Annotated in this window: 47 protein-coding genes and 2 pseudogenes; 23 read left to right on the forward strand and 26 right to left on the reverse strand. The window is 48.4% G+C overall.

Annotated features, from left to right (window positions below):
- Positions 1 to 244 precede the first annotated feature (244 nt).
- The 4 genes from ST42_RS11570 to ST42_RS11585 all read left to right on the forward strand — a co-directional run bounded on the left by ST42_RS11570 (position 245) and on the right by ST42_RS11585 (position 5087).
- The gene (locus ST42_RS11570) at positions 245 to 2497 is read left to right on the forward strand and encodes a S8 family serine peptidase (protein ID WP_044073612.1); all 2253 of its coding nucleotides are present in this window, start codon (positions 245 to 247) and stop codon (positions 2495 to 2497) included.
- A gap of 240 nt (positions 2498 to 2737) precedes the next feature.
- Positions 2738 to 3232 carry a flavodoxin FldA gene (gene fldA / locus ST42_RS11575; protein ID WP_022316063.1) on the forward strand — a complete coding sequence of 165 codons (495 nt, stop codon included), beginning with the start codon at positions 2738 to 2740 and terminating at the stop codon, positions 3230 to 3232.
- A gap of 204 nt (positions 3233 to 3436) precedes the next feature.
- Positions 3437 to 3814: a DUF2023 family protein gene (locus ST42_RS11580; RefSeq protein WP_374119380.1), complete on the forward strand. Its 378-nt coding sequence runs from the start codon at positions 3437 to 3439 to the stop codon at positions 3812 to 3814.
- A gap of 370 nt (positions 3815 to 4184) precedes the next feature.
- A complete protein-coding gene (locus tag ST42_RS11585) occupies positions 4185 to 5087 on the forward strand; it encodes a M48 family metallopeptidase (protein WP_042519551.1) in 903 nt (300 codons plus the stop codon).
- Positions 5088 to 5221: 134 nt separating this feature from the next.
- Here the strand turns inward: ST42_RS11585 and ST42_RS11590 are convergent, their stop codons facing one another.
- Positions 5222 to 6541 (reverse strand): uracil-xanthine permease family protein, encoded by a 1320-nt coding sequence (locus ST42_RS11590; protein WP_042519552.1) that lies wholly within the window; start codon positions 6539 to 6541, stop codon positions 5222 to 5224.
- Positions 6542 to 7305: 764 nt separating this feature from the next.
- On the opposite strand from ST42_RS11590, the gene ST42_RS11600 reads away from it, so the two are divergent.
- The 3 genes from ST42_RS11600 to ST42_RS11610 all read left to right on the forward strand — a co-directional run bounded on the left by ST42_RS11600 (position 7306) and on the right by ST42_RS11610 (position 12999).
- A complete protein-coding gene (locus ST42_RS11600) occupies positions 7306 to 7497 on the forward strand; it encodes a hypothetical protein (protein WP_044073614.1) in 192 nt (63 codons plus the stop codon).
- A gap of 92 nt (positions 7498 to 7589) precedes the next feature.
- Entirely contained in the window at positions 7590 to 8639 is a 1050-nt protein-coding gene (locus ST42_RS11605) for a hypothetical protein (RefSeq protein WP_044073615.1), read from the forward strand.
- A gap of 13 nt (positions 8640 to 8652) precedes the next feature.
- Complete coding sequence (locus ST42_RS11610) at positions 8653 to 12999, forward strand: glycoside hydrolase family 2 TIM barrel-domain containing protein (protein ID WP_052488340.1); 4347 nt, start codon at positions 8653 to 8655, stop codon at positions 12997 to 12999.
- Positions 13000 to 13163: 164 nt separating this feature from the next.
- On the opposite strand, the gene ilvC is transcribed toward ST42_RS11610, so the two are convergent.
- The 7 genes from ilvC to recJ form a co-directional block, all read right to left on the reverse strand.
- Positions 13164 to 14207 carry a ketol-acid reductoisomerase gene (gene ilvC / locus ST42_RS11615; RefSeq protein WP_022316384.1) on the reverse strand — a complete coding sequence of 348 codons (1044 nt, stop codon included), beginning with the start codon at positions 14205 to 14207 and terminating at the stop codon, positions 13164 to 13166.
- A 115-nt stretch (positions 14208 to 14322) separates the two neighbouring features.
- The gene (locus ST42_RS11620) at positions 14323 to 15093 is read right to left on the reverse strand and encodes an acyl-[acyl-carrier-protein] thioesterase (protein ID WP_044073616.1); all 771 of its coding nucleotides are present in this window, start codon (positions 15091 to 15093) and stop codon (positions 14323 to 14325) included.
- 12 nt (positions 15094 to 15105) lie between these two features.
- Complete coding sequence (gene ilvN, locus ST42_RS11625) at positions 15106 to 15657, reverse strand: acetolactate synthase small subunit (RefSeq protein ID WP_044073617.1); 552 nt, start codon at positions 15655 to 15657, stop codon at positions 15106 to 15108.
- A 12-nt stretch (positions 15658 to 15669) separates the two neighbouring features.
- On the reverse strand, positions 15670 to 17394 hold the full coding sequence (ilvB, locus tag ST42_RS11630; RefSeq protein WP_022316387.1) for a biosynthetic-type acetolactate synthase large subunit: 1725 nt from the start codon (positions 17392 to 17394) through the stop codon (positions 15670 to 15672).
- A gap of 81 nt (positions 17395 to 17475) precedes the next feature.
- Positions 17476 to 19278 carry a dihydroxy-acid dehydratase gene (gene ilvD / locus ST42_RS11635; protein ID WP_044073618.1) on the reverse strand — a complete coding sequence of 601 codons (1803 nt, stop codon included), beginning with the start codon at positions 19276 to 19278 and terminating at the stop codon, positions 17476 to 17478.
- Positions 19279 to 19544: 266 nt separating this feature from the next.
- Complete coding sequence (locus ST42_RS11640; RefSeq protein WP_022316389.1) at positions 19545 to 21449, reverse strand: RecQ family ATP-dependent DNA helicase; 1905 nt, start codon at positions 21447 to 21449, stop codon at positions 19545 to 19547.
- 18 nt (positions 21450 to 21467) lie between these two features.
- Positions 21468 to 23192, reverse strand: a complete 1725-nt coding sequence (gene recJ / locus ST42_RS11645) for a single-stranded-DNA-specific exonuclease RecJ (RefSeq protein WP_022316390.1) — start codon at positions 23190 to 23192, stop codon at positions 21468 to 21470.
- A 703-nt stretch (positions 23193 to 23895) separates the two neighbouring features.
- Between recJ and ST42_RS11650 the strand changes: the two genes are divergently transcribed.
- Together ST42_RS11650 and ST42_RS14650 are read left to right on the forward strand one after the other, a co-directional pair.
- Positions 23896 to 24789 carry a hypothetical protein gene (locus ST42_RS11650; RefSeq protein WP_044073619.1) on the forward strand — a complete coding sequence of 298 codons (894 nt, stop codon included), beginning with the start codon at positions 23896 to 23898 and terminating at the stop codon, positions 24787 to 24789.
- A 280-nt stretch (positions 24790 to 25069) separates the two neighbouring features.
- Positions 25070 to 25171, forward strand: a pseudogene (locus ST42_RS14650) (IS982 family transposase); the annotation flags it as partial.
- Between the two features lie 660 nt (positions 25172 to 25831).
- On the opposite strand, the gene ST42_RS11655 reads toward ST42_RS14650, so the two are convergent.
- From ST42_RS11655 to ST42_RS11665, 3 genes are all read right to left on the reverse strand, one after another.
- Entirely contained in the window at positions 25832 to 26080 is a 249-nt protein-coding gene (locus ST42_RS11655) for a hypothetical protein (RefSeq protein WP_022315858.1), read from the reverse strand.
- A gap of 3 nt (positions 26081 to 26083) precedes the next feature.
- Positions 26084 to 26434, reverse strand: coding sequence for a hypothetical protein (locus ST42_RS11660; protein WP_022315859.1), 351 nt, complete (start codon positions 26432 to 26434; stop codon positions 26084 to 26086).
- An 82-nt stretch (positions 26435 to 26516) separates the two neighbouring features.
- Positions 26517 to 26738: a YtxH domain-containing protein gene (locus ST42_RS11665; protein ID WP_022315860.1), complete on the reverse strand. Its 222-nt coding sequence runs from the start codon at positions 26736 to 26738 to the stop codon at positions 26517 to 26519.
- A gap of 223 nt (positions 26739 to 26961) precedes the next feature.
- Here ST42_RS11665 and ST42_RS11670 point away from each other — a divergent pair, with 223 nt between their 5' ends.
- The 7 genes from ST42_RS11670 to ST42_RS11700 all read left to right on the forward strand — a co-directional run bounded on the left by ST42_RS11670 (position 26962) and on the right by ST42_RS11700 (position 35102).
- Positions 26962 to 27453, forward strand: a complete 492-nt coding sequence (locus ST42_RS11670; RefSeq protein ID WP_022315861.1) for an SPOR domain-containing protein — start codon at positions 26962 to 26964, stop codon at positions 27451 to 27453.
- A gap of 8 nt (positions 27454 to 27461) precedes the next feature.
- Positions 27462 to 27872: a Holliday junction resolvase RuvX gene (gene ruvX / locus ST42_RS11675; RefSeq protein WP_022315862.1), complete on the forward strand. Its 411-nt coding sequence runs from the start codon at positions 27462 to 27464 to the stop codon at positions 27870 to 27872.
- The gene (gene def / locus ST42_RS11680; protein WP_022315863.1) at positions 27869 to 28429 is read left to right on the forward strand and encodes a peptide deformylase; all 561 of its coding nucleotides are present in this window, start codon (positions 27869 to 27871) and stop codon (positions 28427 to 28429) included. Before ruvX ends, def begins: the two co-directional genes overlap by 4 nt.
- 74 nt (positions 28430 to 28503) lie before the next feature.
- Positions 28504 to 30507 carry a tetratricopeptide repeat protein gene (locus ST42_RS11685; RefSeq protein ID WP_044065333.1) on the forward strand — a complete coding sequence of 668 codons (2004 nt, stop codon included), beginning with the start codon at positions 28504 to 28506 and terminating at the stop codon, positions 30505 to 30507.
- A 119-nt stretch (positions 30508 to 30626) separates the two neighbouring features.
- Positions 30627 to 32579 (forward strand): threonine--tRNA ligase, encoded by a 1953-nt coding sequence (gene thrS / locus ST42_RS11690; RefSeq protein WP_042519562.1) that lies wholly within the window; start codon positions 30627 to 30629, stop codon positions 32577 to 32579.
- A 391-nt stretch (positions 32580 to 32970) separates the two neighbouring features.
- A complete protein-coding gene (locus ST42_RS11695) occupies positions 32971 to 33255 on the forward strand; it encodes an HU family DNA-binding protein (protein WP_022315866.1) in 285 nt (94 codons plus the stop codon).
- A 272-nt stretch (positions 33256 to 33527) separates the two neighbouring features.
- Entirely contained in the window at positions 33528 to 35102 is a 1575-nt protein-coding gene (locus ST42_RS11700; protein ID WP_022315867.1) for an Rne/Rng family ribonuclease, read from the forward strand.
- 144 nt (positions 35103 to 35246) lie between these two features.
- Here ST42_RS11700 and ST42_RS11705 read toward each other — a convergent pair whose 3' ends face one another.
- Together ST42_RS11705 and ST42_RS11710 are read right to left on the reverse strand one after the other, a co-directional pair.
- A complete protein-coding gene (locus ST42_RS11705; RefSeq protein WP_044073620.1) occupies positions 35247 to 36449 on the reverse strand; it encodes a C1 family peptidase in 1203 nt (400 codons plus the stop codon).
- 67 nt (positions 36450 to 36516) lie between these two features.
- Positions 36517 to 37917 carry an aminopeptidase P family protein gene (locus tag ST42_RS11710; RefSeq protein WP_022315870.1) on the reverse strand — a complete coding sequence of 467 codons (1401 nt, stop codon included), beginning with the start codon at positions 37915 to 37917 and terminating at the stop codon, positions 36517 to 36519.
- 408 nt (positions 37918 to 38325) lie between these two features.
- Here ST42_RS11710 and ST42_RS11715 point away from each other — a divergent pair, with 408 nt between their 5' ends.
- The 3 genes from ST42_RS11715 (at position 38326) to ST42_RS11725 (ending at position 42194) form a co-directional block, all read left to right on the forward strand.
- Positions 38326 to 39171: a patatin-like phospholipase family protein gene (locus ST42_RS11715; RefSeq protein WP_044073621.1), complete on the forward strand. Its 846-nt coding sequence runs from the start codon at positions 38326 to 38328 to the stop codon at positions 39169 to 39171.
- Between the two features lie 177 nt (positions 39172 to 39348).
- Complete coding sequence (gene ligA / locus ST42_RS11720) at positions 39349 to 41349, forward strand: NAD-dependent DNA ligase LigA (protein ID WP_042519564.1); 2001 nt, start codon at positions 39349 to 39351, stop codon at positions 41347 to 41349.
- A gap of 44 nt (positions 41350 to 41393) precedes the next feature.
- A complete protein-coding gene (locus ST42_RS11725) occupies positions 41394 to 42194 on the forward strand; it encodes a TrmH family RNA methyltransferase (protein WP_022315873.1) in 801 nt (266 codons plus the stop codon).
- A 285-nt stretch (positions 42195 to 42479) separates the two neighbouring features.
- Here the strand turns inward: ST42_RS11725 and ST42_RS11730 are convergent, their stop codons facing one another.
- The 3 genes from ST42_RS11730 to ST42_RS11740 form a co-directional block, all read right to left on the reverse strand.
- Positions 42480 to 43241: an MBL fold metallo-hydrolase gene (locus ST42_RS11730; protein WP_044073623.1), complete on the reverse strand. Its 762-nt coding sequence runs from the start codon at positions 43239 to 43241 to the stop codon at positions 42480 to 42482.
- A 5-nt stretch (positions 43242 to 43246) separates the two neighbouring features.
- Positions 43247 to 44260, reverse strand: a complete 1014-nt coding sequence (gene murB / locus ST42_RS11735; protein WP_022315875.1) for a UDP-N-acetylmuramate dehydrogenase — start codon at positions 44258 to 44260, stop codon at positions 43247 to 43249.
- A 232-nt stretch (positions 44261 to 44492) separates the two neighbouring features.
- Positions 44493 to 45332 carry a DUF4348 domain-containing protein gene (locus ST42_RS11740; protein ID WP_022315877.1) on the reverse strand — a complete coding sequence of 280 codons (840 nt, stop codon included), beginning with the start codon at positions 45330 to 45332 and terminating at the stop codon, positions 44493 to 44495.
- Between the two features lie 394 nt (positions 45333 to 45726).
- Between ST42_RS11740 and pheS the strand changes: the two genes are divergently transcribed.
- The 3 genes from pheS (at position 45727) to ST42_RS11755 (ending at position 48336) form a co-directional block, all read left to right on the forward strand.
- The gene (pheS, locus tag ST42_RS11745; RefSeq protein ID WP_022315878.1) at positions 45727 to 46764 is read left to right on the forward strand and encodes a phenylalanine--tRNA ligase subunit alpha; all 1038 of its coding nucleotides are present in this window, start codon (positions 45727 to 45729) and stop codon (positions 46762 to 46764) included.
- A gap of 185 nt (positions 46765 to 46949) precedes the next feature.
- Positions 46950 to 47681, forward strand: a complete 732-nt coding sequence (locus tag ST42_RS11750) for an SDR family NAD(P)-dependent oxidoreductase (RefSeq protein WP_022315879.1) — start codon at positions 46950 to 46952, stop codon at positions 47679 to 47681.
- 16 nt (positions 47682 to 47697) lie between these two features.
- On the forward strand, positions 47698 to 48336 hold the full coding sequence (locus ST42_RS11755) for an HAD family hydrolase (protein ID WP_044073628.1): 639 nt from the start codon (positions 47698 to 47700) through the stop codon (positions 48334 to 48336).
- A gap of 143 nt (positions 48337 to 48479) precedes the next feature.
- Here the strand turns inward: ST42_RS11755 and ST42_RS13660 are convergent.
- Positions 48480 to 48641: pseudogene (locus tag ST42_RS13660) on the reverse strand (IS982 family transposase); the annotation flags it as partial.
- A 223-nt stretch (positions 48642 to 48864) separates the two neighbouring features.
- Between ST42_RS13660 and ST42_RS13320 the strand changes: the two are divergent.
- Positions 48865 to 49707, forward strand: a complete 843-nt coding sequence (locus tag ST42_RS13320) for an HNH endonuclease signature motif containing protein (RefSeq protein ID WP_052488341.1) — start codon at positions 48865 to 48867, stop codon at positions 49705 to 49707.
- Between the two features lie 246 nt (positions 49708 to 49953).
- Here ST42_RS13320 and trmD read toward each other — a convergent pair whose 3' ends face one another.
- The 9 genes from trmD to cobU form a co-directional block, all read right to left on the reverse strand.
- A complete protein-coding gene (gene trmD, locus ST42_RS11765; RefSeq protein WP_022315883.1) occupies positions 49954 to 50628 on the reverse strand; it encodes a tRNA (guanosine(37)-N1)-methyltransferase TrmD in 675 nt (224 codons plus the stop codon).
- 8 nt (positions 50629 to 50636) lie between these two features.
- Positions 50637 to 51095: an HIT family protein gene (locus ST42_RS11770; RefSeq protein ID WP_330072000.1), complete on the reverse strand. Its 459-nt coding sequence runs from the start codon at positions 51093 to 51095 to the stop codon at positions 50637 to 50639.
- A gap of 152 nt (positions 51096 to 51247) precedes the next feature.
- Positions 51248 to 52156, reverse strand: a complete 909-nt coding sequence (locus ST42_RS11775) for an AEC family transporter (RefSeq protein ID WP_042519567.1) — start codon at positions 52154 to 52156, stop codon at positions 51248 to 51250.
- A gap of 26 nt (positions 52157 to 52182) precedes the next feature.
- Positions 52183 to 52887, reverse strand: a complete 705-nt coding sequence (locus ST42_RS11780; protein ID WP_022315886.1) for an LrgB family protein — start codon at positions 52885 to 52887, stop codon at positions 52183 to 52185.
- 4 nt (positions 52888 to 52891) lie between these two features.
- Positions 52892 to 53254 carry a CidA/LrgA family protein gene (locus tag ST42_RS11785; protein WP_044073624.1) on the reverse strand — a complete coding sequence of 121 codons (363 nt, stop codon included), beginning with the start codon at positions 53252 to 53254 and terminating at the stop codon, positions 52892 to 52894.
- 82 nt (positions 53255 to 53336) lie between these two features.
- Positions 53337 to 53864 (reverse strand): alpha-ribazole phosphatase, encoded by a 528-nt coding sequence (cobC, locus tag ST42_RS11790; RefSeq protein ID WP_022315888.1) that lies wholly within the window; start codon positions 53862 to 53864, stop codon positions 53337 to 53339.
- A gap of 105 nt (positions 53865 to 53969) precedes the next feature.
- Positions 53970 to 54815, reverse strand: a complete 846-nt coding sequence (locus ST42_RS11795; protein ID WP_022315889.1) for an adenosylcobinamide-GDP ribazoletransferase — start codon at positions 54813 to 54815, stop codon at positions 53970 to 53972.
- Positions 54790 to 55836, reverse strand: coding sequence for a nicotinate-nucleotide--dimethylbenzimidazole phosphoribosyltransferase (gene cobT / locus ST42_RS11800; RefSeq protein ID WP_022315890.1), 1047 nt, complete (start codon positions 55834 to 55836; stop codon positions 54790 to 54792). Before cobT ends, ST42_RS11795 begins: the two co-directional genes overlap by 26 nt.
- An 18-nt stretch (positions 55837 to 55854) precedes the next feature.
- Positions 55855 to 56382: a bifunctional adenosylcobinamide kinase/adenosylcobinamide-phosphate guanylyltransferase gene (gene cobU, locus ST42_RS11805; protein WP_022315891.1), complete on the reverse strand. Its 528-nt coding sequence runs from the start codon at positions 56380 to 56382 to the stop codon at positions 55855 to 55857.
- Between the last annotated feature and the right edge of the window lie 227 nt (positions 56383 to 56609).

The following is a 56609-nucleotide window of genomic DNA, read 5'->3' on the forward strand; positions in this document are numbered from 1 at the left end:
GCATCGTGGGGTAAGGGGATGGTGGCTACATATTGATGTTGTGCTGTTGCTTTTTACTGAAAGCTGCTACTAACGACTCATAAATCTACCCTTAATCGTGTATTGGATGATAGTTGCGGATTTTAGGCTTATTTTGCAAAGATACGTAATTTTCTATATGGATGCAAGTCAAAGATATACTTTGTTTGCCATATATTGAAGTAGATTGTTGGTGGTGATGATTTTTTTTCTTTAATTTGCATCCATGAAAAAGACATTATTATATATATTGCTGCTCTTGTCGGTGGCAACCAGGGTCAGTGCGCAACATACGGGAGCGAGCCTTTACAAAATGTCGAGGCTTGTCAGACTTGCATCCATCGAGGCAAAGAAGGGACAAGGACAATATGCCAAGACATTGACCGGAGGAAGAGAGAGAGGCGACAGCCGTGCATTTGATGTTCCCCGTCAGCGCAGCCTATGTGCATTTGTTCAGATGAAGGGAGATGGCAGGCGTGTGTTGGAAGAAAACCATTGTACGCCTCTTGCTCAGTTCGGGGATATATATATCGCCGATATTCCGTTGCGGCATCTCGACGGCTTGTCGTTGTCAGAGAGTGTGCTGAGGATTGAAGCCGGCAGGAGTCACACGCTGACGATGGACACCACGGCAGTGATAGTGGATGCTCCCGCGGTGTGGAACGGCAGCTCTTTGCCTCAGGCTTATACCGGACAGGGAGTGGTGGTCGGCGTCATGGACGTAGGCTTTGATGTGACGAATCCCAATTTCTATGACACCACACTCACTGCCACACGCATACGGCGCTTCTGGGACCAGCTTTCGCCAGACAGTATCGGCAGCGGAATGTATGTCGGCGCTGACTATCGCACGCCGGAGGAGATTCTTGCCTATGCCCACTCCCACGACGGGCTGATAGAGACCCACGGCACCCACACCTTGGGAATAGCTGCGGGTACGGGTTTCGACACACCTTATCGCGGTATGGCATACGATGCCGATATCTGCATCGTGAGCAATGCCGTGAATACAGACCTGCCGCTGATTCCCGAAGAACTGTTATACAAATACACATCAGCAACCGACGTCCTCGGATTCAAATACATCTTCGACTATGCCCAGGAGGTGGGCAAACCTTGTGTAATATCATTCAGTGAGGGCAGTTCGCAGTCGTTCGACGATGATGAACGGCTTTTCGAGGAAGTGCTCGGACAGATACAGGGACCGGGCCGCATCCTTGTGGCGAGTGCCGGAAACGACGGGTCGCGCAGGACATATCAGCATAAGCCACGTGGGGTGGAACGCGACGGAGTGTTCTTCCTTTCGCAGTCAGACCGTACTTATTTCTGCATGGCTTCAGAAAACCAGTTTCAGATATGCCTCTCTGCATACACCTCAGCCACGGACAGAGAACAACTATATATTCCTACCGCCGATATCCTTAATGCCGAAGACTCCACGGTGGTAGACTCCGTAGACTTTTTCGGTCACCGGTTGAAATACACCATACAGGCATGCCGCGCATATTTCAATCCAGACCTCATAGCCTACTACCTGTTGGCAGAGATGCAAGGCGGGGTGGGGTGGTCGCTGTTCCTCTCAGCCGAGGCCGTTGGCGAGGCCGCCGAAGTGGATTTCTACAGTAGTGCCACACAGTTTTATCCCAGTGAGATAAACCCTTCGATAAGTGGCGGCGAACCGGCATACAGTGTCGGCAGTCCGGGCTGTGCCCCATCGGTGATATGCGTGGGAGCCACGGCATACCGCGACCATATCGTCAATGCCGACGGTGTGGCTCAGACCTATGATTGCGGTCACGACGGCGAAGTGGCAGACTATTCCTCTGTCGGTCCGACCCGCGACGGGCGCATCAAGCCCGATGTCGTTGCCAACGGCACTCATGTGGTGTCATCGGCAAGCAGTTATTTCATAGAGGCGAATCCGGAGGGCAGCGTGAAAGATTATACCGTAGCCACTTCCCGATTCCATGACCGCACCTACCCGTGGGCGGCATTCCTCGGCACCTCGATGTCAACACCCGTCGTTGCCGGTACGATAGCCTTGTGGCTGCAAGCCAATCCTGATCTCACCACCCGGCAGGTGATGGATGTGCTGGCGGCAACGAGCCATCGTAGGGACGGCGCCCGGCAGGGAGAAAAGGATAACCGTTGGGGGTATGGAGAGATAGATGCCTATGCCGGTCTGCTCCGTGTGCTTGGTCTCGATGGCATAAGCGAGATTTCCAATCACCATCCTTCCCGTCTCGATATCAAATATGCTGACGACACGGTGTGGCTCTCTGCCGAGGGTGAAGTTCCGGCAGAGAGGGTAAGCGTGGCGATATATTCTGTGGTGGGAAAGAGGATGCTCCAGAAGGCAGTACGCCTGTCATCCGATTCTTCCGGCATCAGTCTGTCGTCACTTCCATCAGGTGTGTATGTCGTGCAGACCACGTCGGTAACGCCCGGTTTCACAGGGTCTTGCGTATTCAGGAAATAGCGCAAAAGGTATTCTGTTCCTCCTTTCGTTCCCGTATAATCACTTTTAGGTATTTTGCACAAAACCCTAATTTTAGGTATTGCAGCATTGTGGCGGATGCCGTACCTTTGCAACCGTGAAAAGGATAATTCTTACGTCTTACGAGTTGACGAGTTGACAAGGAGACGAGTTGACAAGGAGTTTTCTTTTTTCATATAGATTCTTTGGATTTTTAAACTTAGTAATATAGAGAGATAGAATATGAAAAAGACATTGGTTGTTTATGGTTCCTCAACAGGAACTTGCCAGAGCATCGCTGAGACAATAGCGGAAAAGCTCGGAGCAGAAGTGGTAGACGTGGCAAACCTCGATGACGCCCAGGTGAACGAGGCGGAGAATCTCATTCTCGGCACTTCAACATGGGGCGCCGGAGAAGTTCAGGACGATTGGTATGACGGACTGAACAAACTGAAGAAACTCGACCTCAATGGAAAAACCGTGGCGCTCTTCGGTTGTGGCGACTGCGAGTCGTATGGCGACACCTTCTGCGGTGGCATGGACGAGATTTATTCTGCCCTTCAGGACAAGGGCGTGAAATTCGTTGGTCAGGTATCAACCGATGATTATACATTCGACGATTCTGCAGCTGTGGTTGATGGCAAGTTCGTGGGTCTCGCTCTTGATGATATAAACGAAGACGACAAGACCCCAGGCCGCATTGATGCATGGCTGGATGACATCAAGGGTGAGCTGTAAGTCACGATGTCTAAGCCATAGACTTTACATAAAATTGACGGTCCGCAACGCATTGGTTGCGGAACACCGTTGACAGGACAGTACACCTGCGGGCTGACGTTTCCCGTGGTGACTCCCGAACCGGATAGAGTGTAGGGGAGTGTTTCCCGTGGGTGACTGACTTGTTGACATATAAAAATATACGATACTAACAATTAAAGCAAAATGATGATGCAAGACACTGCGAGCGTAATGCCGATAGACATGAAGGTCCTGATGAATCATATCTATGAGTTCAAGAAGGGCGTCAGACAAATGGTACTGTTCACTTTCAACAAGAAATATGAGTGTTACGCTCTGGATCGTCTCAAGCGTCAGAACATAGACTATATCATACAGCCCGTTGGCAACGACCGCATGAACCTCTTCTTCGGCAAGAAGGAGTGTATGGATGCCATACGGCTGATGGTTACGCGTCCCCTCAGCAAGCTCACTCCAGAGGAGGACTTCATGCTCGGAGCACTGCTCGGGTATGACATCTGCGCTCAGTGCGAGCGCTATTGTGAGCGCAAGTGCCGTAAATGTAATGCGGCGCTACAGTAGCAAGGATTTTCTTTTTAGTCAAGTAATTTACATATTATCATCTTGATGATTGCCCATTAAGATAAAATTCATAATGTTTTTGTATTATATACCCATGTCGGACTGGCTGTGAAGCTGGTCCGACATGCTGTTGGTATGTAAAGTGTTTCTCATTCAATATTTTCTTCCATAAAATTATCATCGTAAGCTAGATTTTTCTAACTTTGCATAAGATAAGCTTCACCTCAGCATAGCTTTCAAGCAAGCTTGGCGCTCTGCCTTCGGTTTGCATTATCTTTGCATAAGATAAGCTTCACCTCAGCATAGCTTTCAAGCAAGCTTGGCGCTCTGCCTTTGAAGTGATAAATCAAAAAAACAACATCAGACGAATATGAAAAAAATCAGCAAATTACTGTTGGCGGTCATGACGCTGACAGTAGTGTCTTGTGGAACCACAAGCACGGTGCCTGTTACAGGCAGAAAGCAGCATATCCTCGTTTCCGACGAAGAGGTGCTCGGTCTCAGCAACAAGGAGTATACCAACTACATGAAGACTGCTAAGGTGTCTACCAACGCCACAAACACGGCGATGGTGAAACGTGTGGGCCAGCGCCTTGCCACAGCCGTGGAACAATATCTAAAAGCCAACAACCAGTCGGCAGAACTGAAAAACTACAATTGGGAGTTCAATCTCGTGCAGGACAATTCAGCAAATGCCTTCTGTATGCCTGGCGGCAAAATTGTGGTATACGAAGGACTGCTCCCCATTACACAGAACGAGAGTGCTCTTGCTATTGTTCTCGGTCATGAGATTGCCCATGCCGTGGCAAAGCATTCGGCAGAGCAGATAAGCAAGCAGATGAAGCAGCAGTATGGTTCGCAGATTCTGGGAGCCGTGCTCAGCGGTGCCGGAGTCAGCTCAAATACCACCAGCATAGCACAGGGTGTGTTCGGACTCGGAAGCAAATTCAGCAATCTCCACTATTCTCGTCAGAATGAGAGCGAGGCCGACTATATGGGACTCGTTTTTGCCGCGATGGCGGGCTACGACCCTAACGTGGCAGTAAGCTTCTGGCAGCGCATGGCGGCAAGTTCCACCAGTACCACACCGGCTTTCCTCAGCGATCACCCTTCCGACGCCAAGCGTATCGCCGACATACAGAAATGGTTGCCAGAGGCTCTGAAATACTATAAGCCAGTGGCTACCACCACTACCAAGACAACAACGACCACTAAGACCACTTCTAAAAAGAAGACTACAAAAAAGAAGTCTACAACAAAGAGAAGAAAGTGATTCTGTATACGAGTAAACAAGCAGATGGGTAGATAAGCAGACGAGTAGACAAGGAAGTTGCCATTTGTTACAAAATGGAGAACAGATATCCTTGTCTACTCGTCTGCTTGTTTACTTGTCAACTCGTCAGCATCTCATTCCTTTATCCTTATCAGCAGGTTTGAGAATATGGCGAGCAGTCCGCCGGTAGTTATTCCCGATGAGAAAATGCTGCGCAGCGTCTCGGGGAAGCCCGACAGAATCTCAGGCATGAACTCCACACTCAGTCCGCCGGCAAGACTTATCGCCAGCACCAGAATCTCCTTTCGACCCAGTTTCTGCGAGGCGATGACCTTTATTCCCGATGCCGCCACCGTGCCGAACATCAGCAGTGTGGCACCTCCCAACACAGGTTCCGGCATCAGCGAGAATACCAGACTCACGGCAGGAAACACGCTAAGGATGATGAGAAAGGCAGAGATGAAATATCCCACGTAGCGCGATGCCACTCCCGTGAGCTGTATCATACCGTTGTTCTGAGCGAAAATGGAGTTGGGGAAGGAGTTCAGGGCTGCAGAGATAAACGATGAAACGCCGTTTGCCACCACACCTCCCGATGCACGCTTCATGAAGAGGTCACCCTCCACAGGTTCGCCGGAAATCATTGAATTCGCCGTGATGTCGCCATAAGCTTCTATCGCCGTTATTATGAAGATTATGCTCAGCGAGATGAAGGCAGAGAGGTCGAAGTCAAGTCCATATTTGAACGGCACCGGCACATATACGCCGCCGAAACTCTTCACCGAGTCAAAGTCGATATATCCCAGCGCCCACGACAATACATACCCAACGGCAAGTCCGATTACGATGGAACTCATCCTGAGGTAGCGGTTCTTGCAACTGTTGAAAAACACTATTGTGGCAAGTACCAGAGCCGCGAGTCCGAGATTGTGCAGAGCGCCGAACGTACCGTTTGCCATCGCCGCATTACCGCCGCCACACGACGATATCCCCACCTTTATAAGACAGAGACCAATCAGCGTGACCACAATTCCAGACACCAATGGGGTGATGATCTTGCGTGCATATCTCAGTATGCTGCCCACGAACACCTCCACTACCGATGCCGCCATACACGAACCGAACACCACAGCCAGTCCGCCGCCCATTCCAGCCGCTATTATCGGTCCTATGAACGAATAGCTCGTTCCCTGTATGCAGAGCAGTCCGGTGCCCACAGCCCCGAATTTCCTGCATTGGATGAATGTGGATACACCCGATGCGAAGAGCGCCATCGATACGAGGAAGCTCGTCGTCTCTATGTCGAGCTGCATCTGCGATGCTATTATCAAAGGTGGTGTCATTATCGCCACGAAGATTGCAAACAAATGCTGCAATGCCGCAAACACCGATTCCACGAATGGCGGACGGTCGTTGAGTCCATAGATTATTCCATTTTTCTGTTCTGTTGCCATATCTGATATCCGATTTTGTATTATTCTGCAAAGATAGTGCAAACCGAGAGAAGAATGAAATGAATTCATTCATTTCTTCTTCCGAGGTGCCGCCTATCTTATTCAAAGATAGTGCAAACCGAGAGAAGAACGAAATGAATTCATTCATTTCTTCTTCCGAGGTGCCGCCTATCTTATTCAAAGATAGTGCAAACCGAGAGAAGAACGAAATGAATTTATTCATTTCTTCTTCCGAGGTGCCGCCTATCTTATTCAAAGATAGTGCAAACCGAGAGAAGAACGAAATGAATTCATTCATTTCTTCTTCCGAGGTGTAGCCTATCTTATATATATCCAAAAAACACGTATTCGTAGAATAGCATAGGTGCGAAATAGCTAAAAATGGTTAATATATTTCGTAAATGTAAAAATTAATGCGGATAATTGATTAGATTTGCAAATTGAAATTAAAAGTGTAAGAGATAGTATAACAAATATTAAACCTGTGAAGATGTTTCCATGGCGGGAAAGTCAAACTCTCGCTGTGGAAAAGATCATTAATTGACAACAGATTATCAACACGTATAGTGTGTCTGTATTAAACCGACGGGTGGGGAGTGTTCTCACCTTATGGTTATGATGCAATAGTCAGCCATTAATATAGCTGAAACTTATTTACCTCTGTTGCATTAGATTAAATCTGAAGCTGCAGAACTTATGCTCCTATGGAGTTTATCTTAATTCAATAAATTGATATTCAAAACTTATAAGCTATTTTTATATTTATGAAGAAGAAGTACTTAAAACCGGATCTCGAGGTCATTGCGCTTGAAACATGCGTAACTCTGGGGGGATTCAGTACATTTGAAGGCAATCCTCCTGAGATAGATGCCAAAGAACATAATGCTGTTAGCGGTTTCCTCTGGGATGACATCCAGGAGGACGATGATACGGATGAGGATTTGCACATGTTCTGACAAAACAACATAAGCCATATTCCCACTTTTCTTATTGGTGAACAGACATTGGCGTTCGCCAAAAACAGATTTTACGAATTAAACATTTTATCATGAATACATTTTATACATTGGCACTGACTTCTGTGTATATATTCAATTCGCAGGGGCAGTATCTCACCGTAGGTGACGATGGCAAGCCGGCAATATCAAACCGGCCGGTGAAGCTGAAAGTCTCCATGGTGGATGAGAAAGCTGATGCCGGGCGTATGAATTTCAACGGCAAAGACGTAAAGTGGATATTGAAGTCGTCTGCCGGCCAGTCATACACCTTGGGCTATCAGGACAGTGATGCCTACTCCACGGCATTTGTCTACGCACAGTCTGGAGCTATAGCAACCTCGTATGAGGAACCAGACCCCACATTCGCTGCCGGACAATGGACGGTAGCTGCCGAAGTTCCGTATCAGGAAGTGATTCTCGATGAGGCTCAGAATTATGTGCGCCCCACATTTTCAGAAAAGTATGTGGACGTGACGCTGAAGCGTAAATTCAAGACAGGACAGTGGAACTCCCTGTGTCTGCCTTTCCCTTTGTCGGCTGCACAGATAGCTGAGACTTGGGGTGTAGGAACCAAGGTGGCGTATCTTACCAGTGATAGCGATACCAAACTGTTTTTCACCTATCGCACAGACATTGAGGCAGGACAGCCTTGCCTGCTACAGCCTGAGAGAGTGAACGAAGACCAAACATATAAGTTTGCTGACATTACCGCATCCTCTTGGTATAAGGGCGAAGGAAATCCGGAGTATACTGTAGGACAGACAAGGGTGACAGGCTTCTTCTCTCCGACCACCGTCAAGTCGAGGTCTTACGTTTTCAGTGATGACAAAATTTATCATCTCACGTCAGATATGAATGCCAAAGGATTCCGTATCTATTTCGAAGATGTGGCTGGTCGGCAGTCAACTCGCGAACTGACATGGGGCGTTGATGAGAATCCATCAGAGACCAACGACATATCTTCCGTTCCCAATTCCTCAAGCGCCACCATCGGCGATGTGTATAGCATCAATGGTCAGCGTGTGCGCCATCGTTGCAGTTCAACGAAACTGACACCGGGAGTATATATAGTGAACGGCATAAAACTCATCGTGAAATAAAAACCAAGACCTTATGAAAACATACATAAAGCAACATCTCGTCGCAGTAGCGGCACTGCTCGTTCTCATGGTGACGCAGGCGTTCGCAGCGGAGACAAACCTTCTGAGCAATTACACGCCTAACGGCTCGTCGTTCTCGGAGCAAACAACAATTGACTTCCAGAAACAGACATTCAAGGCTGTGCTCGACCTCAGCACTTGCCAGAGCACCACAACTTACGAGAATGTGCTCTCTATCGGCGACGACTTGCAGGGTACAACTGGCTGGGGATACGCTAATGTCATCCACCTCTTCTATACAAAGAGCAGCAATACCTTGCAGGTGAACTGCTTCAATGGTGGAGCAAATTACACATATCGTGAAGACCACACCAACATCTCCGGCGAAACTACTATAGAGTTGAACTCGAACGGTCTGTATCTTAACGATACGAAGATTTGCGATGCATCAAATATCAGCAATATCCTAAGCCTTACGTCTATTCTCTACGGCAGCACTCAGGGCAGTACACGCTCATGGGCTACATACAAGTCTGTAAGCCTTGTGACAGAAGAAACCACTGGTGGCGGCACCGTAACAGAAACAAAGTTTGTTACTCCTACCATTGGCAGCAACTACTACATTTGCCTTGGCAGTGATGCTACAAAGTGTCTGAGCGTTGAAAGCCAAACACAAAACGCAAGCATAAATGTTAGTACACTTGTCAAAGGAACCACTACTCAGACATGGAATGTATTAAACAGCAAGAGCTCTGACTATCCATACCACTTCAAGAGCCTCGGATCTATCTTTGCTATAGACATGGCAGGATATAATAATAAGGCTCCACTTATCTGGGATAGTGAATACGATTACAAAAATGGTAGTGAATCAAACGTAAACCAGGAATGGAACTTGGAAAGCGCTGGCAACGACACATATTATCTGGCTTGCTACATAAAATCAGGTGACTATTTGTGGTCTAAATACCAAGTTTATTACTTGGCAGTAAACAGCGCTGGCACAGGTCTTACTAAGACAACATCTAAAACATCAGCTACAGCCTTCGGCTTCATCAAAGCAGATGCCTCTGGCGGTAGCACTGGAGGCGGCACTGGAGGTGGCACTGGAGGTAGCACTGGAGGCAGCTCAACCTCTCCTGACCATGGTTCGTTCGATGTTAGCTGGATTAAGAATCAGAGCAAGGTGAGCGACTATAAGGAGGACGCTCACGCTACATTCATCCCTTACGTTTCTGTAGAGCAGATGAAGGCAGACGCTAAGCACTACGCAGAGCCTTGGCAGCAGCCCGACGAGACCAAGGCTGAATATATCAACCTCAACGGAACATGGAAGTTCAAGTATGTTGCAGGAACATCATCAGGTCCTGGCTCAAGTGAGTTCCAGGCAAAGGACTATAACGACAGCGGTTGGGACAACATCCGTGTGCCGCTCTCTTGGGAAATGGCCAACTATGGCAAACCAGTATACACCAACGTTGGTTATCCGTTCAGCAACAACCCACCTAATGCGAACTCTGGAATGTCACAGTATGGCGTAACAGACCACAACGCAACGGGCTTCTATCGCCGTACCATCAACATTCCTGCGACATGGAAGGACAAACGTGTGTTTGTACACTTCGACGGCGTATACAGCGCTGCTGTAGTATGGGTGAACGGCAAGTACGTAGGCTACTCGCAGAGTTCTAACACCGACGCTGAGTTCGACATCACCGGCTTCGTAACTACCGGCGACAACCAACTCTCGGTACGTGTATATCGTTGGTGCGACGGTTCGTATCTCGAAGGTCAGGATATGTGGCACCTCTCTGGTATTCACCGCGACGTATATCTCGTGGCTACTCCGAAGGTGTTCGTGTCGGACCACTATATAACATCTTCGCTCAACAACGAGGCTACAAGCGGCAGTATGTCGGTGAAGCTGACTGTAGACAACCGCAACACCGTCTCTACAACCAAGACTCTGCAGGTGTCGTTGCTCGATGCTGACGACAATCAGATTGCTACCGGCACACAGACATACAGCGGAACAGCAAAAGCTGAAAAGACTGTTACACTCAGCGGTCTCAGCAACCTGCGTCCATGGAGCGCAGAAGATCCGTATCTCTACACCGTCGTTGTAAGTCAGAAGGACGAGAACGGAGCTGAGGAGATGGCGTTCTCTACAAAGTACGGCTTCCGCAATATCACAAAGAGTGGCAACCTCATCTACATCAACAACAAGCGTGTCTACTTCAAGGGCGTGAACACTCAGGACACTCACCCTGAGTATGGTCGTGCCATCGACATGGAGACCATGATGAAGGACCTCACAATGATGAAGAAGGCTAACGTGAACACCGTGCGCACCTCGCACTATCCGCGCCAGCCGAAGATGTACGCCATGATGGACGCTCTCGGCTTCTACGTGATGGACGAGGCTGACGTGGAGTGCCACTACAACCAGAACTTGTCAAGCAACAGCAGTTGGATAACAGCTATGGACGACCGCACAAAGCGCATGGTGCTGCGCGACCGCAACCACCCGAGTGTAATCTTCTGGTCGTTGGGCAACGAGTGCGGCGGCGGTAGCAACTTCTCTACTACATACAATACGTGTAAGAACCTCGACTCACGCTTCGTTCACTATGAGGGAGCAGGAAGCGGAACAAATTACTCCGACCTCGGTTCTAACATGTATCCAACCGTTTCGTCAGTACAAGGAAACAGAAGCGGACTGAACGGCAAGCCTTACTTCATCTGCGAGTATGCTCACGCTATGGGTCAGGCTGTCGGTAACTTGAAGGAATACTGGGATTTGATTGAGGGTAGTAACGGTATCGTCGGTGCTTGTATATGGGACTGGGTAGACCAGTCGGTTTACGACCCTGCAAGGCTTGTTAGCGGTCAGAAGAAGAGCGAAAACGGCTTCAACTACTGGGTGTCTGGCTACGACTACAACTCAACAAGCGGTATAAACTATGGCTTCCAAGGCAACTTCCTCAACAACGGTATCATCACACCAGACCGTACATGGACTGGCAAGCTCTCTGAGGTGAAGAAGGTGTACCAGAATGTGAAGTTCAGCGACTTCAGCGCTTCTGCTAAGTCTGTAAACATCGCGAACAAGTATGCGTTTATGTCTATCTCGTCTGACAACTTCGAAATCGGCTATCGCGTGATGAAGGATGGATACTTGGTGGAGAACGGCAAGCTCGAAAGCTTCAACTCTATCGCTGCAGGTTCTTCTGCTACCGTAACTCTGCCTATCCAGACATCTGTTGAGGGCAGTGCAGAGTATCTCGTAAACGTAGAGTTGCGCGTAAAGAAGCCTACTAAGGCGAACGTTGCCGATTGGACATCATGGGCTGAGGAGGGCTACAGCATCGCTGACGCTCAGTTCTCGCTCTCTGAGCAAAACATCTCTAACGGCACTGCTATGGGCACTGACGGCACAATGGGATTCCCAGTGCTACCAAGCTACACTTCTGCAGGTGGCTCGTTGAGCGTAAGCGGCAATACCGTAACAGGTACAGACAACAACGGCAAGGCATATTCTATTGTGTTCAATTCATCAGGCAAGATGACCTCATGGACATACGATGGCAAGAGCCTTATCGCTGAAGGTCCTGACTTCAACAGCTACCGTAAGGTGGACAATGACCGTAACTTCGAACCTTCGTTCAGCAATTCATCAAGCCTCAGCATCACAAGAGCACTCGCTAAGAGCGGTAACAACGCTACGATGTCAGTCGAGGGTTCGGCAACGGGCTGCAGCTACACCATCAATTATACATTCTATCCTGATGGCACTGTAGACATGAACGTGAAGTTCTCGCCAAGCGGAACACTCGCTCGCATCGGCTTGGGCATGCAGTTTGCTTCCGGCTTCGAGAACGTGGAGTTCTATGCCCGCGGTCCTCGTTCCAACTACAGCGACCGCAAGACAGGTTCTTATCTCGGCCGCTTCACCACTACGGTAGACGACATGGTGGACGAGATGATACACCCCCAGACATTCGGCGACCATGAGGATATGCGTGAGCTGATTCTCACCAATAGGGCTTCTAACGTGCAGATCGGAATCAAGGCAGGCGGAAGAGCATCATTCTCTCTTTCACACTACGACGAGACAAAGTGGTGCAAATCAGGCGACTCGATGTGGAACACTAATCTCCACTGGTACGACCTGACACGCTATCAGCAGGTTTATGCCCACTTCGACTATATGCAGCGCGGCCTCGGCAACAACTCATGTGGTGGCGACAGTTGTCTGTCTGATTATGTGTGTCCATCTTATTCTTCGTGGAATAGCAGCTATGGTTACACATTGCGATTCACACCACAGGCAGGTGAAAATGTGCGGATAACAGAATAATATTTGCAGAAATATTCTCTGATTTGAGAATAAACGTCAATCCCAATCGGTCTTTATATTCAGACCGGTTGGGGCTAAAATAAAGAAACTCTCCCGATAGGCTACAGGCAAAGACTTGATGCTTATCGGGAGAGTTCTTTTTTTTGTGGATTAATCCAAGCTTATCAGTTGTTTTCAGGACGGAGCTGACGCACTGTCACTCCGGTGCGCCACATTTCGCTTTCACGCATAGCCTTCAGTTCGGCGTTAAGCTTCTCGCGGTAGTCAGGCTTTGAGTTGCTGTCGATAGAAATCTGAGCCTCCTTTCCGGTCTTTACAGAGAGGTAGAGCCACTCCATGACAGGCTTGATGGCCTCGCGGAAACGCGGAGCCCAGTCGAGAGCGCCACGCTGGGCTGTAGTAGAACAGTTGGCATACATCCAGTCCATTCCCTTCTCGCCGAAGAGAGGCATGAGGCTCTGTGTAAGTTCCTCTATGGTCTCGTTGAAAGCCTCTGATGGAGAGTGTCCATGCTCACGGAGCACCTCATACTGAGCCTCGAACAATCCCTCGATGGCACCCATCAGCGAACCGCGCTCACCGGTGAGGTCGCTTGTAGCCTCACGCTGGAAAGTGGTCTTGAAGAGATAGCCCGAACCGATGCCGATGCCCAATGCCAAAGTCTTCTCCTCAGCCTTGCCCGATGCATCCTGATATACGGCATAAGAGCAGTTCACGCCACGTCCCTCGCGGAACATGGTGCGCAGAGAGGTGCCCGATCCCTTTGGTGCCACCATGATGACATCCACATCCTCTGGAGGCACCACACCGGTGCGGTCGTTCCAGTTGATGGCAAAGCCGTGAGAATAATACAGAGTCTTGCCCTTGGTGAGATATTTCTTTATCTTAGGCCATACCTGTATCTGACCGGCGTCTGAGAGCAGCATGCAGATCACGGTACCCTTCTCTGCAGCCTCCTCGATAGAGAAGAGACTCTCGCCCGGCACCCATCCGTCAGCCACTGCCTTGTCGTAGGTCTTGCCCTGGCGCTGACCAACAATCACGTTGAAACCGTTGTCGCGCAGGTTGCAAGCCTGGCCAGGTCCCTGGATGCCATAGCCAAGCACAGCTATTGTCTCGTTCTTCAATACTTCATGTGCCTTCTCCAAGGAAAATTCCTTGTTGGTGACTACCGTTTCGATAACGCCACCGAAATTCATTTCTGCCATATTTGTTTTGTTTTAGTTATGTGCCCTCAGGCACTTATGTTCTTTTTACCTTATAACCATTAACGATCCAATGACCGTTAATGGTGTATTTTATATATACTGCTATCAGCCTTTATTATATCTTCTCGAACTTCAACATACATCTGACCACTTCAGCATCCACGGTCTCGGCGTTTGTCTTCGTTACCCTTACGCAGACCGTATCGTCGTCGCGCTCTTCGGTATAGAAATTCAGTTTGTCGCCGCAGTAGCTTTCAGCCACATACGCTATGTCGAAGCGTCTGATGCAGAATTTGCGGTAGTGGTCAATGTCGAAGAGGTCGAGGATATGCTCAATGTATTTGATGCTGTTGATATGACCGTTCACGTCAACGTCGCAGTAATACGTGTCGATTGTCCTTGCGAGCTTCGCCTCCTTGCCCATCTTCACTCTCGACAGGCCTTCGATAGGGCATTCCTTGTCTTTCTCTATATACCGTTCTATCTCACCGTCTCTGATGGCGAGGATATTCTGCGGCTGTCTCGTTTCCGTGTCTATCATCGCCCACACGCTCTTGCCGTAGCCGTATGTACGGCTGTCATCAGTGCTGCAGATGCGGAAGTTTCTGTTGGTGAAGAACTTCAAGGCGCTTTCCACCCATGTCTCCACACTGAACTTCTCGTATGCCGCCGGCATGTCGTCCATCTCTATCGCCAGTCGCGACAGCACCCAGGTCTTGTGGATAGGGTTGAGATAGTTCATACCGAAGTCGCGGTCGTTGGAATGGAAATCCGCCGCATTGAGCAAGTGGTTGCCCAGATGTCCCATGAAGAGCTTCTTTGAGAAGTCGCAATGGAACGGTTCCGACAGGAAGTCATATCTTCCGATTTTTCCTAATGTTGCCATTTTCTTCTATCTTTATTGGTTTTTCATGTTGTTCTCGCGCATTGCTATCAAGTCGTTCACTTCTTCCACAGGATTTCTCGTTATGGCAATTCTTCCGCTTCGAGTATACTGCAGCACGCAGTTTCTTTCCTGCAGATTGGTGTAAAGGGCGATGATGTCTTTTGTCACGCCGCTCAGCACGGCTGTGCAGAACGTAGGGTTCACCTCGATGATCTGTGCGTCGGCACGGCGTATTATCTTTGAAATCTCCGGATTCTCCATCACGACAGGCGTTGACAGCTTGAACAAAGCATCTTCGCGGATGAATATCTGGTCGTCGGTATAGTAGTCGGCCTTTATCACGTCCACTTTCTTCTCTATCTGCTTCGTTATCGTCTTCACCTGTTCCTCATCGCTCCATGTGGTGATGGTGTATTTGTGTACACCCTCTATGCTTGAAGCCGAAGCGTTGATGCTCTCGATGTTCACCTGTCTGCGGGTGAATACGGCAGTCACCTGGCTCAGCATGCCCACCATGTTTTCTGTATAAATGAGCAGAGTATATAATTTTTTGTCGTTGTCCATTTCTGTAGTCCTTTATTCTTTGAAATCCTCTTTTCCGAGAATCATCTCGTTGATAGGTTTGCCGGGAGGCACCATCGGCATCACGTTGTCCTCCTCCAAGACAGCACATTCAAGGACATACGGTCCGTCGGTGCTGAGCATCTTCTCTATTTCCCCCTTCAGTTCCTCGTGGGTCACGGCGAGTCCATACGGTATGTTGTAACCCTTGCAGATAAGCTCGTATTGCGGGTTCATCATCCTTGTGAACGACCTTCTGCCTCCGAAGAACATGTCTTGCCATTGGCGCACATTGCCGAGATAGTTGTTGTTGAGCAGGATAACCTTCACCGGTGTCTGCTGTTCCATAATGGTGCCGAGCTCCTGTATGTTCATCTGGAATCCACCGTCGCCGGTAAACATGCACACCGTGCGGCCAGGTGCTCCGAATGTGGCACCGATGGCAGCAGGCAGTCCGAAGCCCATTGTGCCGAGTCCGCCGCTTGTCACTAACGAGAGCGGTTTGGCGAATTTGAAATATCTGCAAGAGAACATCTGGTTCTGTCCCACATCATTCACCATCACCGTATTGTCGTCGGTAGCTTCAGCCACGGCGTTCACCACTTCTGCCATGAGCAGGAATTTGCCTTTCGGATGGATGGCAGGCTCTATCACACGCTCACGTTCCGTTTCGTACAGAGGCTTGAAACTGTCTATCCATTCTTTATGGCTGTTCTTGTGGACGAGAGCCGTAATCTTGGGCAGCGACTCCTTGCAGTCAGCAACGATGGCAATGTCGGTCTTCACATTCTTGTCAATCTCCGAAGCGTCGATGTCGAGATGGATTATCTTTGCCTGTTTGGCATAAGTAGCCACATTGCTCGTCACCCTGTCGCTGAATCTCATTCCTATGGCAATCAGCAAGTCGCATTCCTGTTCCTTTATGTTCGGTGCATAGTTGCCGTGCATGCCGAGCATTCCCATATTCAGCGGATGGTCGGATGGCAGGGCAGATAGTCCCATGAGAGTCCTTGCTGCCGGTATGTCGGCCTTCTCCAGAAACTCCTTCAGTTCCTCCTGGGCATTTCCAATCTCCACACCATGACCGACGAGGGCAATCGGCTTCTTCGATTTGTTGATGAGCTCCGCCGCAAGCCTCGTCTTCTCTTCGTCCGGCTGCGGATAGGCATTATAGCTTCTGATGAAGTCGATGTGTTGAGGCTCATATTCAGTAAGAGCCTGCTGTATGTTCTTCGGGAAGTCGATGACCACAGGTCCCGGTCTTCCTGATTTAGCTATATAGAATGCCCGGCTGATAGCCCAGGCTATATCCTCCGGTCTTCTTATCTGGTAGCTCCATTTGCATATCGGCTGTGCGAGACAGGCGAGGTCTACCTCCTGAAAGGCGTCTGTGCCCAGAGCGCTGATGCCCACCTGTCCGGCAATGACCACAATAGGAGTGGAGTCTGTGAGCGCATCGGCAACACCCGTCACGGTGTTGGTGGCTCCAGGACCGCTTGTCACGATACATACTCCAACCTTTCCGCTCACCCTTGAATATCCTTCTGCAGCATGTGCCGCCGCCTGTTCATGGCGCACAAGGATATGGTTGAACACCTTGTTGTCGCCGCGGGTATAGTGGTATAACGCATCGAACACCGGCATTATCGCTCCTCCGGGATAACCGAAGATGGTATCCACCCCTTCGTTTGCCAATGATCGCATCAGCGCCTCCGCACCGGTTATCTTCTCTCTTGCCATTCTTCTCTTACAATTTGTTGATTTGTGTTTCGTGCTTCAATTCCAATCCGCTTTACGGGTTGGGCTCACTGTGGCGTCAGCCTATTCTATTATTCTGACGCCACCCTTGTCGGCAGAGCTTACACTCTGTGCGTATGCCCTGAGAGCCTTGCTCACCGTGCGCTGGCGGGTCATCGGGCGTTGTTCCCTTGCCGCCAGTTCTTCGTCGGTCAGCTTCACGTTTATCGTTCTGTCAGGTATGTCAATCTCTATGATGTCGCCATCTGTTATCTTTCCGATGTTTCCACCGGCTGCCGCTTCCGGCGATATATGTCCGATGCTGAGTCCCGATGTGCCTCCGCTGAATCGTCCGTCTGTTATCAGCGCACATTCCTTACCCATGTGCATGCTCTTGATATACGAAGTGGGGTAGAGCATCTCCTGCATTCCCGGACCGCCCTTCGGTCCTTCGTGGGTTATCACCACGCAGTCGCCTTTCTTCACCTTTCCGCCAAGGATTCCCTCGCAGGCATCCTCCTGGGAATCGAATACCTTTGCCGGTCCTTCGAAGTGCCACAATGCAGGGTCCACTCCGGCAGTTTTCACCACGCATCCGTCCTGTGCGATGTTTCCGAACAGCACGGCAAGTCCACCGTCTTTCGTATAAGCGTGGCCGAGGTCGCGTATGCAGCCCTCGCTGCGGTCGGTGTCGAGCGTCTCCCATTTTTCGTCTTGTGATCCCATCTTGGTAGAGAACTTTCTTCCGGGAGCGCTGCGGTATATCCTGTCAGCCTCTTCGTCGACTGCAGATTTCGTGATATCGTATTTTTCGAGCTGTTCGCCGAGAGTCTTTCCGTCAGCACGTTTCACGCCTTTGTGTATCAAACCGCCCTTTGCCAGTTCGTTCAGAATTCCAAAGATTCCACCGGCACGGTTGCATTCCTGAATGCTGTATTTCTGTGTGTTCGGCGAGAGCTTGCACAGACAAGGCACCTTACGGCTCAACCTGTCGATATCGCTCATCGTGAACTCCACGCCGCCCTCCTGTGCCACGGCGAGCAGATGTAGCACGGTGTTTGTGCTTCCTCCCATCGCTATATCGAGAGTCATGGCGTTGAGAAAAGCTTCCCTTGTGGCAATGTTTCTCGGGAGCACGCTGTCGTCGCCATCCTCATAATATTTCATGGCGTTTTCCACTATCAGGTGTGCGGCGTCTTTGAAAAGCTTTATTCTGTTTTTGTGGGTGGCGAGAATCGTTCCGTTACCCGGCAGACTCATGCCGATTGCCTCTGTAAGCGAGTTCATGGAGTTTGCCGTGAACATACCTGAACAGCTACCGCAGCCAGGACAGGCACAACTTTCAATCTCCTTCAGTTCTTCGTCGCTTACGCTCTTGTCGGCACCGTTCACCATGGCGGTGATGAGGTCAGCGTTTGCGCCTTTCCAGCGTCCCGCTTCCATCGGTCCTCCACTGCAGAAAACGGTAGGTATGTTAAGTCTCATTGCCGCCATAAGCATTCCCGGCGTCACTTTGTCGCAGTTTGATATGCATATCATGGCATCAGCCTTGTGGGCGTTAACCATATATTCCACTGAGTCGGCAATGATATCTCGTGAAGGCAGGGAATATAGCATTCCGTCGTGTCCCATCGCTATTCCGTCGTCTATGGCGATAGTGTTGAACTCGGCGGCATAGCATCCCATTTTCTCTATTTCTTCTTTTACGATTTGTCCGATGTCGTGCAGATGAGTATGTCCGGGCACGAATTGAGTGAAAGAGTTGACGATGGCAATGATTGGCTTGCCGAACTGTTCGTGTTTCATTCCTGCCGCCACCCAGAGGGCTCTGGCTCCTGCCATTCTCCTTCCTTCGGTGCATACCGCACTTCTCAACTTATTCTTCATCTTATTCCTTTTTTAGTGTTAAGCTAATACCTCGTATTGCAAATTTGTGTTTGAGCGTTTATGATTGTACGCCAAAAATAATGCTATTGTTGTATATCGGGCAAATGCCATTGCATTTGCCTACAAAGGTACTTGTTTTTCCGAACAATAGAACAAAATGACACACGTATTTTCTTTTTAAGATACATTTAGAAGAAAAAAACTTAAAAAAATAAAGAAATGTCAGAATAATGACACATTATGATATGAAGTGTGCAATGCGGATGTCAGCGTGTTATCTTGCCCTCAATATTATACACCTCCTCTTCGTCCGCCATATGTCGCAGCACACGTTCTATCGACGGCATGTCGAAATCGAGGGTGTAAAGTTCCTTTATGTGATGAGGCTTCTTGTCTTCGAGCAGTTTCAGAATGGCGAGTCTTATATCCTTGTCTCTCTGTTTGTCCTCTCTTGTTCTCTTTTTCTGTTCTATGCATACGTCACATTGTCCGCATCTCTCAGACCGTGTCTCTCCGAAGTAGTTGAGCAACTGCTGGCTGCGGCAAACCTTTTCGCTCTCGGCGTATGTCACCACAGCCTCAAGGCGCTTCTCAGCCAGTTTCTTTCGCCAGTCATACACTTTCATCGGGATGACAATCTCCTCGAAGTCAACGCGGCTTTGCGTATATTTGATGTGTGGTATGCTCTTGCGGGGTATGAAATGTATGATATGCTTTCTGCTCAGGGTCTTCAGTATTTCATGAGTCTGCTGGTCGTCCACACCGCTCTGCTGTGCGATAAGCGCCTCTTCGATATAGGCATAATCGGAGAACATGCCGCTGTAGTTTCTGAGTGCTGCCACAACGACGGCGTTCTCTTCATCGGTCATGTCTTTCAGGCGATAAAGGTCGTTGCGTCCGATGAGGAAACGCATCCTTGCCTTGTTGTCGCTTGCCTCGCTGTATTCTATGTATCCGGATTTTTCAAGAATCTTGAGTGCCGATTCCACTCTTGCCGGATAGTGTTTGAAGTTTCTGCAGAATTTGTCGAGGTTGAATTCGAAAGTCCTTTCGAAGCCGCAGCCCACGGCGAGTTGGAAGAAATACGCAAGATGTTCATACACGGTCTTGATATATTCCTTGTCAGGATACTGGTCGGCGATGCGGCGCTGCAGTATCGACTTGTCCCTGCCGTTGAAAAGCAATACGGCATAAGCCTTGTTTCCGTCTCTGCCTGCGCGCCCGGCTTCCTGGAAATAAGCTTCTATGGAGTCAGGACTGTCGATATGTATCACGACCCTCACGTCCGGCTTGTCTATACCCATGCCGAAGGCATTGGTGGCTACCATCACCTTCACCTTGTCCTCCTGCCACATTGACTGCCGCAAGTCTCTCACAGCATGGTCGAGGCCGGCATGATAGAAGGTGGCGCTGATATTGTTGTCGTTGAGATATTCAGCCACTTCTTTGGTCTTCTTCCTGCTGTATACATACACGATTGCCGAACCGCTGAGCGATCGTATGATATGTGCAGCCTGTTCGAGCTTGTCGTCGGCTGTCCTGACGATATACGCTATGTTTTTCCTCATGAAGCTCATGCGGAATACGTTCTTTTCCTTGAAGTTGAGTTGTTTCTGTATGTCGTCGATGGCGGGTAGGGTGGCGGTGGCTGTAAGTGCGAGGACAGGTGCGTCCGGCTTTATCTTTCTGATTTCGGATATTGCCAGATATGATGGTCTGAAGTCATATCCCCATTGGCAGATACAGTGGGCTTCGTCAACGGTTATGAAGCTCACGGTCATGTGGCTCAGTTTGCTGAGAAACAATTCTGACGACAGTCTTTCGGGGGATATATATAATAAGGTGACGCCACCGAGCACGGCATTGTCGAGAATCTTCAGTATCTCAGTATGTTTCATGCTGCCATAGATGGCGTATGCCTTCACCCCCTTCTTTCTCAGAGCGTCCACCTGGTCTTTCATCAGCGCTATGAGTGGGGTGATGACGAGGCATACCCCCTCCATGGCGATGGCAGGCACCTGGAAGGTGATAGACTTTCCACCGCCGGTAGGCATCAGTCCGAGAGTGTCTTTCCCGGCACAGATGCTTTCAATGATGTCTCTTTGTATTCCTCTGAAGTCAGGGTAGCCCCAATACTCCTTAAGAATCCTGAGGTATTTGTCGTCTGCCATCTGCCAGTGTTATAATGTTCAAGCTTGTCCCTCTGTCGGCTGTATGTCTTCTATCTGCAGCTGCACGTCGTTGTGTTTGAAGATATTGTCCTCTATGGTGTATGCGATGTTGAAGCTGCGTTTCGACTTGATGTATCGTGCTGCGGCACTTTGTCCGAAGGCGATGCCGCTCATCACGTTGTTAGACTTTGAGTCTACGAGTTCCAGTTTGATGTGTTCCTGCTCTCTGCCCACCACCTTGCTCGTGCCGAAGTCGTATACGTTCATTGTGGCAAACATCGGTTTTGTGTTGCCCGGTCCGAAGGGGCCGAACTTCTTGAGTTCGCTGTGCATCTTCTTCGTGATGTCCTTCAGGTCTATCACGGCGTCGATGTTGAGTGCCGCTTCGGTGTGTTCCGGCAGTATATGTTCCTCCACGTATGCCTGGAACCTGTCTCTGAATTCCTTCACGTCGTCCCATCTCAGCGTCAGTCCGGCTGCATAGGTATGGCCGCCGAAGTTCAGCAGCAGGTCACGGCAGCTCTTTATGGCGGCATATATGTCGAATCCCGCCACGCTTCGTGCCGAACCGGTGGCGAGCTCGCCGTCGCGTGTCAGCACTACGGTAGGCCGCACGTAGATTTCCGTCAGTCTGGAAGCCACGATTCCTATCACGCCCTTTTTCCAGTTCTCGTCGTATAGCACTATGCTCGAGTGTTTCTGCTGGCTCTCCAGTCTGCCCACAATCAAGTTCGCCTCCTCGGTCATCTGCTTGTCTATGTCCTTGCGCTGCTCGTTGTATTCGTTTATGTGTTTCGCCTTGTCGAAAGCCACGGCGAAATCCTTTTCCACGAGCAGGTTCACGCTCTCCCTTCCGTTCTCCATACGTCCGGAAGCGTTGATCCTCGGTCCGATTTTGAACACGATGTCGCTCATCGACAGCGTGCGTCCGTTCAGTCCGCAGATGTCGATGATGGCTTTCAGTCCGATGTTAGGGTTCTGGTTCAGCTGTTTCAGTCCGTGGTAGGCAAGAATCCTGTTCTCTCCCGTCACCGGTACGATGTCGGCAGCGATGCTCACGGCGCAGAAGTCGAGCAGCGGTATCAGTCTTGAGAAAGAAATGCCGTTGCTCTTTGCAAACGCCTGCATGAATTTGAATCCCACACCGCATCCGCACAGATGTTTGAAAGGATAGGTGTCGTCTTCTCTTTTGGGGTTCAGAATAGCGGCAGCTTGTGGCATTTCCTCATCCGGCACGTGATGGTCGCAGATGATGAAGTCTATGCCCAGCTCTTTGGCGTATTCAATTTCTTTTATCGCCTTTATTCCACAGTCGAGTATTATTATCAGTCCCACACCCGTTTCGTGGGCGAAGTCGATACCCTTACGGCTCACTCCATATCCCTCGTCGTAGCGGTCGGGAATGTAGTAGTCGATGTTGGAGTAATACTGCTGTAAGAACTTGTAAACCAATGCGACGGCAGTACATCCGTCCACATCGTAGTCACCATACACCATGATGCGTTCCTTGCGCCCCATGGCTTCGTTGAGTCTTTCCACCGCGGCGTCCATGTCCTTCATAAGGAAAGGGTCGATGAGGTCGTTGAGCTGCGGATGGAAGAATTTCTTTGCGTCCTCTTCCTTTATTCCGCGCTTCGCCATTATCGTCGCTATCACGGGGCTGACTTTCAGGTTGTCAATCAGTTTTTCTGCATCTTTCTTTTGTTCTGGTGTAGGTGGATCGTATTTCCATTTAAAATGCATTTATATATTCTTTTTATTTCCTTCGCGAATGTCTTTGTAGGGCATTTCAAGGCACGTAGCCTAAGCCTTCAGGCCAAAGAGCGTGTAAAGTTACGAAAATTTGCTCAAATACTTATGTTACCCGCAGGTTTTTTATATAATTTTTAGGCAAGTAGACAAGTAGGCAAGTAGACGAGTAGACAAGGGTATATGTCTCGACTTGTACGTTTCAGCAATAATCCTGTCTGTCAACAAATGGAAGCAATATCCTTGTTTGTTCGTCTGTCCGTCATTTTTTTTGAAAATATCCCTGCCAAATGTCCGAAATCCTTTTCTTTGGCGTTATATATATAAACCCAAATCGGTCATTAGGCCGTTTAATGTCATATTTTACAACTGCTTGCAGTCTTTTGCTTTTTATAAGGTGTCTTTTGCCTGTTTTTAATTCGCAATAGCTCGCTATTACTCATTAAAAGCCAAACAAAATCCACTCTTCTAAAAAGCAAAATACAAGCAAGCCCTAATGACCGCTTTGGGATAAACGAGAGATGAAACCAGAAGAGTTCAACCATATTATCCTGCCTCTTAGACAAGAGTTGCTGTCGCGGGCCTTTGGCATGACCGGAAACGGAGAAGACCACTGAAAAAACAACCCGTCCTGACCTTTATGAAAGGCAAAAACATGTTCACAGGATGTCAATTTGATAATAAAAAAACTTGAAATATGAAGAAATTACTATTGTTGGCTGCGTTCTTGCCGCTTTTGGGAGAGGCAGCAGAGAAAGAAGACACGACGTTTGTGGTGAAAGACAAAAAAATCGTAGTAGACGTGGATGGCAGCAAGACCAACGTCAAGGTGTTCGGCAACGACGGAGTGGAGCAGACGAAGGTCAGCGAAATGAACTTCGTGGATGGCCAGGAAGTGGAACAGGTATATGTGGGTTCGCCATTCCTGCCAACAAACAATCTGCAGCACATCGATTTCGCCCCACGTTATCCTACGGTATGGTTCGGTATGGCAAACATCACCGGCAAGGTGTTCGGCACGAGCCAGCTCCACCACGCAAGGTTTTCAAAGTCGTTTGAATTTGGCGTCACCCCTTATTACATGTCGGTGCCGTTCAACAAGCAGAACAGTATGGGATTCAGTATCGCAGCCCAGCTTGTGTGGAGCCACCTCTGCTTTCAGAAAGACTATGTCGTGACGGAAACCGGCGGCAAATGGGATTTCGTGAAGATGGACCAGCGAGCCGACGGCAACAATATCAACTATATGTCGTTCCGTCTGCCCATGATGTTCACCGTGGATGGCAGCTATGACTTCTATTTGGGGCTGGGACTGTCGCCCGAGATCCGTACCAATGCCTGGTATAAGATGAAAGGAAACATATCGGCAGACGAGACCTACAAGCTCAACCGTCTGGGACTTAACATGTCGGTAGTCTGGGGAATCGGTCCGCTTGTCTTCAGCGGTTCGCTGGGTCTAACGCCACTTTTCAAGACAGTCAACGGCAAGAAGGCATATCAGAACTCCTGTTCTGTAGGAGTGGATGTCCTGTCGCTCGTGAAACTCATCAACTCAGGCAAAAAGAAGAACAAGAATAAAATAGATTTCTAAATATTGCTGTCCGGTAAATCTTTTGCAAGCAGTTGTAAAATACTACCATTGAACGGCCTAATGACCGATTTGGGTTTAAGATAATCGATATGGGTGAAAGTTGCCCATATCGCTGATTCTTAGTAAAAGCAAGAATTGCTCACAAACTGTCAGATTGTCTGGTTTTTAGTCGTAACATTTTGACAGACAGACAGTTGACTGCCTTACGATTGTCAGCCAATTGTCTGGATGGTTTGCTGATGAAAGAAATTGTCAGATGAGAGGAATTCAGGCGACAGGCATTGTCAATACTCTTGGAGCTTTGGCTGTATATTGTTTCTTTCCTAAGAAACCAATAATTGCAGTCCAAAGGACTATAGATAGACAATTAACCTTATTCTAATTCGTCGAACTCATGCTAACTTATTGGGCAGACGTCTGACTGCAATTCTGCCCATCCGGGGCAAGCAGCGTGCCCATGATGGGTAAGCACCGTGCCCCACTTGGGCAAGCAGCGTGCCCCACTTGGGCAACATCAATGCCCCAAATGTGCCCGTTGATGCCCAAAACAGAAATCAAAGTGTTCTTTGGATGAAACAGGATATGGAAATACCCGGTTTGGCAGCTCTTGGCGTGAAAGAAACTGTTGCCCTTGTGTGTGGAGATAGTTTGGTAGTGATGATACTTCGGTATTCAGAATGATACTTTTATGATACTTTTCTGTAAATACTTCAGAAAAGTATCATTTAGCTAAGTCTTTATAAGTCAGAGATTTGACTATAGAATAAAGGCGAAAATGATACAATGACACTTCTTTTCACGAAAACTCGTTTATCACCATCAGTCATTATGGCTTCAGTGGACATATAGTGAGTTGGGGATTGCGGACGATTTGACCATGCGGACGATAACGACCGACTTGCATTGACCTGAGGTAAGTCGGAGAGAGGCGCGTGGATATTGAAGAGTGGTGGGCGTTTCTGTGGAAAACAATGAAAATCCCCGGTACAAGAGCGTTTGTTGCATCTTGTGCCGGGGATTGTGTATTCCGTTTTCCCGTTTGTCATCGTTTGAACTTCCGGTAAATCTTCCATGCGAACAAGGCACCGTCGATGATGCCGACGCTCGAGCTGAGGACGCTCGACAGAGTGAAACCTTTCTGTCTGGTCTTCTTCTCCGGCTTGAACATCGCGTTCCATAGCAGACCAATTTCTTTCTGGTCTTTGTTCATTCCTTTGAGCAACACTTCACGGCGAGCCGCGATGTCGTCCAATGAATGGAAATGCTGTTGATGGTTCTGAGTCTTGTCCATAAGCTATCGGTCCATTAAAACATCGGTGAGAAATTTCACCAACGGACGCTCAACGAGCGGTTTTCTGAATAGGAGGAACAGTAGGAAGGCAACCAGATAGAATGCCCCCACCACGCAGAAGGCTCCAGCATACCCGATGCAGTCGGACAGCCATACCGTGGCGGCGAGCGAGAAGAATATCAGTGTCATGATGATTATCAGAGCCAATACCGCCACTATCACGAGTGCCGTTATCAGTCTGACAGACTTCTCTATCGCTCCGAGTTTTATGTATTCGCACTGAAGGCCGAAGTAATGACGGGCTAACTCCACGAGTCTGCCTATTATGCCGATGTTCCTATCACTTGAAAACATCAATGTCCTTGGATTTAGTTATAGTTCGTTTACCTTGTTCTTTGTCCATCCGCCAAGCGTGGCAGATGGCTGGAGGCAGGTGTTATACCTCCTCAGATTCAGCTGCCGCATCCTGGATGTCGTCAGCCAAGTCACCCATTTCCTTGCGTGTCAGCTTGATGCTGTGGCGCTTGCAGAAGTCGTCGATGGCGTCAGTGATTTTCTCTCTTGTATCGGTACCCTTTTCTGGGGCGAGTAATAGACCGAGTGCTGTTCCTGCCAGAGCTCCGCCGAGGAATGCTCCGATGTAACCTAATGCTTTCATAATCTTCAGATGTTAAAAATTAGACTAAATGTTATTGTGAAAGCAAATATAGTGCTTTTTTTTGTATCGGCAATGCCTTTTTACTATTTTTTTTGCCTGCTGAAGAGATAAAGAAGGTATTTAACAAACTTTGTGTGCCGCAATCTCTTTATTTACACCTAATTTATTTAACTTTGCAGAGATTTTGAAAAATAAGAATGTATAACCAAACAATATAACTGAAATGAAGAAATATACTATAATCTGCGCAAGCCTTTTCCTGGCTGTTGCATTCACAAGCTGTGGTTCGTCTGAGAAAGCATACAGAAAGATGTATGAAAAGGCACAGGCTGCCGAAAACAAGACCGCTACAGAACAGCCTACAGAAGAAGTTGCAGTAGTGACTCCAGTTGTGGAGAAGCCAGCCAACGAGACAGTTGTCGTTGACAATACCGACAATGTGCCGGTGCGTCAGGGCAAATACTCTGTGATAAGCGGTGCCGGACTGAAGTCGTTCAGCGTTGTGGTAGGCTCTTTCTCTGTGCAGGCAAATGCAGAGGGAATGCAGGGACAGCTCAACAACAAGGGCTATGCCGCACAGGTGGCTTACGACTCGGCTACAAGGATGTATCGTGTGGTGGCAACTACATTCGATACCAAGAACGAGGCTGTGCAGAGCCGTAACCAGTTGAGAAGCCAGTATCCGGACGCATGGCTGCTCTATAACCAGCAGTAATCAGAACCGTGGCACGCATACTGTCGATAGACTACGGAAAGAAACGCACCGGACTTGCCGTGACCGACCCCCTGCAGATCATTGCAGGAGGGCTTGCCACAGTGCCTACGGCGCAGCTCTACGACTATCTTGTGAAATACATCAGCGAGGAGAGCGTGGAGCTGATTGTCATCGGTGAGCCGCGGCAGCCGAATGGCGAGCCGAGCGAGAACCTGGCGAGGGTGAGACAGTTTGTGGCGCGCTGGAAAAACCATCAGCAGGTGCCTATCATATACTATGACGAGCGTTTCACATCGGTGCTTGCACACAAGGCGATGATAGACGGCGGACTGAAAAAGAAGGCGCGTCAGAACAAAGCGCTCGTAGATGAAATAAGCGCAACAATAATATTACAAAGCTTTTTGGAATCAAAGAGATGATTTTACCTATATATATATACGGACAGCCGGTATTGAGAAAAGAATCGGCTGATATTGAGAAAGACTATCCCAATCTGAAGGAACTGTTGGCAAACATGTTCGAGACGATGGAGGAGGCTAACGGCGTGGGACTTGCCGCACCGCAGATAGGACTGAACATCAGGGTTGTGGTAATCGACCTCGATGTGCTGTCGGAAGATTTTCCCGAATACAAGGGATTCAAGAAGGGATTCATCAATCCACATATCATAGAATACGACGAAACGAATACGGAGAGTCTGGAGGAAGGATGTCTCTCGCTGCCTGGCATCCAGGAGAAAGTGACACGTCCTACACGCATCCATGTGCAGTATCTCGACGAAGACCTCAACGAGCACGATGAGTGGGTGGAGGGATATCTGGCCCGTGTCATGCAGCACGAGTTCGACCATCTCGACGCTAAGATGTTCATCGACCGCATCTCTCCGCTGAGAAAGCAGCTCATCAAGAGTAAACTGAAGGCTCTCTTGCAGGGACGCTACCGCTGCAGCTACCGCACAAAGGCAGCAAGACGCTGACGCGGGGCTCGATGAGCCGTCGTTTTGACGAAGATATTCTTTTAGAACAACAGACACGTAATCCTCATGCTACTATGCGCAAGATACTCTTATTGGTATTATGTTTCGCCTCGTTGGCCTTTGCCAGGGCGCAATACAACATCGACAGATTGATAAGGGTAGGGCAGAGCGCATTGTATTATGAGGATTATGTCTTGTCTATACAGTATTTCAGCCGTGCCATAGCCTCAAAGCCATATCTCTACGAGCCGTGGCTGGGAAGAGGCGAGGCGAAGTTCAGACTCGACGACTATGTGGGGGCCGAGGCCGACTGCACCGAGGCGATAAGACTGAACCCCTATGTGCCGGTGATTTACGAGCTGAGAGGACTCTGCCGCATCAAGCAGAACAATTTCTCTGGAGCCATAGCCGACTACGACAAGACGATAGAATACGAGCCGGACAACAAGAACCTGTGGTATAACAGGGTGTTGTGTAAGCTGGAGGACAAGGATTATGACAAGGCATCGGCAGATCTCGACGTGATGATGAGGCGCTGGCCTAAATATTCACAGGCGTTCAGACTCAAGGCAGAACTGTGTCTGCAACAGAAAGACACTCTGCAAGGAAGCCAGTATCTGGACAAGAGCCTGGAACTCAACCCATACGACGGTGAGGCATGGGCGACACGCTCGATGATAAGTCTGGCTAAGTCGGAATGGAAAGACGCTGAGCAGCAGCTCTCCAAGGCAATACATCTGAAACCAAGCATGGCGGGATATTATGTGAACCGTGCGTTGGCAAGATACAATATCAACAACCTGCGTGGAGCTCTGGCGGATTACGACAAGGCAATTGAACTGGAGCCGAACAATTTCCTGGCACACTACAACCGAGGACAGCTGCGTGTGCAGGTGGGCGACGACAACAGGGCGGTGGAGGACTTCGACTTCATAATCCGTCTTGAACCAGGCAACGTGATGGCTATCTACAACCGTGCGCTGCTGCGTGAGCGCATTGGAAACCTGAGAGGTGCGATTGCCGACTATTCCACATTGATATCACAATTCCCCAACTTCTGGGTAGGACTCAGCAACCGTGCCCGCTGTTACCGCCGTCTCGGCATGACGGCGAAGGCAGAGCTCGATGAGTTCCGTATCTTCAAGGCGCAGAACGACAAGTCGAATGGCTATCAGCCACGTTGGAGCAAGAAGAAGATACGTGATGTGAGAAAGAGAAGCGAGATAAACTTCGACAAATACAACCAGCTCGTGGTTGACGACAAGGCAGAGGTGGACCATGAGTATGAAAACTCCTACAGAGGAAAGGTGCAGAACCGCCACCTCGATGTGGAGTATATGCCGATGTACCAGCTCTCGTTCATCCAGTACAACAACGGCGTGAAGTCGTATGTCGCTTCAGATGAAATCGTTGACCGTTTCAACAAGGAAATGGCAGAGAAGTCAGACGCCACGATACACAATGCCAGCTTGCCACTACAGATAACCTGTAATCCGAAGAGCCTCGACGAGGAAACATCGAAGCGCTATCTCGTGATGATAGACTCGCTGAGCGATATGATACAGAAATCGAAGGATCTGCGTGGCGACAAGGGGTATCTGCTCAAGAGGGCTGTGGCGTATTGCGTGACCCAGAATTATTACGATGCAGAAAACGACCTTTCGGCATATCTGCAGATAGACAGCACCTCGGTACTCGCATATTGGCAGAGGGCGGTATGTCTGACGATGTTGAGGACATTCGATGCGTCGATGGGAGGCAAACCGATGTTCAGTGAGCAGAAGGCTATCGACGACCTTGCCAAAGCGATAAGTCTCGACGGCAACAACGCATATCTTTATTACGACAGGGCAAACCTGTATGCCGCATCCAAAGACTATGGCAAGGCGCTGGCAGACTACGACAAGGCTATCTCCATTGACGGCAGACTGGCAGAGGCTTACTATAACAGAGGAATGGTGAGGGTGTTTGCCGGAAATGTGGAACAAGGTGTGGCAGACCTCAGCAAAGCTGGCGAACTGGGACTCGTTGATGCCTATGTGGCAATAAAGAAATATGGAAACAAGAAGGGAAAATGATAGATGAAGACATATTTAACGTATGTTCTTTCTTCGTTTCACAGGAAAATAGTAATTTTGCACTTGTTAAAACAATCGCGGGTATTCGTATCACTCGCTAAAAACAAATAAATAAAATTATGATTAAAATCACATTTCCAGACGGAACTGTTCGTGAGTATGAACAGGGCGTGACTGGTCTGCAGATTGCAGAGAGCATTTCGCCGGCTTTGGCCCGCAACGTATTGGCTTGCGGCGTGAATGGCGAAACGGTAGAGTTGAACCGTCCTATCAACGAGGATGCAAAGGTAACATTGTACAAGTGGGAAGACGAAGAAGGCAAACACGCCTTCTGGCACACATCAGCCCACCTGTTGGCTGAAGCGCTCCAGGAGTTGTACCCTGGAATCCAGTTCGGTTTCGGACCTGCTGTAGATAATGGATTCTTCTATGATGTTATGCCGAAAGACGGTGTAGTGATCAAGGAGGGAGACTTCGACAAGATTGAGAAGAAGATGAAGGAGCTCGCGGCTAAAGACGAGCTGCTCGTGCGCAAGGAGGTTTCAAAGGCAGACGCCCTGAAGGAATTCAAGGCAGACGGTCAGGAATACAAATACGAGCACATCGACCAAGACCTTGAGGACGGTACCATCACCACATACACACAGGGCCATTTCACAGACCTCTGTAAGGGTCCACACCTTGTGAGCACTGGTGCCATCAAGGCAATCAAGATAACAAGCGTTGCCGGAGCCTTCTGGCGTGGCGATGCCAAGCGTGAGCAGATGACACGAATCTACGGTATCTCCTTCCCTAAGAAGAAGATGCTCGATGAATATCTCGTGATGCTCGAAGAGGCAAAGAAGCGCGACCACAGAAAGATAGGCAAGGAGATGGAACTCTTCATGTTCTCAGAGCGTGTGGGCAAGGGACTTCCTATTTGGCTGCCGAAGGGAACACAGCTGCGTCTGCGTCTTCAGGAGCTGCTTCGCACACTCCTGAAACCATATAACTATCAGGAGGTAATTACTCCGGGAATCGGTGGAAAGAGCCTTTATGTGACTTCTGGCCACTATGCACACTATGGCAAGGACGCCTTCCAGCCAATCCACACTCCAGAGGAGGATGAGGAGTATATGCTGAAGCCGATGAACTGTCCGCACCATTGTGAGGTATATGCCCGCAAACCACGTTCATACAAGGATCTGCCATTGCGTATCGCAGAGTTCGGTACGGTGTTCCGCTATGAGAAGAGTGGTGAGCTGCATGGATTGACACGTGTGCGTACGTTTACACAGGACGATGCCCACATATTCGTGCGTCCGGATCAGGTGAAGAAAGAGTTCGAAAACGTGATCGACGTAATCCTCAAGGTGTTTGACATCTTTGGATTCAAGGACTACGAGGCTCAGATTTCACTTCGTGACCCAAAGGACACAGAGAAATATATCGGCGACGATCAGAATTGGGAAGACAGCCAGAATGCCATCCGCGAGGCTTGTCGCGAGAAGGGTCTTCTGTGTCGTGAGGAAGAAGGCGAGGCAGCGTTCTACGGACCAAAGCTCGACTTCATGGTGAAGGATGCCATCGGACGCAGATGGCAGCTCGGAACAATCCAGGTGGACTACAACCTGCCGGAGCGTTTCAAACTGGAATATACAGCAGAGGACAACTCTAAGAAGACTCCGGTAATGATACACCGTGCACCATTCGGCTCGCTGGAGCGTTTCACCGCCGTGCTCATCGAGCATACCGCAGGTCATTTCCCACTCTGGCTCACACCAGACCAGGTGGCTATCCTGCCAATCTCAGAGAAGTATAACGAATACGCAAATAATCTTGCCAAGTATCTTGACGGCAAGGGCGTGCGTGCAAAGGTTGACGACCGCAACGAGAAGATTGGACGCAAGATTCGCGACAACGAGATGAAGCGCATCCCATACATGCTCGTAGTGGGAGAGAAGGAGCAGGCCGAGGGTACTGTTGCCGTGCGTAAGCAGGGCGGTGGCGACCAGGGCGTGATGAGCAAGGAAGACTTCGCCAAGAAGATAAACGACGAAGTGGCTGAGATGCTTAAAGGCTTGACATTGTAATGAGTTCGTTGCGGCGCTGCCGCACAAGGATATGGAGAATGGGCGTTTGCGATTATTCGTGAGCGCCCATTTGAATTGAAGGAGTGTAGATTGTCTTCAGATTTCTGTTACTTATACCAGTCTTGCCAAATCTGTAGTTTTGGCTTCTTGAATCGGGCTTCTAAGTAAGCTGTGCGGTAATTATGTTCAGAATGCCGCCATTCGAGTCGGACTTATGTCTGCAATCCTGCGATTTGGTATAAAGTGATGAAAATTAAACACTTCTGAAAGAGGTATTTACCGTAAAATGCAAAAAAACCGAAATATATTTCCGTATGCCGCCAAAAACTCGTATATTTGCAAGCCCAAAAGTAAGGACAAAGATATATAAAACAATAACGTATAAAATAAAATGACAAAAGCAGACATTATAGAAGAAATTGTTGCTTCTACAGGTGTGGCAAGAAAAGATGCAGCCACTACTGTCGAGGCATTTATGGAAGCTATCAAAAACAGTTTGTTGGAGAGAAAGGAAAATGTTTACTTGAGAGGTTTCGGTAGCTTTATCGTGAAGCACCGTGCAGAGAAGACAGCAAGAAACATCTCTAAGAACACAACAATTGTGATTGCAGCCCACGACTTCCCAAGTTTCAAGCCTGCCAAAAGCTTCGTCAGCAAAATGAAGGGCGAAGAGTAAGAAAGATATTATTAACAACATTATATTAAACAATTAAAAAACAATAAGATTATGCCAAACGGTAAGAAGAAAAAGGGCCACAAGATGGCTACTCACAAGCGTAAGAAAAGATTAAGAAAGAACAGACATAAGAGCAAGTAAGACTAACTGCAGAGTTAGTGCTCAATGGAAGGTCTATTCGGACTGGGCATGTCAATCAATGCAGCAATCATCAAGAACGCGTATTTATTGACATGCCCTTATTTTATCAATCAAGTTTTTGTATTTAGGACATGACAAGCGAATTAGTAATCGACGTTCAACAGAAAGAAATCTCCATCGCCCTTCTTGAAGACAAGAATCTCGTGGAGTATCAGAACGAGCCGAGGTCGGCGTCGTTTTCTGTTGGAAACATCTACGTGGCAAAAGTCAAGAAGCTGATGCCGGGCTTGAATGCAAGCTTTGTAGATGTGGGCTATGAGCGTGATGCCTTTCTACACTATCTTGACCTCGGGAGTCAGTTCAACTCCTATGAAAAGTATATCAAACAGGTACAGAGCGACAGAAAGAAACTTTATCCCTTTGCCAAGGCGATGAGACTGCCCGACTTGAAGAAGGACGGCTCAGTGCAGAGCGAATTGCAGCAGGGACAGGAGGTACTGGTGCAAATCGTAAAAGAACCCATTTCAACGAAGGGACCGCGACTGACATGCGAATTGAGTTTCGCCGGACGTTACCTGGTCCTTATTCCATTTGATGATAAAGTTTCTGTTTCATCCAAAATTAAAAGCGGCGAGGAAAGGGCAAGACTCAAACAGCTCATCCACAGCATCAAGCCAAAGAACGTGGGCGTTATTGTGCGCACCGTGGCTGAGGGAAAGCGTGTGGCTGAACTGGACACAGAGCTGAAGGTACTGATGAAGCGGTGGGAGGACGCTATCAAGAAAGTACAGGAAACCCAAAAACGCCCGCAGTTGGTTTACGAAGAGACAAGCCGCGTCGTAGCAATGCTCCGCGACCTCTTCAACCCCTCGTACGAAAACATCTACGTGAATGACGAGGAGGTGTATAAGGAGGTGAAGCATTATGTAACGCTCATCGCTCCTGAGAAAGCAAACATCGTGAAGCTTTACAAGGGAACGGTGCCTATCTTTGACAACTTCAACGTAACAAAGCAGATCAAGTCGAGCTTCGGAAAGATTGTAAACTATAAGCATGGTGCTTATCTTATCATAGAACACACCGAAGCCCTTCATGTCGTTGATGTGAACAGCGGAAACCGCACACGTTCAAACAACGGACAGGAGGCTAATGCACTTGACGTGAACCTCGGAGCTGCTGATGAGCTGGCCCGCCAGTTGCGTCTTCGCGATATGGGCGGCATCATCGTGGTGGACTTCATCGACATGAGCCTTGCCGAGGACCGTCAGATTCTTTATGAACGCATGTGCAAGAACATGCAGAAAGACCGTGCACGCCACAATATCCTGCCGCTGAGCAAGTTCGGACTGATGCAGATAACGCGTCAGCGTGTGCGTCCAGCCATGGATGTCAATGTGGAAGAGACCTGCCCTACATGCTTTGGAAAGGGAAAGATAAAGTCGAGCATACTTTTCACAGACCAGTTGGAGAACAAAATTGACAAGTTGGTCAACAAGATAGGAATAAAGAATTTCTATCTTCACGTACATCCGTATGTGGCTGCTTATATCAATCAGGGTATTTTCAGCCTTAAGCGTAAGTGGCAGATGAAATACGGATTTGGCGTACATGTCGTTTCTTCTCAGAAGATGGCTTTCTTGCAGTATGAATTCTATGACAGCAAGAAAGAGTTCATCGACATGAAGGAAGAGAGCGAGACGATGTAACAAGCGTAAAAGTAGTACAATCATGGTGCGGCATCATACAGCCGTAGCTGATAGGAAAGGCAAAAAACTTACAACAAAAAAATCGGGAAGCGGACCAATTGTCCTGCTTCCCGAATTTTTTGTTATTGTAGTTATCCTGTTGAATCAGATACCGAGTTTCTTTCTAATATCCTTAGGAATGGCGTTCTTGTTAACCATGAAGTCCATAACCTTGTAAGCGCTGAAAGTCTTTGTCATATACCAGATTCCCTTGTAGTCGCCATGCTCACCCCAAGAGTTCTTGATCATATAGTATTCCTTGCCGTTCTGGTCTTTTGCCAGACCGAAGAGGTGCATACCGTGGTCGTCTGTTGTCTCCCAATTGTCGAAAGCCTCCTGGCGCATCTCCTGTGTGAGCTTAACCTCAGGAGTGTTTACACCGAGAGAGTCGAGGAGATTTGTCTTCTGAGACGGAGTGAGCTTGAGCCATTTTGCAGCATCGCTTCCAGCAAGGCTCTGAACAGCCTTTGTGTCGATGGCAACAGCGAGACCCTGACGTGTGAAGCCCTGCTCTGAAACGTCGCCACCCCACATTACGCTGTAACCATTGTTGATAGCGTTGTCGATGATGCGGTTGATGTCCTCAACAGGAACGTTGTAGCTCATACCCCAGCGCCAGTTGTCCTGTACCTCTACAGCGAATGGCTTGTAGAATGGGTGGTGAGTGTAGCTTGTGATGCTTACATAGTCGTTCCAATCCAGACCGAAGCTGTCAGCGAATGTTCTTGGAGTGTAGGTCTTTCCCTCATACTTGAAAGACTCTGGGCACTTGCCGAGATAAGTGTCGAGGATAGCCTGCAGACCCTTCTTCCATGCTGGAGACAATTTCTTCATGTTGCTCTTTGCTACAGCCTCTACGTATGGAGTCATTACAGCGAAGAACTCGTTGAAGTTGTTCAGAGAGTCACCATAGAGTGAGCCAGGTGCCGGCATAGCGTCCTCTGGGCAGATACCATAGTTTTTCAGGCAGTACAATGGATCCTCAGCAGAACCACCCTGAGAGAATGAAACGTCACCATGCATGCGAACTGCAGTGATAGCGCGGTCCATGTAAGTCTTGTTTGCAACAAAAGCCTCGCAGAGGTCTACGCTCTTGCCAGTCTTTCTCAAGATTTCGCTCTCGAAGAAAGAGAGAGTAGAGTAGTCCCAGCAGGTACCGCTTCTGCTCTGGTCCTTGATGCTTGTGATCTTACATTCTTTGATTGTGGTGAATACCGGCTTGTTCTTGTTTGCCGATTCCTTCTTCTCCTGAGCATTGGCTCCCATAGCGAGGCAAGCCAAGAGGGCTAACGTTAGAATTTTTTTCATTTTGTATTGTTTATAAATAAATTAATGTTTTATGATTTTCTGCGTTTTATATCATGTAATCATGAACTTAGTTCTTGCTCATGAAATCCTCAACGTCTTTTGGATGATATGGGATACGCTCCTCGCCGAGGAAGCGGCAGCCGTCGCTTGTGATGAGAATGTCGTCCTCGATACGGATTCCACCGAAATCCTTGTATGTCTCCAGCTTTTCATAGTTGATGAAGTCCTTGTGGAGACCCTTAGCGCGCCATTCGTCGATGAGGGCTGGGATGAAGTAGATTCCCGGTTCGTCTGTAACAACGAAGCCTTCTTCAAGTCGGCGGCCCATGCGCAGGCAGTTTGTTCCGAACTGCTCCAGATTAGGTCTTGTTTCATCGTCAAAGCCCACGTAGGTTTGTCCGAGTCCCTCCATGTCGTGTACGTCCATACCCATCATGTGGCCCAGTCCGTGAGGCAGGAACATGGCGTGAGCGCCAGCCCTTACAGCCTCCTCCGTATCGCCCATCATGAGTCCGAGCTCCTTCAGTCTGTCTGTCATAAGGCGGCAAACGTCCATGTGCACGTCGAAATACTTGACGCCAGGCTTTGAAATTTTCAAGGCGAGGTCGTGGCAATCCTCCACGATAGAATAAATCTCAAGCTGTCTTTGAGTGAATTTTCCGTTTACAGGGAATGTTCTGGTATTGTCAGAGCAATAGTGTTCCATTGTCTCGCCGCCACAGTCGCAGAGAGCCAGTCGTCCGCTTTCGAGCACTGCCATAGAAGGATTTCCGTGCATAATCTCACCATGCTGTGAGAAGATTGTAGGGAAGCTTACCATCGCACCATACGAGTTGGCAATACCGTTTACCTGTCCGCCTACGTATTTCTCTGTCACTCCAGGCTTTGTCACACGCATCGCTGTGGTGTGCATCTTGTAACCGATAGCGCAAGCACGCTCGATTTCCTCGATTTCCTGCTGTTCCTTGGTAGAACGCATCTTCACCACTGCCTTTATCAGTTCAACAGATGCAGCCTCGCGCTGTTTGCTTGGATGAATGCCGAGCAGGTCGAAAATCTGTATCATGGTGTCATGACGGTAAGGCGGCAGGAAATGTATCGTGCGTTTCTCTTTCATGGCGTTGTCGCAGATAACCTGAAGCTGCTTCATCGGTGCGCTTTCTTTCACTCCTGCGTGTTCTGCCATATCATGAACGCTGTCAACGCTTCCATACCATACGATGTCGTCGATATCGATGTCGTTGCCGATAAGCAACTCCTTGTCGTTGTCAACGTCGATTACTCCAACGAGTCCGTCTCTCTTCGGTCCGAAATAATAAAGGAAAGTAGAGTCCTGACGGAATGGATAATATCCGTTAGCCGGGAAATTCGCCGGAGACTCATTGTTGCCGAAAAGGATTATGATACCGCTCTTTACGAGCTTCTTGAGCTCGGCGCGTCGGTTGACGTAGGTTTCTTTGCTGAACATATCGTGTGTTTTATCTTTATATTATAAATATGTGAAATCGAGTCGCTTTGTACAATTTCATTGTCGTGACTCCTTGTATCTAAATCAGCGTTGTGACAGATTTGAGAAGTCTTTGCAAATTTGAATTTACATGCTATGAAACATTGATCAAGTTGATTCTTCTGTTTTTCTTTTGTTACATTGAAGGTTCACATCGGAGCCAAATGAGCAAAACGAGACATGCCCAATCTTTGCCATGGCAAGAAAAAGCTGCACGGTTGTGCAAGTTTTCTCTTTGCAAAGATAGATATAATTGCTTGAAAAGCATTATCTTTGCATAGAATTTTATAGATTTTTCGTTATAATTCCTTTAATACGTGTAGCTTTTACAAGCTATATAGACTCTTTTTAGGGAAAAAACAGATACTTATGAAAGTAAATTGGAACACGGGATTAGTGCTTGAGGGAGGCGGTATGCGTGGCGTCTTCACCAGCGGAGTGCTTGACGGATTCATGAAACACGACGTGTATTTCCACTATGTCGTGGCTGTTTCGGCAGGTGCCTGCAACGGCTTGTCATACATGAGTCATCAGATAAGGAGAGCGCGCATCTCAAACATCGATTTTCTCCTCAAGTATAAATACATCGGTCTGCGCTACCTCTTCTCGCAGGGATGCATCATCGACCGCAAGCTTCTTTACGAAGATTTTCCCGAAAAGCTGTTGCCTTATGATTACGATGCATACTTCAACAATCCCGATGAGTTTGAGATGGTCACAACGAATTGTCTTACCGGCAGACCGTGTTATCTCTCGGAGCGAAAGGACAAGCAGCGTCTTATCGATATCGTGATGGCATCGAGCAGTCTGCCATACGTGAGCAAGATTGTGAACGTAGACGGTGTGCCTATGCTCGACGGGGGTATAGTAGACAGCATCCCGCTCATGCGCTCTATAGAGAAGGGACACAAGACCAATGTGCTTGTGCTCACCCGCAACAAAGGCTACCGTTTGACAGAACACGACCATAAGATTCCCCATTTCATATACAAGGGCTATCCTCGTCTGCGTGTGGCGCTGAGCCATCGCTGCGAGGCTTACAACCGTCAGCTCGATATGATTGACGAGATGGAAGAGAAGGGTGAGATAATATGTATACGTCCTGAGAGACCGATGGAGGTGGGGCGCTTGGAGAGAGACCTCGACAAACTCGAACGTCTATACGAGGAAGGCTTCATGCTCGGAGAGAAGTTTTGCAGGGAGTATATGCAGTAGGCATTCCCTCTTCTCCGGACATTGCATATAAAACTATCCGTGAATCATGACAATGACCGGAAGGTTCAATTCGGTTTATGGATTTGAGGGGAAACTTCACAGAATATCATTTTGTTTGATGATAACTCGTATATCATGCAGATTTTGTAACTTTGAATTTTAATAGCAATCATTATAATGGACGAAAGACAGAGAATACTGCAGCTCAGGAAAGAGTTGCATGATCATAACTATAAATACTACGTGCTCAACCAACCGGAAATCACTGACCAGCAGTTTGATTTCATGATGCACGAACTGCAAGACCTTGAGGCGAGACATCCCGAACTTGCCGACCCGAACTCACCAACGCAGCGAGTGGGTAGCGACCTCGGACATGATTTCCAGCAGGTGGCACACAAGTATCCGATGCTCTCACTTGCCAATACATACAATGAACAGGATGTGGCAGAGTGGTACGACAGTGTGAAGCGTGGACTCGGAGGAGAGGATTTCGAGGTGTGCTGCGAGATGAAATACGACGGTCTTTCAATCAGTCTGACATACGTAGACGGTAAACTCATGAGAGGCGTTACCCGAGGCGATGGAGTGCATGGCGACGATGTGACCGACAATGTGAAGACCATCCGTTGCATCCCTCTCGTGCTGCCTGGCACTGGCTATCCTCATGAGTTTGAGATAAGAGGCGAGATTCTGATGCCGTGGAAAGTGTTTGAGCGTCTCAATGAGGAACGGGAGAAGGCAGAAGAACCACTTTTCGCCAATCCGCGCAATGCGGCGAGCGGAACGCTGAAGAGCCAGAGTTCGGCTCTCGTGGCAAGTCGTCAGCTCGATGCCTATCTGTATTATCTACTTGGCGAAGAACTGCCTGCTGACGGTCATTATGAGAACCTTATGGAAGCGAGCCGTTGGGGATTCAAGATCAGTCAGGGCATGAAGAAAGTGAAGACACTCGAAGAAATTTATGAATATATACGTTATTGGGACGCGGAGCGTAAGAACCTTCCCGTTGCCACCGACGGTATTGTGCTCAAGGTGAACTCCCTGCGGCAGCAGCGCATCCTCGGTTATACTGCCAAGAGTCCACGTTGGGCTATAGCCTATAAATACAAGGCGGAGAGAGCCTGCACGAAGCTCAACGAAGTGACATTCCAGGTGGGCAGGACGGGTGCTGTCACTCCTGTGGCTAATATGGACCCTGTGCAGTTGGCTGGAACCACTGTCAAGCGGGCTACACTCAACAACGAGGACTTCATACGTAGTCTTGACCTGCATATCGGTGATTATGTTTATGTGGAGAAAGGCGGAGAGATAATTCCAAAGATTGTAGGCGTTGACATCGACCAGCGTCCGATCATAGCCCAGCCCGTCCGTTTCATCACCCATTGTCCGGAGTGTGGCACACGCCTCGTGCGCTACGAGGGTGAGGCCGCATGGTATTGTCCGAACGATGCCGGTTGTCCTCCTCAGATAAAGGGGCGCATAGAGCATTTCATCTCCCGCAAGGCGATGAATATCGATAGTATCGGGCCGGAGACCGTTGACGACTTCTACCGTCAGGGACTTGTGCATAATGTTGCCGACCTCTACACCATCAACGTGCAGCAGATCAATGGCGACGGCAGCCGTCAGAAGTCAGCCATGAAGATTATCAATGGCATTGAGGCATCCAAGCAAGTGCCTTTTGAACGGGTGGTATTCGCCCTCGGAATCCGTTTCGTGGGAGAGACATCAGGAAAACTCATTGCACGCCATTTCAAGAATATCGATGCACTGAAAGATGCCACTCTGGAGCAGCTTCTCGAGATCGACGGCATTGGCGAAGTGATGGCAAAAAGCATAATGACGTATTTCCACAACGAGCAGAATCTCGAGATTGTCGAAAGGTTGCGAAGCTACGGTCTGCAGATGGCTCTGAGCGAGGAGCAGACAGCACAAGCCTCCGACAGACTCAAGGGAAAGAGCATCGTCATAAGCGGAGTGTTCCAGCATCATAGCCGTGACGAATACAAACTGATGATTGAGCAGCATGGCGGAAAGAATGTGGGGAGCATCAGCGGCAAGACGTCATTTATCCTTGCAGGCGACAACATGGGACCGTCGAAATTGCAGAAGGCTGAAAAGCTCGGTATACAGATCGTCAGCGAAGATGATTTCCTGAATATGATAGAAGAATGATGGGCAACTTGTCAACTCGTCAACTTGTCAACAAATAAAACACTATGCCAATAATAAGAGTAACATCGCTCTCAGAGCCGGGACTTGAAGTATACGGTTCGCTGACAGAGCGTCAGTTGAAATCCTTCTATGACGATTTGGGAGGATTGTTCATCGCCGAGAGCCCTAAGGTGATAAAGGTAGCATTGGATGCAGGCTACGAGCCAGTGTCTGTCTTGTGTGAGGAAAAGCATATCGAGGGTGATGCCAAGGATATTATCCGCCGCTCCGGAGACATCCCCGTGTATATAGGCGAACGTGACCTTCTCGCTTCGCTCACGGGATATACGCTAACGAGAGGTGTGCTGTGTGCTATGCGTCGAAAACCAACTGTCAGCATAGCTGATGTGTGCCGGGATGCACATCGTGTGGCTGTGATAAACGGGGTGGTTGACAATACCAACATCGGTGCGATATTCCGTTCTGCGGCGGCTTTGGGCATTGATGCCGTTGTCGTGACGAGCAATTCCTGCGACCCGCTCAACCGCCGTTCTGTCAGAGTGTCGATGGGAACGGTGTTCCTTGTGCCATGGACGTGGTCTGACGATTATCAGCAGGAGCTCAACGCTCTGGGTTTCAAGACAGTAGCTATGGCACTTACCGACAAGTCTGTTGCCATTGACGACGAACGGTTGAAGGCTGAAAACAAACTTGCAATAATTATGGGCACAGAGGGCGACGGACTGCCCCAGTATGCCATCGACGCAGCCGACTATGTGGCACGTATACCGATGTCGTATAATGTGGATTCGCTGAATGTTGCGGCAGCTTCGGCTGTGGCGTTCTGGGAACTGAGAAACAGATGACGCTGTTTCTCTTCATACAATGAAAATCGGTCGTTAGAGCTTAGTATCAAAACAAATTCGTGATACTTTTATATTGCTCTAATGACCGATTTTTGGGATTATCCCAAATCGGTCATTAGGGCTTGCTTGGATTTTGTTTTTTAGAAGAGTGGATTTTGTTTGGCTTTTAATGAGTAATAGCGAGCTATTGCGAATTAAAAAACGGACAAAAGACGCCTTATAAAAAGCAAAAGACTGCAAGCAGTTATAAAAAATACATGGAACGGTCTAATGATCGTTTTGGGATTATATCTCTACCACCTCTCCGTCGTAAGACAAATGTATCCCTTCTGGAAGTTTCTGCTCAGCCTCGTCAAACAGTCCGATGTCGTGGCACATGTGGGTGAGGAACACTTGCTTGGCGCTTGTCTTGCGTGCAAACTCGAGGGCCTCGTCCACGAGCATGTGGGAATGGTGAGGCTTGGTGAAGCGAAGGGCATTTACCACCAGATAGTCAATGTCTTGCAGATAGTCGATTTCTCCCTCCGGTATGGTCTTCATATCTGTTATGTAGGCGAGCCTGCCTATCTTGTAGCCCAGTATAGGCAGCTTGTCGTGCATCACCTGTAGGGGTATGACCGTCAGCTCGTTGATCTTCAGTTCCTGGTGAGGATGAATATCATGCAGACTGATTTTGGGCACACCGGGGTAGGGATGTTCCACGAAGCAGTATGGCATCATGGACCGGAGACTTTTTTCAGAAATGGAATCGCTGTAGACATTGATGTCGCCGAATTGACAGAAAGGCCGCAAATCATCCATTCCTCCTACGTGGTCGTAGTGGGAGTGTGTCACGAGCACGGCGTCTATCTTGCGGAATTCCTGTCTGAGCATCTGTTCCCTGAAGTCCGGTCCGCAGTCTATCACAATCCTTGTCTGTTCCGTTTCCACCATTGCCGAGCATCTGGTGCGCCTGTCGCGAGGGTCATGGCTCTTGCAAACTTTGCAAGAGCAGCCTATCGTGGGCACACCAACCGATGTTCCTGTTCCGAGAAATGTAAGTTTCATATATATCAGATGATATTTACTTCGGGATGGATGTCGATGCCGAACTTCTTTTCCACGTCGCTGCGGATGCGGTCGCATAGCGCCACGATGTCATTGCCGGTGGCACCGCCCTTGTTCACGAGCACGAGGGCCTGTTTGGAGTGTACTCCGGCTCTGCCCAGCGTCTTGCCTTTCCATCCGCATTGGTCTATCATCCATCCAGCCGGAATCTTCTCGTGTGTGTCGTCCACATCGTAGTGAGGCATCTGTGGATATTTCTTGAGCAGTTCGTTGAACTTGTCCTTGCTTACCAAGGGGTTCATGAAGAAGCTGCCGGCGTTGCCTTCCACCTTAGGGTCAGGCAGCTTGGCGTCGCGGATCTTGATTATGGCGTTGCGCAGCTCGGCAGCCGTCGGGTCGCTGATACCCTCCTTGTCGAGTTCCGCACGGATGTTGCCGTAGTCGAGATGCGGGTTGAATACCAGCGACAGCTTGTAGGTCACGTGGGTAATCAGATATTTGTTCTTCCAGTCCTCCTTGAAACGGCTCTTGCGGTAGGCATACTCACACTGTTCGTTGGTGAAGTAGCAAGATTTGCCTGTGGCAATCTCCACAGCCTCCACTTTGTATATTATGTCCTTCACTTCAGCACCATACGCGCCGATGTTCTGTACAGCCGAGGCACCCACCTCACCAGGGATGAGCGACAGGTTTTCCGTGCCATACCATCCGTGTGCCACGCAGTGTGCCACGACATCGTCCCATGTTTCTCCGCTGCCGCATCTCACGAGCACTCCGCCATCGATGAATGTGGAGCTGATGCCCTTGATGGCAGAATGGAGCACGGTGCCGTTGAAGTCTTTTGTCAGCAACAGATTACTTCCGCCACCGAGAAGCAACAACGGCATGTCCTCGTCGCTTATGTTCTTCACTGTCTCCTTGGCTTCCGCCACGCTGGAGAACTCTATGAAGCGGCTGCATTTGGCATCGATGCCAAATGTGTTGTGCTGTGCCAGACTGTAGTTTCGTAAATCTTTCACTTTCTTTCTTTTTTTAAGTTTAAATTTAATTATCCTGAATTCTTGAATCTTTCAAAATCGCAGTGTAATTTCCTTGATGTTGCCTGACCTATACCTTTTTCATCCTTCAGACCGGTCTTGTCGGCTGATAGGGTTTTGAAAAGTGCGGTCGGAATTGAAAAAACTCCCGTCGGCAGTTCTATTTGAACACTGCCGATAGGAGTCTTTCATGTATTATTGATTTTTTTCTTTTTTATTCTGAGAGTCGTGTCAGGAGCCATTTCTTGCCCCTTCTTACGAATGTCAGTTCCATCTCCATACCGTTGGCAATGCCTCGCATCACGAGAATCTTCTGGTTGCTCTGCGTGTATTTCTGTCCATACATTATGTTGTATATGAATCCAGAAGGCAACTCAGGAGCGAAAGCAGGCCATGTTTCTGGCAGGATGTCTCCGCTCATCGTGCTGAAGTCATCATCAGGGTCAGGACCATTGAAATGTATCGGGGAATTCAGATGGTGTGCCTGATAAGTCGAGTCGGTAGCGAATTTCTGATAGAAGTTGAGGAATGAGGCATTGTTGTTCTGATACATCGCCCCCGTGTTCACCTCCACGAGCATCCACTGTCCGTTTATGCGGTTGAAGATGTATTGTTTCACCTTCTTTTTCTTCAGATAGATTTTCTCCACCACTACATTGTTTATCGACGTGTCTTTCACGAGCTTCATCTGCTTGCGGTTGTCGAAGATAAGCGTGTAGTAACCCTGGTTCATAAAGAAATGTTCCATCTTCCATTGCCCCTTTTCGAGCAACTTCTCCGTTTTGCCGTTTACCACCTTCAGCGGAAACTTGATTCTCTTCATCTGCAGCTTTTTGTTTGCGGCGAAATTGAAGATGAAATCGTCAAACAACTCATCGGCTGCCTTTGGCATCGGCTGTTCCGTGATGAGCTGTTCCAGTGTGTCGGCAGCTGTTGTGTCGGTGGAGTCGGTCATCGTGGAGTCGGCTCCGGATGCTTTCTTGTCAGCGCATCCCGTTGTCGTCAGCATCATCGTGACGATTGTGATGACAACAAATAGAAATCCTTTTCTCATTGTCTTATTATACCGAGAAATAATCTTTTAGAATAATGTTTACTCTCAAATTTTCGCAAAAGTACATATTTTATCATATACTGTGCAAACATTTTCTTTAAAATTTTCGTTATAGCCTAAAACTCTTGACATAAGAGCGATATTTCCGCGTCGTCAGAAAATCGTCTTAACCCCAATCCTCCATTATGGCTTGACGGATAAATGGATGCAATAAGGCTCTTTCGTCTCTTTTTATGCGTGGTGCCAGCAGCCTGAAGTCAAATATATCGTGTCATTTGCACGTTTCTCGAAAAAATGCAGTAAATTTGCTCCCGAAATGGGTTCTGCCATCTTTTTGATGATAATGGTGTGAGCTTCTCCATATTTGAAATTACAAGAAAAATAGTATTTGGATATGATACTTGACAAGATTGAAAGCCTCCTTGCAGAGGTAAAAGAAATGAAAGCCTCGAATGCTGAGGAGATAGAGGCGTTGCGCCTGAAATATCTCAGCAAGAAAGGTGAGATCAATGCCGTAATGGCAGATTTTAGAAATGTACCTGCCGACCAGAAAAAAGAGGTGGGAATGAAAATCAACGAGCTCAAGCAGACTGCTCTCGAAAGGCTCAATGCCCTGCGTGATGCCATCGAAACAAGCGAAGACGGCGACCAGGGACTCGACCTGACAAGGACTGCCTATCCGATAAAGCTCGGAACACGCCATCCGCTGACCATCGTCAAGAACGAGATCATCGACATTTTCTCCCGTATGGGATTTGTGCTTGCTGATGGACCAGAGGCAGAAGACGACCTGCATGTGTTCACGAAGATGAATTTCGCCGCCGACCATCCTGCCCGCGACATGCAGGACACATTCTTCATAGAGCAGAATCCAAACGATGTTACGAAGAACATCCTTCTTCGTAGCCACACAAGTTCGGTGCAGGCACGCGTGATGGAGACATCGCAGCCTCCTATCCGTATCATCTGTCCGGGACGAGTATATCGCAATGAGGCAATCACAGCACGTGCACACTGCTTCTTCCATCAGATAGAGGGACTCTACATCGACAAGAACGTATCGTTCACCGACCTCAAGCAGGTGCTCCTGACCTTTGCCCGCGAGATGTTCGGAGCAGACACAAAGATTCGTCTGCGTCCAAGCTATTTCCCATTCACGGAGCCAAGTGCCGAGATGGATATCTCATGCCACATCTGCGGCGGTAAGGGCTGCGGATTCTGCAAGCATACAGGATGGGTGGAAATCCTGGGCTGCGGAATGGTTGACCCCAACGTGTTGGAGCTTTGCGGCATAGACAGCAAGGTATATACCGGTTATGCCTTCGGCCTCGGTGTGGAGCGTATCACCAACCTGAAGTATCAGGTTTCCGACCTGCGTCTGTTCTCTGAGAACGATGTGCGCTTCCTTGAGGAGTTTGAGGGCGCTAAATAAAAAATCAATCTTCTCTCTTCCTGCAGACAACAGACGGCTTGCAGCCATTCTTTGATGCGTATTTGTGAAGGTGGAAGAGATAAATATCATTAACGATCCCTGTTGACAATTATTTGATTGACAGGGATCGTTTCGTATCAAGACTTGCGTATGTCTGATAGACAACATCTTTAAAGGAAATGAATATGAAGAAAAAGGCCATCGTTGTGGGAGCCACGTCGGGCATAGGACTTGAGGTGGCACGTCTTCTGGCATCCGGCGGATATGAAGTCGGCATAGCAGGGCGTCGTGAGGAGAGACTCAGAGATATCATGCGTGAAACCGAAGGCATCGTTGCATACAGGAGAATCGACGTGAGAAGCGCTGAGGCACCGCAGCAGCTGCTCGACATGATACGGGAACTTGGCGGAATAGACCTCTATTTCCATAGTTCCGGCATCGGTTGGCAGAACGGTTCGCTTGAAGCAGACAAGGAGATTGCTACTGTGGAGACAAACGGAGTGGGATTTACGCGTATGGTGACGGCTGCATACAATTGGTTTGCCGATAGCGGGAAGGCTGGACGCATAGCCTGCATAACGTCGATTGCCGGCACGAAAGGACTGGGAGCTGCTCCTGCCTATTCTGCCACGAAACGCTTTCAGACGCATTATCTTGAATGCTTGTCGCAACAGGCACGGATGCGTCAGTTGCCTGTCCGCATCACCGATATACGGCCTGGTTTCGTGGCCACCGATCTGATAGCCGGCAGCAATTTCCCATTGCAACTGTCGGCAGACAGTGTGGCTGCCGACATAGTGAAGGCAGTGGAGAAGGGTAGAGAGGTGGTGACGATAGACTGGCGTTACCGTCTGCTCGTGGCTTTCTGGCGTTTGCTGCCGAGAAGTCTATGGGTAAGGCTGAGGTTCGTGAAATAGTGAAAAGAAAATGTATATGAATATAAGAACCATAATACTTGATTTCGACGGAACGATGGGCGATTCGCGCAGTCTTATCGTCAGGACTCTTCAACAGACAATATGCGAATGCCGCCTGCCACGGCGCACCGATGAGGAGTGTGCCGCCACTATCGGACTGCCTCTGTATCAGGCTTTTGTCTCGATGTTTGGCATTAGTGATGCTGATGGGCAACGTTGTGCTGATACTTACCGTCGCATCTTTATGGAGAACAAACAGGAGATGACTGTTAAGCCTTTCCCTAATGTCATTGATACCATACGCAAACTGAAAGCCTCAGGCAAGACTTTGGCGATAGCCAGCAGCAGGAGTCGGCAGTCGCTTGTGGAATACGTGGAGCAGTACGACATTATGGATTGCATCTCTTGTATTGTGGCTTCGGATGATATAGAGAATGCGAAGCCGGCACCAGACATGGTTCTGAGAGTTCTTGAATTAACCGGAGGTACCCCTGATACCACCCTTACCGTAGGTGATATGACATACGACATTGATATGGGCCGTGCTGCCGGAACATTGACCTGTGGCGTGACTTACGGCAACGGTACTCGCGAAGATCTCTCTGATGCCGATTTTCTGATAGATGACTTCTCTGAATTGATGTCACTTCTTTGAGACATTCCTGAAGACCTATTTGTGACAACGCTTTTATCGTCCATAATTTCCCCCACAGCGTGGGGAACAGAACCCCCTAATGTGGGGTTTCATTCCCCACGCTAAGGGGGGAATTTACGGCTTATGGCTACTCTTGCAATTCAAAAGCCGAACAACCGCTTCTCACTATCAATGTTCTCTGTCTCTGCCGTCAGGAATAGTGCCACTACCTCCAAGTCAGAAAACTTGGGAACAGGACCACGATGTGGAACATTCCCCAATTCGTTGACGAGATTTTCAGAGAAAAGTTTGTGTAACTCAAGTATTTTGACGAATTTTGTATGAAGGCTGTACTTGCGATGGGCTGTCTTTGATGTATCGGGAGATTATTCTGAAGGCTGCATTGATGGCGGAGTGGACTGCGGAAAAGAAGTCTGACCACCAAAGTAGCGCTTAAGTAGAAAAGATAGTGGCTGTAATGACCGATGATTATATTGGCGTTACTGAGATGATGAAACTATGTGGAATTAAGATAACAAAATGTGAAAGATGTACGAAGAAAGAATATTCCTTATGAAAAGACCTTTGCAATGGTCATACCTTACAAGTGGATTACCCATTCCAAGGGTATTCCAGCAACTTACGTATGACATTTTGGGCAAACGTCTCACTGCCAAGGAAAGCACTGATGTTAGAATAATGTTAGGTGGGGAAATGTTCTATACCAAGATAAATAATATCGGCTTTGATCAAAATAAGTACAATCATACAGAAATTCTACAGTTCAAATACGACAGCAATAAAATGCTTCTTGGAAAATTACAAGAAATATTCGAGAAGGAATATCGGTATTGTTTGGATGAACGTTCTGAAAGACCTAAGGGTAGCAATAAAAGGATTAACATCGCCGACAAGTATGATACTCAAATCATTGTTTATGGTACATCGGAACCAGGCTTGTTCGTTTGGGAGCCTGTATTTGAAGATGTCATTAAACAGTCAAAGGAAGAAATCGCTCAAATGACAGAAGAAGAATACGAGACATTTGTAGAGTGCCAAGACCCTACTGCTAAAGTTGTCCGTAAATCAATAATGCAAAATGTTCGCGAATTAGATCGGTCGATTGGAGAGTCGTTGAAGATGACTTATGGATATAGATGTCAGATGACAGGTGAATATGTTGGTGAACAGCATGGCGTAAGTTGTGTTGAAGCTCATCATATTCTCCCTTTCGTAGAAAGTCTTGATAATAGTACAGATAATTTAATGGTGTTGTCACCTAATTATCATCGCATCATTCACAAGGCAAAACCTCATTTTAATCGAAAAACCTTGTCATTTGAATATCCTAACGGATTAATTGAAAAGGTAAAACTTAACTTGCATTTGTAGCATGAAACAACTGGTACATAACAAAGTAGTCAATAAATTATGGCTCTTCGTCAATTTAGGTGGTAAAAAGATGTTTGTTTATGGTTTTAATAGGGCTTGCTAATATTTATGAATGATAATGGGATATTTCTAATTAAAAGCAAATGGCTGCAAGCAGTTAATGAATAGACAGAATAACCCCCGAAAATATTTATCTGATTTTCGGGGGGTATCACAATTACCGGTTGAAAGGTCATCCGGTTATTGTTATTTCAGCAGGTCTGGTCGCAGGCGCTTCGTTCTCTCGTAGCTCTGCTCCATCTCCCAATCCTTTATCTTTGCCTCGTTGCCGCTGAGCAGTATGTCGGGCACTTTCCAGCCTTTGTATTCTGCCGGTCTGGTGTAGATAGGCGCTGAGAGCATGTCGTCTTGGAAACAGTCGGACAGGGCGCTCTGCTCGTCGCTTATCACTCCCGGCACTATACGTACGATGGCGTCTGCCATAACGGCAGCAGCAAGCTCGCCGCCGGTGAGCACATAGTCGCCGATGCTTATCTCGCGAGTGATGAGATGTTCGCGGATGCGGTGGTCGATGCCTTTGTAGTGGCCACACAGGATGATGAGGTTCTGCTTCATCGACAGGTCGTTTGCCACGTGCTGGTTGAACTGTTCTCCGTCGGGCGAGGTGAATATCACTTCGTCGTAGTCGCGCTCAGCTTTCAGAGCCGAGATGCAGCGGTCTATAGGTTCACACTGCATCACCATGCCGGCAAATCCGCCGTATGGATAATCGTCCACTCTTTTCCACTTGTCGGCAGAGTAGTCACGCAGATTGTGCAGATGGATTTCTGCCAGTCCTTTCTTCTGTGCCCTTGCCAGGATAGACTCATTGCAGAAGCCTTCGATCATGGCTGGGAGCACGGTGATAATGTCAATTCTCATATTTTTCGTTAGAGTTCCTTCTTCAGCGCCTCTGCCATTTCGGTATACTCAGCGTCGGTGAGATATACTTTCTTTGGGTTCATCTGGAACACGCCGCCGAAGTCTGGTCCGCCCTTGTATTTCGGTATCAGGTGGAAGTGGAGGTGAGACAGCGTGTCAGAATAGGCGCCATAGTTAATTTTGTCAGGGTTGAATACTTTCTGCATGGCACGTGTCACCTTTGCCACATCGGCCATGAATGCGTTGCGCTCCTCGTCGCTCAGAAGGTTCAGGTCATCCACATGGTCTTTGTATGCCACGAGGCAACGGCCATGATAGGTCTGCTCCTTGAAGATGAACACTCGTGAAACGCTGAGTTTCGCTACTTCGATCATCAGATCGTGCAATGTCTCATTGTTCTGGCAATAGAGACAGTCTTTTGGGTCGCTATTCATTTTTTTCTTTGTTTTTAGTTGATAGTTTCTTATTCAGTCAATTTTGTCGCAAAGGTAGCAAAAAAACCGCAAGCATCAGCTATAATCATCTGAAATGTGAATAAGTGACGATAAAATAATACCTTGGTACGATTTGAGTGAGAAATGTAACCTCTCCTTAGAAGGTCTGACAACACAGCGGACTCTTATTTGAACAGCAGCGTTATCATCGGTATTGTGAATATCGACGCCACTGTGGTGATGAACGTGATCTCTGTCATGAGAGCAGGGTTGCGCCCGTATTTCAGACAGAACATAGTGCCGTAGGATGCTGCCGGCATGGCAATGACTACGGTGTTTATGGCATTCACCACTTCGCTCACTCCCAGAGCCTTGAATAGGAAAAACAGCGATAGAGGAATGATGCAGAGTCTCAATAGCGATGCCACGTAGACCTTCGGGGTGCCGATGATGTCGTGTAGCGGCAGACGTGCCATCGACGAACCTATTATCATCAGCGCTGCCGGAACCGTTATGTTGCCCACCATCGTTACCGGCTTGGCTATCAGTTCGGGAGTGCGGATATTGAATGCCACAAGTAGGGCAGCGGCAAAGGCGGCTATCATTGCCGGCGAGAACAATATCTTGGGGTTGAGTTGCTTGATGCTGTATTCTCCCTTGATGAGCATCACGCCGGCTGTGAATATGAAGAAGGTGTTGGGCATGTTCAGCAGGGCGGCATAGAATATGGCGTGAGGTCCGAATATCGATGCCACTATGGGATAGCCGATGAAACCAACGTTAGCAAACATCAGTGTGAATCCGATCATTCCCTGGGCGTCGTGGTCTTTGGCTATGAATCTCGGTACGAAGAATCCGAATGCCAGGAGTATGATGTATGTCAGTATGCTTACTCCCAGCAGCGGTAGAATCAGCGTGCGGTCGGGCAGCGTGTCGCCCATTACCGACGAGAGGATAAGCGACGGACAGGTGATGTCGATAACTATAGTAGACAGTTTCTGGTCGAACTTGTCGCCCATATATCCGAGTTTGCATAGCACGTAGCCCAATATGACGATGATGAACAGAGTCACCATCACTTCCAGATTTTCCATTATCCTGATTTGTTTCGTCTTACTTGTTATATGATGCCCATCATCTGCAGGATGTATGGAGTCAGTATGGCGGTGAATATGCCGTTGAGCGTAAGTCCAAGCGACGCATAGGCCCCATGCTCCATTCCATGTTCCATAGCTGCCGATGTTCCCACGGCATGTGATGCTGTGCCGAGCGAGATTCCCTGGGATGAGGGCATTCCGATGTGGCCGTATTTGAGGATTCTGAATCCTGTTATGGCTCCGAAGATGCCGACGAACACCACTATCGTGGCGGTGAGAGATGGTATGCCGCCGATGCTCTGTGTCACTTCCATTGCAATTGGTGTGGTGACAGATTTTGCTGCCAGCGAGAGCACCACGATGCGGGATGCACCGAAATACTGTGCCAGGGCAACGACCGACACTATGCCGACAAGGCATCCCACGAGCTGCGACATGAATATCGGCACCATTTCATGCTTTATGGAGTGGAGCTGCTTGTATAGCGGAACACCGAGCGACACCACGGCGGGCTTGAGCCAGAAGTCTATCTTCGAACCGCTTAACTTGTAGGTTTCATAATCAATGTCGGCTATCGTGAGAAAGCATATCATGAAGGCTATGCTCACCAGGATGGGATTGAAAACCGGCAGCTGCAGCATTTTTCTTACGAGCTTGGCGAGGAAATATACTCCGAACGTCAGCGTAAGCAGGAAATAATCGTTGTTGAGGTATTCGTGGATATCCATTTGCTTATAGTTTTTTTCCTTTTATGCGTTTTATTATCTTCCTTGTCATGATGTGTGTCCAGCCTGTGACCACAAGCACGAGCATGGTGCTCAAGGTCGTGGCGAGCACTATGGACACTATCTCTTTTCCGATAATGTCGAAATAGAGCATCAGAGCCACACCTGGCGGCACGAAGAAGAAGCCCATGTTTTTCACAAGGAAATTGGATATCGTCTCTACCCATTCCAGTTTTATCACTTTCACCTTCAGCAAAAAGGTGAGCAGAAGCATTCCAATGATGCTTGATGGCACGCTGATGCCGGTGAGCCATGTTATGAACTCACCAACGGCAAGGCAGCCAATAATGATTGCTAATTGTCTAAACATTTTTATTATCCTGAATTGAATATTTTTTCTTTTGCATGGTCGGGAGAAAATTGTTGAGTTCGTTCTGAATGATTCCGAACTCCTAAATCTCGATTTCTTCTATCCCTCCGTATTCCACTGTGTGTTCGAAGCATCCTTCCTCCTTGAACAGGCCTCCGTAGATGCCCGCACAGAGCAACACTCCGCAGTGGGCGAAGATGGCCACCTGGCGGTATGGCTTCTGCTTCAGTTCGTCGAGAAATCCTGCCACCCTTTCATATACCATCGGAAAACTTTCACCGTTTGTAGTTGCAACGTGCATATAGTCATCATACCATTTCTGCAGGTTGTCGTCCTTGATGTCGTCGTAGCGTTTCATTTCCCAGTCGCCCATGTTCATCTCCATGAGTCGGTTGTCTGTGACGGGGGTGGGATAACCGCAATAGTCTGCCAGCAGGCGCGCTCTGGTGAGAGGTGATGAGAACACGGCATCGAACGTTCTGTCGCCGAGTGCTTTCTTTGTCATTTCTGCCTCTTCTGTAAACGTTGCCGCCACGGGAACGTCCGTCTGTCCGTAGCACACGCCCTTCGGCACGTCTACGCTTGTGTGTCTGATTAATATTACTTTCATGTTTTTTTCAGTTAACGAGTTGACAAGTTAACGAGTTGACAAGCAAACGAGCAAACAAGCTGATATGAAGGTCACTTTTTCCCGTCCGTCTTTGATAATTTGGGCTTAATGCCACATGAACTCCAGCATCTTTCCTTCCATGGCGGCGCTCTTCATTGCATTCGACCATAGTATGGCGATGGTGAGATATGTAGTGAGTTCAATCAGGAGGAACAGTGCTCCGCAGCAGTCTCCCGTATATCCCTTGAGTCTCTTCCATATCAGTCTATAGAGGAAATACATCACCACGCATGGAACGAATACTATCAGATCCCATTCCAGTGTAAGCCGTGTGAGATAGAAGAACAGTCCCAGAGGCAGAAGTCCCTGCAAGGCGAGACATATGCTTGCCCCGATATTCATGCGTCGGTATACGTTCTTTGCCTTGGATTGTTCCTCAGTCCTGGCATACGGCATCATCTGTATAATCTGGCCGGCGAGCATCTTGGCATAAGGGTCGGCAGCGAATACAGACAATGCTGCAAGAATCGGAGGCATACACGAAAGGCTGAAAAAGAGCAGCAGTTCATAGAATATTATACCCAGCACACCATACGTGCCGATGCGTGAGTCTTTCATTATGTCGAGAATCCTCTGCCTGTCGGAGCCTCCTCCGCCGAACCCGTCAACGAAGTCTGTCAGTCCGTCCTCGTGCAGCGCTCCAGTGATGAATATCCTCAAGAGGATCGCTGCTACGATGGCTATGTTCTGCGGCATATACATAGAACCGAAATATATCGTTGCCGCCATAGCCCCTCCTGTCAGCCAGCCCACTATGGGCCAGTATTCTACCACTGCTTTATACGATTCTTTAGGCGGCTGATAGATACGCCAGAAAGGCAGTCGGGTGAAGAATATGAGCGCTGCCCATACGTTCTGCCACCACTTAGAAGTATTTAGTGATATTTGCATTTTCAAAGTTGTTCATCTCGTTTATCATCCTCACGCTGCTCTCAATGATAGGGTAGGCGCACAACGCTCCCGTTCCTTCGCCCAATCTCATTCCGATGTTCAGAATCGGTTTCGCTCCCATTATCTGCAGCATCTTGGCATGGGCGTGCTCGTCTCCGCAGTGTCCGAAGATGGCGTAGTTGAGCACTTCGGGATGTAGGCGGCTTGCCGCAAGCATACATGCCGACATTATGAAACCGTCCACCATCACTATCATCCTGCGTTCGGCGGCTCTCAGCATAGCTCCTATTGCTCCTACCATCTCGAAACCTCCGAAATAACGTATCATATCGGTAGCGCTGGCATAGGGGAAGTCCCTGTTGAATTTATCCACAGCCTCTTTCAATACCTTATGCTTGTGGCTCAACTGACTGCCTGCCACTCCAGATCCGGCTCCCACACAGTCGTCAAGTGGTACGCCTCCCATAAGATGCAGCCAGATGCTCGAAGGAGATGTGTTGGCTATTCCCATCTCGCCTATGCATACGATGTTGCAACCTTCGTCGGCACATTCGTCGATGATCTTTGCTCCCGTAGAGAGAGCCTTGTCCATCTCCTCTTCCGACATTGCCGCTTCGTGGAGGAAATCTTTTGTTCCCCATGCAATCTTCTCGTTCCTTATTTCAGGGAAAGAACTAAGATCGTAGTCCACTCCCATATCTATTATTCTGAGCTTGAAGTTGTGCTGGCGACAGAACATGTTTACACCTCCTCCGCCTTTCGTGAAGTTTATCATCTGCTGCCATGTCACATCTCTTGGCGACAGGCTGACTCCTTCTCGCTCTATGCCGTGGTCACCTCCAAAAAGCAAGTGGCAGGGGTGGAAGAGAGTTGGGAGGAGAGAATGCTGCACGAGGCATATCCTCAGTGCCAGTTCTTCGAGCATTCCCAGCGAACCTTTCGGCTTGTTCAGATTGTCAATCTTGTCTTGTATTTCGTCCTTGATGCTATGGTCTGGCGAAACTATATTGAATTTTATCATGATAGAATAATATTTTGCTTACTTTATCTTCACCGGAATTCCGCTTACAGTTAGGTATACGTCGTCAGCCTTGGCCGCAACGTATTGGTTGAACCATCCGAGCAGATCAGTGAATCTGCGTTGTACGGCATTGCCGCTCACCCCTCCGCTGCCAATCTCGTTGGTCACGAAGATGAATGTGGCATCCTGGTCGGTAAACTTGTCGAACTCTTCCTCAATCTCTTTCAGCGTCTCGTTGATGTCAGGCTGATGGCTTTCATCGTTGGCTGCAGAAAAGAAGAAATTCGTACACCATAGAGTCAGGCAGTCTATCACAGCCACCTTATTATATATATACAGCTTGCTGAGATGTTTTTCCTCTTCGATGTTGGTCCACTGTTCTCCTCGGCGCTCCTTGTGCTTGTCCACGCGCTGCTGGAATTCTTCATCCCAAATGTGAGCCGTGGCGATGTACACAGGATTGCGGGAAAGCTCCAATGCCATGCGCTCGGCGAGGACGCTCTTTCCCGAGCGTTGTCCGCCAGTTATTAGTATGATACGTTTCATCAGTGCAAAAGTAGTAAAACTATCTGAATTATTCAGCGGTAGCAATGGATTATTTGATAAGTGGGCGAGTTTGACAAGTAAACCGGCTAATGGGGAGAATGGTTGACAAGTGTGTTGGTCTGCATATGGATTTCATAAAAATAACTATTTGAGCTTGTTGCGAGGGGTTTTTGTCAAATCATCTCTTGACAATTCGTTGGCTATATGCAATCTCGGGATGGCATCCA

The sequence above is a fragment of the Prevotella pectinovora genome, assembly GCF_000834015.1.
Lineage (GTDB): Bacteria > Bacteroidota > Bacteroidia > Bacteroidales > Bacteroidaceae > Prevotella > Prevotella pectinovora.

Bases quoted from the DNA above. Each gene is read 5' to 3' on its own strand.
- ST42_RS11665 (WP_022315860.1), bottom strand. From the start codon at position 26,738: ATGAAAGCATTAGGTTACATCGGAGCATTCCTCGGCGGAGCTCTGGCA.
- ST42_RS11700 (WP_022315867.1), top strand. From the start codon at position 33,528: ATGACAAGCGAATTAGTAATCGACGTTCAACAGAAAGAAATCTCCATC.
- ST42_RS11775 (WP_042519567.1), bottom strand. From the start codon at position 52,156: ATGGAAAATCTGGAAGTGATGGTGACTCTGTTCATCATCGTCATATTG.
- ST42_RS11740 (WP_022315877.1), bottom strand. From the start codon at position 45,332: ATGAGAAAAGGATTTCTATTTGTTGTCATCACAATCGTCACGATGATG.
- ilvC (WP_022316384.1), bottom strand. From the start codon at position 14,207: ATGGCAGAAATGAATTTCGGTGGCGTTATCGAAACGGTAGTCACCAAC.
- cobT (WP_022315890.1), bottom strand. From the start codon at position 55,836: ATGATAAAATTCAATATAGTTTCGCCAGACCATAGCATCAAGGACGAA.
- ST42_RS11670 (WP_022315861.1), top strand. From the start codon at position 26,962: ATGAAGAAATATACTATAATCTGCGCAAGCCTTTTCCTGGCTGTTGCA.
- ST42_RS11715 (WP_044073621.1), top strand. From the start codon at position 38,326: ATGAAAGTAAATTGGAACACGGGATTAGTGCTTGAGGGAGGCGGTATG.
- ST42_RS11570 (WP_044073612.1), top strand. From the start codon at position 245: ATGAAAAAGACATTATTATATATATTGCTGCTCTTGTCGGTGGCAACC.
- def (WP_022315863.1), top strand. From the start codon at position 27,869: ATGATTTTACCTATATATATATACGGACAGCCGGTATTGAGAAAAGAA.
- ST42_RS11655 (WP_022315858.1), bottom strand. From the start codon at position 26,080: ATGGACAAGACTCAGAACCATCAACAGCATTTCCATTCATTGGACGAC.
- ST42_RS11605 (WP_044073615.1), top strand. From the start codon at position 7,590: ATGAATACATTTTATACATTGGCACTGACTTCTGTGTATATATTCAAT.
- ilvN (WP_044073617.1), bottom strand. From the start codon at position 15,657: ATGGACAACGACAAAAAATTATATACTCTGCTCATTTATACAGAAAAC.
- ilvB (WP_022316387.1), bottom strand. From the start codon at position 17,394: ATGGCAAGAGAGAAGATAACCGGTGCGGAGGCGCTGATGCGATCATTG.
- ST42_RS11640 (WP_022316389.1), bottom strand. From the start codon at position 21,449: ATGGCAGACGACAAATACCTCAGGATTCTTAAGGAGTATTGGGGCTAC.
- ST42_RS11610 (WP_052488340.1), top strand. From the start codon at position 8,653: ATGAAAACATACATAAAGCAACATCTCGTCGCAGTAGCGGCACTGCTC.
- ST42_RS11750 (WP_022315879.1), top strand. From the start codon at position 46,950: ATGAAGAAAAAGGCCATCGTTGTGGGAGCCACGTCGGGCATAGGACTT.
- ST42_RS11710 (WP_022315870.1), bottom strand. From the start codon at position 37,917: ATGTTCAGCAAAGAAACCTACGTCAACCGACGCGCCGAGCTCAAGAAG.
- ST42_RS11695 (WP_022315866.1), top strand. From the start codon at position 32,971: ATGACAAAAGCAGACATTATAGAAGAAATTGTTGCTTCTACAGGTGTG.
- ST42_RS11650 (WP_044073619.1), top strand. From the start codon at position 23,896: ATGAAGAAATTACTATTGTTGGCTGCGTTCTTGCCGCTTTTGGGAGAG.
- ST42_RS11755 (WP_044073628.1), top strand. From the start codon at position 47,698: ATGAATATAAGAACCATAATACTTGATTTCGACGGAACGATGGGCGAT.
- ST42_RS11620 (WP_044073616.1), bottom strand. From the start codon at position 15,093: ATGGCAACATTAGGAAAAATCGGAAGATATGACTTCCTGTCGGAACCG.
- ST42_RS11685 (WP_044065333.1), top strand. From the start codon at position 28,504: ATGCGCAAGATACTCTTATTGGTATTATGTTTCGCCTCGTTGGCCTTT.
- ST42_RS11660 (WP_022315859.1), bottom strand. From the start codon at position 26,434: ATGTTTTCAAGTGATAGGAACATCGGCATAATAGGCAGACTCGTGGAG.
- ST42_RS11795 (WP_022315889.1), bottom strand. From the start codon at position 54,815: ATGCAAATATCACTAAATACTTCTAAGTGGTGGCAGAACGTATGGGCA.
- ST42_RS11585 (WP_042519551.1), top strand. From the start codon at position 4,185: ATGAAAAAAATCAGCAAATTACTGTTGGCGGTCATGACGCTGACAGTA.
- ST42_RS11730 (WP_044073623.1), bottom strand. From the start codon at position 43,241: ATGAAACTTACATTTCTCGGAACAGGAACATCGGTTGGTGTGCCCACG.
- ST42_RS11780 (WP_022315886.1), bottom strand. From the start codon at position 52,887: ATGGATATCCACGAATACCTCAACAACGATTATTTCCTGCTTACGCTG.
- cobC (WP_022315888.1), bottom strand. From the start codon at position 53,864: ATGAAAGTAATATTAATCAGACACACAAGCGTAGACGTGCCGAAGGGC.
- ST42_RS11600 (WP_044073614.1), top strand. From the start codon at position 7,306: ATGAAGAAGAAGTACTTAAAACCGGATCTCGAGGTCATTGCGCTTGAA.
- ST42_RS11590 (WP_042519552.1), bottom strand. From the start codon at position 6,541: ATGGCAACAGAACAGAAAAATGGAATAATCTATGGACTCAACGACCGT.
- ST42_RS11705 (WP_044073620.1), bottom strand. From the start codon at position 36,449: ATGAAAAAAATTCTAACGTTAGCCCTCTTGGCTTGCCTCGCTATGGGA.
- ST42_RS11580 (WP_374119380.1), top strand. From the start codon at position 3,437: ATGATGATGCAAGACACTGCGAGCGTAATGCCGATAGACATGAAGGTC.
- fldA (WP_022316063.1), top strand. From the start codon at position 2,738: ATGAAAAAGACATTGGTTGTTTATGGTTCCTCAACAGGAACTTGCCAG.
- thrS (WP_042519562.1), top strand. From the start codon at position 30,627: ATGATTAAAATCACATTTCCAGACGGAACTGTTCGTGAGTATGAACAG.
- trmD (WP_022315883.1), bottom strand. From the start codon at position 50,628: ATGAGAATTGACATTATCACCGTGCTCCCAGCCATGATCGAAGGCTTC.
- recJ (WP_022316390.1), bottom strand. From the start codon at position 23,192: ATGCATTTTAAATGGAAATACGATCCACCTACACCAGAACAAAAGAAA.
- ST42_RS13320 (WP_052488341.1), top strand. From the start codon at position 48,865: ATGTACGAAGAAAGAATATTCCTTATGAAAAGACCTTTGCAATGGTCA.
- ligA (WP_042519564.1), top strand. From the start codon at position 39,349: ATGGACGAAAGACAGAGAATACTGCAGCTCAGGAAAGAGTTGCATGAT.
- ilvD (WP_044073618.1), bottom strand. From the start codon at position 19,278: ATGAAGAATAAGTTGAGAAGTGCGGTATGCACCGAAGGAAGGAGAATG.
- cobU (WP_022315891.1), bottom strand. From the start codon at position 56,382: ATGAAACGTATCATACTAATAACTGGCGGACAACGCTCGGGAAAGAGC.
- ST42_RS11785 (WP_044073624.1), bottom strand. From the start codon at position 53,254: ATGTTTAGACAATTAGCAATCATTATTGGCTGCCTTGCCGTTGGTGAG.
- pheS (WP_022315878.1), top strand. From the start codon at position 45,727: ATGATACTTGACAAGATTGAAAGCCTCCTTGCAGAGGTAAAAGAAATG.
- ST42_RS11725 (WP_022315873.1), top strand. From the start codon at position 41,394: ATGCCAATAATAAGAGTAACATCGCTCTCAGAGCCGGGACTTGAAGTA.